This window comes from Collinsella aerofaciens (genome assembly GCF_025289055.1).
Classification (GTDB): Bacteria; Actinomycetota; Coriobacteriia; order Coriobacteriales; family Coriobacteriaceae; genus Collinsella.
In genome coordinates this window covers 1-56464 of sequence record NZ_JAESIQ010000011.1, presented here as the reverse complement: position 1 = coordinate 56464, position 56464 = coordinate 1, and the positions used below count along the sequence as shown (strand labels likewise).

The window sequence follows — 56464 nt, the reverse complement described above, 5'->3', positions numbered from 1 at the left end:
AGTTCCTGGGCTTTGCTGGTTCCGCGGCTGCGGTTCTTGGTCTGGGTCTCGTGGGCTGCGGTGGTTCTGCCGGCTCCGGCTCCTCTGCTTCTGGTGACGCTGCCGAGGTCTACTTCCTCCAATTCAAGCCCGAGGTCGACAAGGAGTGGAAGGAGATCGCCAAGGCCTATAAGAAGGAGAAGGGCGTCGAGGTCAAGATCGTGACCGCTGCCTCCAACACCTACGAGGAGAAGCTCAAGTCCGAGATGTCCAAGAGCTCCGCTCCGACCCTGTTCCAGGTCAACGGCCCCACCGGCCTTAAGAACTGGAAGGATTACTGCGCCGACCTGTCCGATACCAAGCTCCGCGGTGAGCTCATTGACGACTCCCTGGCTCTGCAGTCCGATGGCAAGGATCTGGGTATCGACTGGGTCCAGGAGAGCTACGGCATCATCTACAACAAGCAGCTGCTCGAGAAGGCTGGCTACAAGGCCGAGGACATCAACTCCTTCGACAAGCTGAAGGCTTGTGCCGACGACATCCAGGCCCGCAAGGACGAGCTTGGCATTGAGGGTGCCTTCACTTCTGCTGGCATGGATGACTCCTCCAGCTGGCGCTACACCACCCACCTCGCCAACCTCCCGCTCTACTACGAGTTCGAGAAGGAGCACAACCAGGAGGACGACGAGATCAAGGGCGAGTATCTCGACAACTTCAAGCAGATTTTCGACCTGTACATCACCGACTCCACCTGCGATCCTTCGCAGCTTGCCTCCAAGACCGGCGACGACGCCACCAACGAGTTCGCAACCGGCAAGGCCGTCTTCTATCAGAACGGCTCCTGGGCCTACTCTGACCTCGTCAAGGCCGGCATGACCGACGATCAGATTGGCATGATGCCCATCTACATCGGTGTCGACGGCGAGGAGAACCAGGGCCTGTGCTCCGGCGGCGAGAACTACTGGTGCGTCAGCTCCCAGGCTTCCGAGGATGCCCAGAAGGCCACCGAGGACTTCATGTATTGGTGCGTCACTTCTGACACCGCCACCAGCATCATCGCTGACAAGATGGGTCTGACTGCCCCGTTCAAGAGCGCCAAGGAAACCACCAATGTCTTCTCGCAGCAGGCCGTCGCCATGGCCAAGGACGGCAAGAAGACCGTCGCTTGGGACTTCGTCTACATCCCCTCTGAGGAGTGGAAGAAGAACCTCAAGCAGGCTCTGATCGCCTATGCTGCCGACAACAGCAAGTGGGACGGCGTCAAGAACGCCTTCGTCGATGGCTGGAAGACCGAGAAGGCTGCTTCCGAGTAAGTAGTTGCTGCCCAAGCTATCTGATTAGCGACAGGGGGCGGGCAGACGTTGGTTTGCCCGCCCCCTGCATATTGAAAGGACCCTTCTATGGGCAAAGCACTCAAGCGCTGGTGGCCGCTCTTTATGCTGCCCACGTGCCTGGCGTTTATGATCGGGTTCGTGATCCCCTTTATCCAGGGCTTCTATCTCTCGTTCTGCCAGTTTATTACCATCAACAATACGCACTTTGTCGGTATCGAGAACTACGTGCGCGCACTGTCCGATCCGCAGTTTGCCACGTCGTTCTTCTTTACCGTGGCGTTTGCCTTCCTGTCGACGGTGCTCATCAACGTGATCGCCCTCGCCATTGCGCAGGCGCTCACCCGCAAAGCGCTCAAGGGCACCAATATCTTCCGTACGATCTTCTTTATGCCTAATCTGATCGGCGGCATCGTGCTGGGCTACATCTGGCAGATTCTGATCAACTGCCTACTCTCCAACGTGGGCGCCCAGCTCATTGCCCTTAACTCTGCTGCTGGCTTCTGGGGCCTTATCATCCTGACCCTGTGGCAGCAGGTCGGCTACATGATGATCATCTACATCGCTGGTCTGCAGTCCATTCCGTCCGACTACATCGAGGCCGCCAAGGTCGACGGCGCCACGGCATGGCAGACGTTTTGGAAGGTTAAGATCCCCAATCTGATGCCGACGATCACCATCTGCCTGTTCCTGTCCATCACCAACGGCTTTAAGCTGTTCGACCAGAACCTCGCCCTTACCGGCGGCGCTCCCGCACACTCCACCGAGATGCTCGCCCTGAACATCTACAACACGTTCTACTCGCGTGCTGGCATCGCATGGCAGGGCATCGGTCAGGCCAAGGCAGTTATCTTCTGCATCCTGGTCGTCGCTATCTCCATGATTCAGCTTAAGGCCACGAGGTCCAAGGAGGTGCAGCAGTAATGAAACGCGATAAGGCTATCAACCGCGCGCTCTCGATTTTCTTTACGATCCTGTCGCTCGCATGGATCTACCCCGTGTTCATGATTGCGCTTAATTCTTTTAAGAAAGCGACCGCAATCAGCACCACCACGGCATTCGATCTGCTCACGCCCGAGACGTTCAACGGCCTCGCAAACTACATGCACGCCCTTAACGAGCAGGGCTTTGCCTCGGCATTTATGTACTCGCTCATCATCACGGTCACGTCGGTCGTGCTGATCTTGGTGTGCTGCTCCATGTGCGCTTGGTACGTGGTTCGTGTCAACAACAAGATCTCGAACTTCTTCTATTACCTGTTCGTGTTCTCGATGGTCGTGCCCTTCCAGATGCTCATGTTCACGCTGTCCAATCTGGCGGACCGCATCGGCTTCAACACGCCGTTCAACATCTGCTTTATCTACCTCGGCTTTGGCGCGGGCCTGGCGGTCTTTATGTTCGCCGGTTTTGTAAAGAACATCCCGCTCGAGATCGAGGAGGCGGCCATGATTGATGGCTGCAACCCGGTCCAGGTGTTCTTTAAGATCGTCCTTCCCATCATGAAGCCCACCTATCTTTCGGTCGGCATCCTCGAGACCATGTGGGTCTGGAACGACTATCTGCTGCCCTACCTTACGCTCGACTCCACCAAGTACAAGACCATTCCTATCTTGATCCAGTACTTCCGCGGCGGCTACGGCCACGTCGAGCTCGGCCCCATGATGGCCTGCATCATGATGGTCGTTATCCCCATCGTTATCATGTACATCCTCTGTCAGAAGTACATCATCGACGGCGTGGTGGCAGGTGCCGTCAAGGGCTGATGCCGTAACTGTTTTGCAAGTTTCTGCGGCGCCCCTCAGCGCGGCGCCGCGTATCGAAAGGTAGAGACATGGCCGAGATCGTTCTCAAACATGTTCAGAAGGTGTATCCCAACAACGAGTCAAAAAAGAAGGGCTTCTTTGGCAAAAAGAAGAAGACCGAGGAGAAGAAGCACAACCTCAAGGTTACCGAGGACGGTGTGCTCGCTGTAGAGGACTTCAACCTCACCGTTCACGACCAGGAGTTCGTCGTCCTCGTTGGCCCCTCTGGCTGCGGCAAGTCCACGACGATGCGCATGGTCGCCGGCCTGGAGGACATTACCTCGGGCGATGTGTTCATCGACGGCAAGCGTGTCAACGACGTGGCGCCCAAGGACCGCGACATCGCCATGGTGTTCCAGAGCTACGCTCTGTACCCCAATATGACGGTGTACGAGAACATGGCATTTACGCTCGAGCTCAAGAAGGTTCCCAAGGACGAGATCGACCGCAAGGTTCGCTCTGCTGCCGAGATTCTGGGCATTACCGAGTACCTCGACCGTAAGCCCAAGGCGCTCTCCGGCGGCCAGCGCCAGCGTGTCGCTATCGGCCGCGCCATCGTGCGTGACCCCAAGGTCTTCCTGATGGACGAGCCGCTGTCCAACCTGGACGCCAAGCTGCGTAACCAGATGCGAGCCGAGCTCATTAAGCTGCGTCACGAGATCAAGGGCACCTTCATCTACGTTACTCACGACCAGACCGAGGCTATGACCCTCGGTGACCGTATCGTGGTCATGAAGGACGGCGTTGTCCAGCAGATCGCCACGCCGCAGGAGGTCTTCAACCATCCCGCGAACATCTTCGTCGCCGGTTTCATCGGCGTGCCGCAGATGAACTTCTTCGATGCCCAGCTGGTGCGCTCGGGCAACGGCTTTACCGTCAAGACCGAGGATATGAACGTGGCGCTCGCCCCCGAGACTTGCGCTCAGCTTGCCCTCAACTGGAACGGCGGCGACGTGAAGGAGATTACGGCCGGCGTGCGTCCCGAGCAGATCCTGCTTGCCGACAAGGGCGAGGAGGGCGCGCTCCAGGGTACCGTCGAGGTGACCGAGCTCATGGGCTCGACCGAGCATGTCCACGTGACCGCTCCCGACGGCCAGTTTGTCCTGATTATCCCCGTCGTCGACCTCGAGGCCAAGGGCGCGCTCAAGGCTGGCGACACCATCTGGTTCAAGTTCGAGAAGAACGCGACCCACCTCTTCGATAAGGTCTCTGGCAAGAACCTTATCTAGGCCCGGTGCATCCAGGCCCTCCCTTTGGGCGACTGCGGTATTGCCATCCTTTTGCCGCGGTCACATATAAGGCTCCCCTCCCGTCCACTGGGCGAGAGGGGAGCCTTTCTTTGTGTTGGGATTGTCTGACCGGTCGTTTGTCTCGATCTGTAACGGGTAGGGCCGATTTCGGACGTTAGATGTTACAGATCGAGACGGTTCCGCTGAGCTAACCATTTCATCTAAATCTGTAACACCAAAGGTGAATTTCAGCTGCTAGATGTTACAGACTGAGATAAACCCAAGGGAAGGGGCCGGTATGTCTCAATCTGTAACAGCTGGGACCGTTTTGGTTGAGTAGTTGTTACAGATTGAGATTGTTTGGTCGAGTCGGGTCACAGGGTAACGTGCGGGCACAAAAAACGGAGCCGTGTTGCCACGACTCCGTTTCTCAAGAGGATGGGTAAGGGAAGCGAATTAGTTCAGGTGCCAGATCTCGTCGTTGTACTGGGAGATGGTGCGGTCGGACGAGAAGGTGCCGGCGTTGGCGATATTGATCAGCGTCTTGCGCATCCAGGCGTCCTGGTCCTCGTAGTCGGCCAGCACGCGCTCCTTGGTCTGGATGTACTCCTCAATGTCGAGCAGGGCCATAAACCAGTCCTTGCCCTTAATGTCATCGTGCAGGCGCTGCAGGCGCTCGGCGTTGCCGGTCGCCATAAAGGCCGGGTTGGTGATGAAGTCCACCAGCAGTTTAATACCGGGCTTGCGGTAGAGCACACCGGCGTCATAGGTGCCGTCGGCATAGAGCTGCTCGACCTGCTTGGACGAGGCACCAAAGGTGTAGATGTTCTCGTCGCCCACGAGCTCGACAATCTCCACGTTGGCGCCGTCAAGCGTGCACAGGGTTAGGGCGCCGTTGAGCATGAACTTCATGTTGGAGGTGCCGCTCGCCTCCTTGGAGGCCAGGCTGATCTGCTCGGAGATGTCAGCGGCGGGGATCACGCGCTCGGCGGCGGTGACGTTGTAGTTCTCGATCATGACAACCTGCAGGTAGGGAGCCACGTCGGGGTCGTTTGCAATCCACTGCGACAGCGTCAGAATCAGATGGATGATGTCCTGCGCGATAGTGTAGGCAGGCGCCGCCTTGCCGCCAAAGATGATGGTGACGGGGTGCTTAGGTCTGTTGCCGTTCTTGATATCGAGGTACTTCCAGATGATGTAGAGCGCGAGCATCTGCTGACGCTTGTACTCGTGGATGCGCTTGACCTGGACGTCGATGATGGCGTTGGAGGGAATGGTCACGCCCTGCTCGAGCGCCATGAACTGGCGCATGATGGCCTTGGCCTCGACCTTGGTGGCGGCCAGGCGCTCAAGAACGTCCTTGTCGTCGGCGAACTTGGCGAGTTTGCTCAGATCGCCGGTGCTGCGCCAGTCGGTGCCGATCACATCGTCGAGCAGGCTGGCGAGCGCGGGGTTGGCCCCATGGATCCAGCGGCGGAAGGTGATGCCGTTGGTCTTGTTGGAGAACTTCTTGGGATAGATCTCGTAGAACGGATGAAGCTCGGTGTCCTCCAGGATCTTGGTGTGGAGGGCGGCTACGCCGTTGATGGAGAAGCCAAAGTGGATGTCCATGTGGGCCATGTGGACGGTGTCGTGCTCGTCGATGATGGCGACGCGCGGGTCATCGTGCTCGGCCTTCGCGATCTCATCGAGCTTGACGATAATGTCGGCGATGGCAGGGGAGACCTTCTGCAGGCTGGCGAGCGGCCACTTCTCGAGCGCCTCGGCAAGAATCGTGTGGTTAGTGTAGGCGACCATGGAGCGTACGATGGTCACGGCCTCGTCAAACTCGATGCCATGCTCGGTGGTGAGCAAGCGAATGAGCTCGGGGATGACCATGGTGGGGTGCGTGTCGTTAATTTGGACCACGGCATAGTCGGCCAGATCGTGCAGGTTGCTGCCGCGCTCGACGGCCTCGTCGATCAGGAGCTGGGCGGCGTTGCTCACCATGAAGTACTCCTGATAGATGCGAAGTAGGCGGCCCTGCTCGTCGGAATCGTCGGGGTAGAGGAACAAGGTGAGGTTCTTGGCGATCTCGGTCTTGTCGAAGTCGATGGAGCTGCCGGGGACCAGGCCGTCGTCGACGCTCGCCAGGTCGAACAGGCGCAGGCGGTTCTTGGTGGGCTGGCCGTAACCGGGCACATCGATGTTGACGAGCTTGGAAGTAACGGCAAAATCGCCGAACTCGACGGTGTAGGAGCGGTCATCGTCGACTAGGATGTCCTGCTCACCGAGCCACTCGTCGGGGACGGCCTTCTGCTGGTTGTCGACAAAGCGCTGACGGAACAGACCGTAGTGATAGTTGAGGCCCACGCCATCGCCGGTCAAGCCCAGCGTGGCGATGGAATCCAGGAAGCATGCGGCCAAGCGGCCCAGGCCGCCGTTGCCGAGTGACGGCTCGACCTCGAATTCCTCGATCTTGTTGAGGTCGTGGCCTGCGGCGGTGAGCTGGTCCTTAACCTCGTCGTAGATGCCAAGGTCGATCATGTTGTTGATGAGCAGCTTGCCGATCAAAAATTCGGCGGAAATGTAATAGAGCTTTTTCTTGCCGTTGTTGAGCGGGCAGGCGGCGGAGCGCTCCTGCACGAGTTTGACCAGCAGCTTGTAAATGCGACGGTCGTCGAGCTGCTCGAGCGAGGTGCCAAAAGACTGCTCGGCGAGTTCCATGAGGTTAATTTGGGGCATGTTTTCTCCTGTGATGGGTTGTTTCATGTCTGCAATTCATAAGAAGCCCGCGCGAGGGGATTGGGGTGGCCTCGCGCGGGAAAAGCAAGCGCGTCCGCACGGTGGGGAGGGGTTGGGCGCGGTAGCTCCTATTGAGGAAGCTCGATTTCGGCTTCCGACGGGATGCGGAAGTAGGTCTCGGTCCAGTCGGTGAGTTTGTGCTCGAGCTCGCGGGTGATGGCGCCATCGAGCATGCGCCAGGTCCAGTTGCCGCCCAGCGTGGCAGGGGTGTTGATGCGCGCCTCGTTGCCCAAGTTGAGCAGATCCTGCATGGTGTAGATGCACGTGTCGCTCACGCTGGCGGCGATGGTGCGATTGAGTGCATCTGCCATGGGTTCGCCGGCCTGCTGATGGGTGTACAGGGCTGCCTGCTCACGTTGACGCGGGGTGGCCGTTCCCTCAAACCAACCGCGCGCCGTCTCGTTGTCGTGGGTGCCCACATAGGCGACGGTGTTGGCGATGTAGTTATGCGGCAGGTAGTACGAGTTGGTGCCCTCAAAGGCAAACTGCAGGATCTTCATGCCGGGGAAGCCCGAGTTGTCGCGCATGTCGATGACGCCGGGGGTAAGGAAGCCCAGGTCCTCGGCGATGATGGGCAGCGTGCCGAGCTTTTCCTCGAGCGTCTTGAAGAACTTGAGGCCGGGCCCCTGCGTCCACGAACCGTAGGACGAATCGGGCGAGGAGAACGGCACCTCCCAATAGGCCTCGAAGCCGCGGAAGTGATCCAGGCGGATGACGTCGTACATGTCGAGTGCGGCACGGATGCGGCCCTCCCACCAGGAGAAGCCGTCGGACTCCATGGCGTCCCAGTCGTAGATGGGGTTGCCCCAGTACTGGCCGGTGGCCGAGAACTGGTCGGGCGGCGTGCCGGCGACGCTCACGGGATTGCCGGCGGCATCGATCTTAAAGAGCTCAGGCGTCGCCCACATCTCGACGGAGTCACGCGAGACATAGATGGGCAGGTCGCCGATGATGAGAATGTCGCGCTCGTTGGCATAGGCCTTGAGGCGGCTCCACTGGCGATCGAAGAAGTACTGCGTCATCTGGTGGTAGAGCATACGCGCCGGATGGTCGGCGCAGACCTTGGCGGAAGCCTCGCCGCGGGTGCGGAGCTCCGCGGGCCACTCCCAAAACGCCTTGAGACCGCACTCCTCTTTGACGGTCATGAACTCGCAGTAGGGAATGAGCCAGTCCTCGTTGGCCTGGATAAAGTCATCGAAATCGGCCGGCTTGTCGGCAGCAAAGCGCTCAGCGGCGCGGTCGAGAATCTGACGGCGGCCGCCAAAGATGGCACCGTAGTCGACATTGCTGGGGTCGGATCCCAGATACACGCCATCGATATCGCGCTGCTCCAGATACCCTGCCTCGATAAGCTCGGCAAAGTCGATAAAGTTGGGGTTGCCTGCGCGGGCCGAGAACGACTGATAGGGCGAATCGCCATAGCTGGTCGTCGTAAGGGGCAGAATCTGCCAGTAATGTTGTTTGCACGAGGCGAGAAAATCGACGAAGTCGTAGGCATTCCAGCCAAAGCCGCCGATTCCGTATGGTCCGGGCAGAGATGAGACGGGCATGAGGACGCCGCTTGCACGCTCCATGAATGCGCTCACCAACCTTCTTGTTGTGGGGTCGGCCTGCCGATGGGTGTGCAGTCCGCCTCCGATGTTCTGATTCGATACGCCTATTGTAAAACATGTTGTTTAAACATGTACAGGCAAGATAAAAAAGTTGGTCGATTTTCGGCGAATGGTTACATGCCATGAAAAAGCCCCGACCTCACAACGTGAGATCGGGGCAAGAGCGGTATGTAGGTTTTGCTACTCGGCGTCGGCGAAGCCGTTGGGGTTGTGGCTCTGCCAGTTCCAGCTATCGCGGCACATGTCCGCGATGTCGTACTGGGCCTTCCAGCCCATCATGCGCTCGGCCTTGGAGGCATCGCACCAGTTGGCAGCGATGTCGCCGGCGCGGCGCTCGCGGATCACGTAGGGCAGCTCCTTGCCACAAGCCTTGGAGAAGGCGGCGACGACCTCGAGTACCGAGGTGCCGGTGCCGGTGCCCAAGTTAAAGATCTCGACGCCGGTCTTGCCGTTCATCCAGTTGAGGGCGGCCACGTGACCAGATGCCAGATCGCACACGTGGATGTAATCGCGCACGCCGGTGCCGTCGGGGGTGGGGTAGTCGTTGCCAAAGACCTGAACGGCCTCGAGCTTGCCCACGGCGACCTGGGCGACATAGGGCACCAGGTTGTTGGGGATGCCCTTGGGATCCTCGCCGATCAGGCCCGACGGATGGGCGCCGATGGGATTGAAATAACGGAGTAGCACGACGTCCCACTCGGGGTCGGCGGTGTGGACGTCCATAAGGATCTGCTCGATCATCCACTTGGTCCAACCATAGGGGTTGGTCGCGGGCTTCTTAGGATCCTCCTCGGTGACGGGCGGGTTGTCCGGGTCGCCGTAGACGGTCGAGGAGCTCGAGAAGATGATGGACTTGCAGCCATGGTTGCGCATGACGTCGATGAGCACCAGGGTGTTCTCGATGTTGTTGTGGTAGTACTCGACGGGCTTGCTCACCGACTCGCCGACGGCCTTAAAGCCGGCAAAGTGGATGACGCGGTCGATCTGATGGGTATCGAAGATCTTGTTCATCGCGTCGCGGTCGAGCACGTTGGCCTCGTAGAAGGTGAGGTTCTTGGCGGCCTCGTCGCCCACGATGGTCTTGACGCGGTCGACGGCGACGGAGCTGGAGTTGGAGAGATCATCGACGATGACGACCTGGTAGCCACCTTCGAGAAGCTGAACGACGGTGTGCGAGCCGATAAAGCCGGCGCCACCGGTAACGAGGACGCAGGTGTCTTTGGGGTCGAGTGCTTTGGACATGTAGTCTCCTATCGAATCAGGAACACTTCTTCAGGGGAGTATAGCGCAGGCAGGGACGCCCAAATCGTGCGCTGTGGGAAAAGCAGAGGATTGTGCTAACGTACTCATAGAAGAGCTTGCGTACGCATAACCTGATCTTTGGCATTTGCTTACGAGCCGCTGACCTTGTAGTTTCCTGCCGTTCGTGGAAATCGTTGGGACGCGCCATATGTACGCTAATATGTATGAGTTGAGCGACATATAAATAAACATGTAACGGAGTACATATGTCACCAAACAGCGATTCCATCCTTTCCCAGGAGCTCTCGCGCCGCACTGCCCTCAAGGCCCTGTTCGGCGCCGCTTCTGCGGCAGTTCTTTTTGGCCTGCCCGCTCGCGCCCATGCGGCGGAGGCTTCCAAAGAAACAACCGATAAACTGAATGCCGCCCAGGCCCAGCTCGACGAGGTTCAGGCCCAGCTCGACAGCATCGCAAATGAGTATGCGGCGCTGGCCAACAAGAATGCCCAGACCCTCAACGACATCGAGAATGTCCAGGGCAAGATTGACGACACGCAGGCCCAGATCGATGAAAAGAAGGCCGAGCTCAAGAAGAAGCGCAACGACCTTTCCGATCGCGTGGCCGCCAGCTACAAGTCCGGCGGCACGAACATCCTGTCGCTGCTGCTGGCCTCTGGCTCGTTTGAGGAACTCGTCGCCAACGCGCATTACGTTGAGAAGATCAACAAGAGCGACCGCGACGCCATCGAGGACATTCAGACCATCCAGGAAGAGCTCGATGCGCAAAAGACCGAGCTCGAGTCGCAGAAGGCCGACTTAGAGAAGCTCAAGGACCAGCAGACTGCCCAGATGCAGGACATGCAGGCCAAGCAGCAGGAAGTCCAGACGGTTCTGAACGGCCTCTCTGACGATGTCAAGGAGCTCATGGCTCAGCGTGATTCCGAGATTCTCGCTGCCGCCCAGGCCGAGGAGGCCGCTAGGAAGGCCGCCGCTGCCGCGGCCGCCGCGAACAAGAACAATTCCTACTCGGGTGGTTCGAGCTCGGGTGGCGGATCGTATGCGCCCGGAACTCCGCAGCAGAATGCCGGCTCGGGCAAGCAACAGGCCGTCGTCAACGCGTGCTACTCCACGCCTTCGCCGGGCCAGAACTGGTGCGCGGCGTGGGTCACCAATGTCTTCCGTAACGCCGGCGTTGGCTACTTTGGAGGCAATGCGTGCGACATGTTTAACGCCTGGTGCTATAGCTCCGACCGCTCGGCGCTGCAGGTGGGCATGATCGTGGCCGACTCATCGCATAGCGGCACGGGTGCTCCGGGTCTTATCTACGGTCATGTGGGTATCTACGTTGGCGGCGGTATCGTTATGAGCAACGAGGGTGCCATTACGTCTAAGTCGCTTGACTCGTTCATTGGGTTCTACGGCACTGGCTCTGGCGTGCGCTGGGGCTGGCTTGGCGGTATTGCGCTGTCGTAGCTGCGGTTTGAAGTAAGTTGGTCCGGGACCGCGGGCGAGGCATAAGGTTGCCTGCTCTACAGTCCTGCGCAAGACGAAGGCCACATTAAGTGGCCTTCTTTGCGTGCGGAACTCGCGACCAACCTTATGCCTCGCCCGCGGTCCCGGACCTTCCGGGTTCGGGGCGCGACACACCGGACTGGGTTATCTGAATAAATATGGTGAAGGCCCCTTTCGGGGCCTTCTTTGTTAAAGGAATTCGCCGACTCGGTGGACTTCGGGTTCTAGGTCTACGTTGAATTGGTCTTTGACGGTTGCCTGGATGTGGCGGATGAGTTCGTCGACATCGGCGGCGGTGGCGTGGTCGGCGTTGACGATGAAGCCGCAGTGCTTCTCGCTCACCTGCGCGCCGCCAACGGCGTGTCCTCGCAGGCCGGCATCCATGATGAGTTTGCCGGCAAAGTAACCCTCGGGGCGCTTGAAAGTGGAGCCGGCACTCGGCATGTCGAGCGGCTGCTTGTCCTCGCGGCGCTGGCGGTAGTCGTCCATGTCGGCCTTGATCATCGCGGCGTTGCCCGGAGCGAGATTGAAGGTGGCCGAAAGCACGATGAAGCCGTCGTCGGCAATGCGGCTCTTGCGATAGCCCAGGTTGAGCTCATCGACATCGAACTCAATGATATTGCCGCTGCCGCGGGTGCCGTCGTCGAGCTGGCGAGCGGGTTTGTAGACGCGCACGGACTCCAGCACATCGGCCATGCAGGCGCCATAGGCGCCGGCGTTCATGTAGCAGGCGCCGCCGACCGATCCGGGGATACCCGAGATGGGCTCCATGCCGGTGAGACCGGCCTCGGCTGCCGCCGCGGCGACATCGGAAAGCAAGGCGCCGGCTGCTGCCGTGACGTGTGTGCCGTTGACCGTAATGTCGGAGAGGCCCTCGCCAAGCGCCACGACGACGCCGCGGATGCCCTTGTCACCGACGAGCAAGTCGGAGCCGTTGCCCACGATGGTGAGGGGCAGATCGCAGCGATAGCAGGTATCGAGCGTGGCGACGAGGCCCTGCTCGGTATCGGGCGTGACAAAGACGTCGGCCGGGCCGCCGATTTTAAACGTGGTGTGCTCGCGCATGGGCTCGCTCATCAGCACGTTGTCCTCGCCGGCGACACCGGCGAGCGCGCAGAGCAGGTCCTCGTTAAAAAAATCGTTTTCGTGCATACGAATGTCCGCCTTTTGGTGGTCGTCGTCATCAATCGATTGCAATATACCCCACCCGGACGGATTTGGTGCGCTGGCGGCGATAAAACAGCCGTCTACCGGATTGGTAAAGTGTTTATCACCGAGGTAGAGGGGTAGTCGCTATACTTTCAAGAGATTGCGCGTAAACCCGGAAGGAGCGAGATGGCCAACAAAGTCACCCTCAAGCAGATCGCCCAGGAGGTGGGGCTTTCCCCCTCGTCGGTCTCGCTTGTGCTCAATAATCGGCCCTGTCGCATCTCGGAAGAAAACCGCAAGCTCATCAAAGAGGTCGCGGCGCGCAGCCACTATGTTCCCAACCAGATCGCGCGCAGCCTGGTCATGCGCGAGTCGCGCACCCTGGGCCTTATCGTCCCTAACATCGAGAGCCGCTTTTTTGCCTCGCTCGCCGGTAGCCTGGAAAAGCGCTGCCGCGAGGACGGCTATGCGCTCTTCATTACCAGCTCGGGCGGAAGCGCCGATGACGATCTGGAGCTGCTGCGCCAGCTGGTGACGCGCGGCGTTGATGGCGTCTTCCTGGTCGTAGGCGACGAGTTCTCCGACGACCGCGCCCTGCGCGAAGAAGTCAGCCATCTGCCTATCCCTGCCGTGATGGTCGACCGTGCCATTGAGGGGCTCGAGTGCGACAAGGTGATGTTCGACCACGAGATGGGTGGCTACATGGCCACTCGCTATCTGATCGAGCAGGGCCACCGTCGCATTGCCTGCTTGGTTAACGCGCGCCGTTCCAATACGGGGCGTAAGCGACTTGCCGGCTATGAGCGCGCGCTGCGCGAGGTTGGCCTGCCTATCGACGCACGTTTGGAGTTTGAGAGCGAGTACTACATTCCGAGTGCCTATGAGGCCTCGGAGGCGGTGCTCGCAACTGATGCCACCGCTGTGTTCGCAAGTTCGGATAACATCGCCCTCGGTCTGCTCAAGCGCTTGCACGAGATGGGGAAGAGCATCCCGGGCGATATCTCGGTGGTGAGCTATGACAACTCGGCGGCCGACGTTCTCTTTGAGCCGGCGCTGACCGCGATTGAGCAGGATCCTGGTGTCCTTGCGGAGCATGCTTTTGGCTGCATGTCCAAGCGTCTTGCCGGTAGGGGCGGCAGACGTGCCGAAGAGGTCGTCCTGGAGCCGGCGCTTATCGTTAAGGGCAGCGTGCTCGAGCTTACCGAATGTAGCTAAGCGTACTTGTTTGGTTGCATAGATTGCATGCGGAGTGTCCACTATTTGCCGGCGGGGCCGGGCTGCCTGCCTTGTTTTGAGAAGTTCGCGGAGCCCACTTCTCAAAACAAGGCAGGCAGCCCGGCCCTCGTCCGTTAACTCTTCCGCTGGGCGAGCCATAGACGCCGCGCACCGATAGGGTAAGGCAGCGGCTTGAAATTGGTGCTATATTCAGCTTGAGTTGTTTAACGCTAGTACGGGAGGCTGATATGGGGCTGTTCAAGAAGAAAAACCCGCAGGATGCCTTTGATCCCGATGTGTTTACCATCACGGATACGATTTTGGACCCGCCGCGGTTTACATTTTTGCCGGCTATCTACCAGGATGCCACGCGCCGCAAGTGGGCCGTGCATCAGCGTGGTGCAGAGCCTAAGATTTTTGACTATGCGGACGTGCTGCAGTGCGAGATTGTCGAGACCGGAAATCCCGAGGATGTGCCGGAGGTTAGCAAGCGCGAACTAGCTCAGCAGATTTTGATTAATCCAGCTCAGGCTACCAAAAACAACGCTGCCAAGCGTAATATGTGCCTTGGTATGGGTGTCATCGTTGCCGTGCAAACCGGCGAGGATGAGATTTCGAAGCTTGAGATTCCGGTGACCGCGGGCGAAGTCAAGCGAGACTCCGGCCTATATCGATCGTATCGGAACGTTGCGGAGCAGATCAAAGAAGCCTTCGACGCCATGGGGCGTCCGGAGCAATGATGCCCGCAGCATCAAGCGGTTGAGGAGCCTTGCCCATGTCGAGTGAACCATATGCGATTCCGCCCAAAGATCGCGCCTTTGAGGGCATTCTTTGGTATATCAAACATTATGACCTGCAGGGTGGTGACCGGCTGCCCGCCGAGCGTGTGCTCTGTGAAGAGCTGGGCGTGTCGCGCACGGCGTTGCGCGCTGCGATCACGCGTCTTATTTCGTGCGGAACTTTGGAAAGCCGCCGCGGTTCGGGCACCTATGTGTGTCCTCCCAAACCGCTGAATATCTTTCAGGAAACATGGAACTATACGCAGGCGGTGGAGAGGGTTGGCTCAAAGTCGACCGCACACCTGGTTTGGTCCAAGGTCGTGTACGCCGATATCGATCTGGCCCAAAAAGCCCAGATCGACCTGGGCATGCCGCTCTTCTGCATTCGGCGCGTGCGCGTGGTTAATGGTTCCCCGGCGTCGATTGAGACGGCTCACGTCAATCTGTCTTTGTGCCCCTCGCTTCCCGATCACGATTTTGAGCAGGAAAGCCTCTACGACGTTTTGCTCAAAGAGGGGAATGTCCATGTGGCGCACGGCAAGGAGCATATTTCCATCAGCCGTCTGAACGCCGACGAGGCCAAGTTGCTGGGTGCTCAGGAGGGCACGCCGGTGTTTTACAAGGCTTCGCACGAGCGTGACGAGAACGATGGCTTTGTCGAGTATTGCAAGTCCGTGATTCTGCCGACCAAGTATCGTTTTGCCGATAACGGCGAGGCAGACGGCGTTGCGACGAAGGTAGGTGTCGAATGGCTGATGCAGTAGAAGACTTGCCGGTTTACAAACAAATTCGCCGCTGCATTGCGGAGCGAATCGAGCGCGGCGACTACCCGACGGGCTCGATGATTCCGTCCGAAAACGAGCTGGCCGAGGAGTTTGGCACGACACGCCTGACAATCCGAAGCGCCATGGACGAGCTGGTCAAAAGTGGCCAGATTCGTCGCGTGCAGGGCAAAGGCGCCTTTGTGGGACACAAGTGGTTTGACGAGCACGAACGCAAGGGCGGCTTCCGCCAGTCGGTTCTGGCATCGGGCGCGACGCCGTCGGTGCGCATCCTGGCGCGCTCCAAACGCTACGCCGGCCCGTATTATGCCGACTTGTTTGGCATCGCCGAGGACGATCTGCTTTACTCGGTGCGCCGCCTCAACTGCATCGATGGTGAGCCCGTATCGATCGAGATGACACTGATTCCGTGCCTGCTGTTTCCGGGCATCGAAGACGTGGACATTTCGGTCTTCAGCCTGTTCGAGACCTACGATATGTTGGGACGCAAGCCAGATCAGTCGGTAGAGAAACTCGATATCGAGGCGCTGGGCGCACGCGATGCGAGTTTGCTCAATCTTGAGCCGGGCGATCTGGCGCTCGTGCTGGAAGGCCTGACCTATGACTCGAGTGGGCAGGCAATCGAGCATGCCAAGTCTTCTACCCGCGGCGACGCCGGCGGATATACCTACAACTATTAGCGTCTAGAGCGTCCCTGCGCATGGCGGGGGCGCTCGTTTTTACGGATATATGTCGCTTGACCGATGAGCGGCAAAAACTGACCGTCTACCGAGAGGGGAGGATGAAATCATAAAATCGGTATTAAAAACGGCTAACCTGTAATCGTTCACTGGTATTAAGAACCTTTGAATTGTTGAGCTTGGGGCCAAGATGTCCACAAGGTTAAGCGGTGCGACGGGGCGGCAAGCCCGTTCATTCCGTGCGACAATTCAAACTGCTCGTGAAAGGAGCGGGAATGAAGGAGACCGAGAAGATCGAGATCATGCACTTCGACCAGGAGGGCTACCTCGAGGACGGCAGGAACGTCTACGAGGCCGGCAAGAAGATGACCGCCCTGGCCGACCGCGTGCACGAGGAGGGCTACGACGCCGTCTTCCTGATGGGCGTCGGCGGCACCTGGGACGAGTTCATGCAGCTCGAGTACCTCATGAACAAGTTCGGCGACCGCGACCTCGAGGTCTACCTGATCCACGCCGCCGAGTGGAACGTCATGGGCCACAAGCGCATGACCGACAGGTCCGTCGTGCTGACCGCCTCCGAGTCCGGCACCACCCCCGAGGTGCTCGAGGCCGTCGGCAAGATGAGGGAGATGGGCGTGCGCGTCTTCGCCATGACCAACCCCGAGGGCAAGATCGGGCAGGCCGTGGGCGCCGAGAACTGCGTCATGATGGCCTCCGACCACGGCGCCGGCGGCTGCGAGAAGGGCTACTACCTCGCCGACTGCTTCGGCCTGCGCCTGCTCAACCGCCGCGGCTGCTTCCCCAAGTTCGACCTGTTCATCGAGCAGACGAAGGACGTCTGGAAGGACATGCTCGACATCCGCAAGCGCTTCGAGCCGCGCGCCGAGGAGCTCGCCAGGAAGTACGCGCTGGCCGACTACACCATGTTCATCGGCTCGGGCGCGCTATGGGGCGAGACCATCCTGTACTCCATGTGCCTGCTCGAGGAGATGCAGTGGAAGCGCATCCGCCACATCACCTCGCACGACTTCTTCCACGGCACGCTCGAGCTGCTCGAGCCCGGCGTCCCGGTGTTCCTGTTCATGGGAGAGGACGAGTGCCGCGCCCTCGACGAGCGCGTCCGCGCCTTCCTTACCAGCGGCGTGACCGGCGACGAGGACTACGTCATCATCGACACCGCCGAGTACGCGATCCCGGGCCTGGACGACGACTTCCGCGTCATCGTGTCGCCGTGGATCCTGTCCGTGCTGACCACCGACCGCCTCTCGCGCAACTACGAGCTGGTCACCAAGCACAACCTCAAGTACCGCCGCTACTACCACCAGTTCGACTACTAATTTCATTTGGGGGAAACCGCAATGAGGCAATACATCTTCGCCAGCCACGCGCATTTTGCGACCGGCATCAAGGAGAGCACCGAGCTGCTCTCGGGCGCGCGCGATAACGTCCACGACCTGTCGATGTTTGTCGACGGCCGCACCGACGTCGCCGAGGAGGCCGCCAAGCTCCTGGCGACCTTCGACCCCGCCGACGACGTAATCGTGTGCACCGACCTGTTTGGCGGCAGCGTCAACAACGAGTTCACCAAGATCGTCCAGACGCGCCCCAACACCTACCTGGTTGCCAACATGAATCTGCCGCTGCTGATCCAGCTGCTCTTTTCGGACCAGGAGGCTCCCGCCGATCAGGTTATCCGCGAGATCCTCGCGGCTGACGACACGCGCGTCAAGTTTGTCAACGACCTGCTGACCGATGCGGATGACGAGGAAGAGTTCTAGTCACCGCCTGCTATTAATGGGGCCGGGTTTCCGGCATGAGACCTTTGGGGGTCAATCATGATTCAACTGCTTCGCGTCGACCATCGTCTGCTTCATGGCCAGGTGGCCGTCTCTTGGGTCCAGGGCTTGGGCTCTGACTGCATCTTCTGCGTTGGCGACAAGGTTGCCAACGATCCCGTCTGGAAGACTACGCTCAAGATGGGAAAGCCGGCCAACGTCAAGCTCGTCATCAAGGACATGGAGCACGCCATCGAGGCCATCAACTCCGGTGTTACCGATAAGTACAAGATGATCATCTGCGTCGCCAGCATCGCCGAGGCCAAGCAGCTTGTCGACGGCTGCCCGCAGATCACCTCCATCAACCTGGGCAACACCAAGTCCAAGGACGAGCGGCGTCCCGATGCCCGTAAGATCTCCCGCCAGATCTTTGTGACTGCTGCCGAGGAAGAGGACATTCGTGAGCTCGTCGGCCGCGGTGTCGAGGTCGAGATTCGCGCTCTGGCCGACGACCCCAAGGTCGATGCCCTAAGCGCCCTCTAATTGAGAACCACGGGCGGCGCGCACGGCGCCGCCCCTATTCGTGGGCGTACCGGATAAACGCTTTACCCGTTACCCCCATCTACCGTTCACCGGGAGTACACGCCCGTTGAGCGATTGGTATTAAATAGTTTTCTCATGACTATATAATTGGTATCAAATCATTTGCACCGGTTTAGGTGTTAACAGCACACCGGTACAAGCTGGATCTGTCTAGGCGATTGTCGGCATGGAAAAGGGCGCGCTGACAAGTCGGGAATCGCCGCGCGGATCCAAGAGGGATCAAAGGGAGGAACAATGCTTGTTCAAGCGATCCTCATCGGACTTATCGCTGCCTTCGGTAAGCTCGATTATCAGCTCGGTACGCTCTATGCGTTCCGCCCGATCGTTCTGTGCCCGCTCGTCGGCATAGTCCTCGGGGACCTGCAGTCCGGCCTCGCCATCGGTGCGAGCCTCGAGCTGCTCTTCATGGGTTCAATCTCCATCGGCGCTTACGTGCCGCCCGATGAGTGTATTGGCGGTGTGCTCGCCTGCGCCTTCGCTATTCAGCTGGGTCAGAGCACCGAGGCCGCTATCGCGCTCGCGATGCCCATCGCCACTCTGTGCCTGGCCATTAAGAACGTCGTCAACGCCGGTATGCCCCTTCTGGTCGACCGTGCCGACGTCTTTGCCAGCAAGGGTAACCTCAAGGGTATCTACGCTATGCACTGGATTATCGGTCTCGTGATTGTCGTCCTGGCCTTTATCCTGTGCTCGGTCTCCTTCTATCTGGGTGCCGACGCCGTTCAGGGCCTGCTCGACTTCATCCCGACGTTCGTCCTCGATGGCTTTGGCGTCGCAGCCAACATCCTGCCTGCCATGGGCTTCGCCATGCTCGGCCGTCTGGTGCTTACCAAGCAGCTCGTGCCGTTCTACTTCCTGGGCTTCCTGCTGTGCTCCTATGCCAACGTGCCCGTCCTCGGCGTCGCCCTGATCGCAATCATCATCGGCATCGACAAGTACGACCTGCTGGGCCTTGGTGGCGCCCAGTCCCAGCTTTCTGTGGAAGGGGATGAGGACGATGACTTCTAATTCCGAGAACCAGATTACTCGCTCCGACCTCATTAAGAGCGCCGTGAACACCGGCGCCCTGGGCATGGAATTCTCCTGGACCTACTACAAGCAGATGAACATTGCCTTCTGCCTGATGGTCGCCAACATGCTCAAGAAGATCTATGCCGGCCGTCCCGATGATTACGCCGAGGCCTTGCACCGTCACAGCGCATTCTTCAACATCACCCCGCAGCTCGCTCCCTTCGTGGGTGGCATCGCGATGGCCATGGAAGAAAAGGTCGCTCGTGGCGAGGTTGAGCCCGAGAGCGTCAACGACATCAAGGCCGCCCTCATGGGTCCGCTTTCCGGCCTGGGTGACTCCTTCTTCCTGTCCACCCTGCGCGTCGTCGCCGCCGCCGTGGGCATCAGCCTGTGCCAGGCCGGCAACGTCTTTGGCCCCATCGCCTTCCTGCTCGTCTACAACATCCCGGCGTTCCTGATTCGTATCTTTGGCGCTATCAAGGGTTATGAGCTAGGCATTGGCTTCCTCGACGAGGCTCAGAAGACCGGCCTGATGCAAAAGATCATGGCCTGCGTCGGCATTGTCGGCGTCATGGTCGTCGGCGCCATGAGCAAGGACATGTTCTGGGCTTCGTTGCCCATCGCCATTGGTCAGGGCGACTCCGCCCAGACTCTCCAGGACATCCTGGACGGCATCATGCCCGGTATGCTCGGTATGGCCGCCTTCTGGCTCTACTACTGGCTGCTCTCCAAGAAGATCAACCCGATGGTCCTGATCCTCTGCACCATGGTCGTGGGCATCATCAGCGCTTACTTTGGCGTGCTTGCCTAATATGTTCGAATCGCGCTTCCATCGCGTCTAACGGTTGCGTCGATCTTTGGGGGCTTGTCGCATCTGCGGCGGCCCCCTGTTTTTTAAAACTCCGTACGAAAGGGGAGGGCTATGGTCGTACCCGAGCTTTCGCTCATGAACATCAACCATCGTTACTACAGCATCGAGACGTTTTTTAAGGCTGCAGGTGAGGCCGGCTATCGCAATATCGAGCTGTGGACCGGCTCGATGCACCTGTATGTGGATTGCCATGAGCACGATTCGGTGGATAAGATTCGCGATCTTGCCGCCCAATACGGTATCAAGATCGTGTGCGTGTGCCCCGAGCAGAACAACCCCAAGCCGTGGAACGTCGCGGTGCGCGGTGAGGCGGGCCAAAAACGCATCCTCTCGTACTTTAAGAATGTGATCGACGTTGCCGTTGAGTTGGGCGTGCCGCAGATTCTGGTGACGAGTGGTTGGGCCTATCTGGACGAGCCGGCTGAGGACGCCTGGGCCCGCAGCGTTGCCATGCTGCGCTCGGTGTGCGCCTACGCCGATACGCGCGGTATTCGCGTCGCGCTCGAGGCCCTGCAGCCGTCGGAGTCCGTGTTGGTCAACACCGCACAGGATGTCGCGCGCATCCTCGAGGCGGTCGATCGTCCCAACCTGAAGGCCTGTATCGACTTTGGCGCCATGGAAGTTGCCGGCGACACGATCGACGGCTACTTTGAGGTTTTGGGCGACAAGATCGTTCACACCCACTTTGTAGATGTGGGCGGCGGCACGACGCATCTTGCCTGGGGCGACGGCGAGCGTGATATGCGTGCCGACCTCGAGGCACTCATGCGCCACGGCTATACGGGCTATGTCTCGGCCGAGACGTGTGATGGCCGCTACTATCAGGATCCGTCCAAGGCGACGACTCAGGTTATCGAGATGTATCGCCGTGTGACAGCGGAGATGGAAGCCGAATAACTAAACTGCGCGGTTGCGCCGGAAACGCTTGGGCGGGTCTGGCGCAACGCTTTTATAGCTGGCGAGTTGTGGGGAACCCGTTGGCAGTAGCGCTCGAAATAGACAACTATTGGCGTTGTAATACCACTCGGGCGAGGAAACCGACCGTTCGCCGCAAATCTCCGTGAGTTTGGATTGGTATTAAATAACAAGCAATCGTATGGCTATAATTGGTATCAGCAAGAAGCGCGATGTATAGAATTGCGCACATGTGATGGGAGGACACACATGAAGGAGACCGAGAAGATCGAGATCATGCACTTCGACCAGGAGGGCTACCTCGAGGACGGCAGGAACGTCTACGAGGCCGGCAAGAAGATGACCGCCCTGGCCGACCGCGTGCACGAGGAGGGCTACGACGCCGTCTTCCTGATGGGCGTCGGCGGCACCTGGGACGAGTTCATGCAGCTCGAGTACCTCATGAACAAGTTCGGCGACCGCGACCTCGAGGTCTACCTGATCCACGCCGCCGAGTGGAACGTCATGGGCCACAAGCGCATGACCGACAGGTCCGTCGTGCTGACCGCCTCCGAGTCCGGCACCACCCCCGAGGTGCTCGAGGCCGTCGGCAAGATGAGGGAGATGGGCGTGCGCGTCTTCGCCATGACCAACCCCGAGGGCAAGATCGGGCAGGCCGTGGGCGCCGAGAACTGCGTCATGATGGCCTCCGACCACGGCGCCGGCGGCTGCGAGAAGGGCTACTACCTCGCCGACTGCTTCGGCCTGCGCCTGCTCAACCGCCGCGGCTGCTTCCCCAAGTTCGACCTGTTCATCGAGCAGACGAAGGACGTCTGGAAGGACATGCTCGACATCCGCAAGCGCTTCGAGCCGCGCGCCGAGGAGCTCGCCAGGAAGTACGCGCTGGCCGACTACACCATGTTCATCGGCTCGGGCGCGCTGTGGGGCGAGACCATCCTGTACTCCATGTGCCTGCTCGAGGAGATGCAGTGGAAGCGCATCCGCCACATCACCTCGCACGACTTCTTCCACGGCACGCTCGAGCTGCTCGAGCCCGGCGTCCCGGTGTTCCTGTTCATGGGAGAGGACGAGTGCCGCGCCCTCGACGAGCGCGTCCGCGCCTTCCTTACCAGCGGCGTGACCGGCGACGAGGACTACGTCATCATCGACACCGCCGAGTACGCGATCCCGGGCCTGGACGACGACTTCCGCGTCATCGTGTCGCCGTGGATCCTGTCCGTGCTGACCACCGACCGCCTCTCGCGCAACTACGAGCTGGTCACCAAGCACAACCTCAAGTACCGCCGCTACTACCACCAGTTCGACTACTAAGAGCTGGCCGCAGGGCCGATATCTTGGCTGGTTGATATCTCGACCCTACACAAGGGCGTCCGCATTCGCGCGGGCGCCCTTTTTGCGTTGCCGTCGGCGCAGGGTGTCCTCGGCGGAAATCTCATCCCGGAATTTCGGCTCAGAGTGGGATGCGGTTTCCGGATGCGTCCCATTCTGAAGCCCCGAAACGGGACGCGCTTTCCGCTTGGGGTCCGATCCGGAAAGCTCATCCCGTTCCGAGCATCAAATCCGGGACATGCTTTCCGCGCTCCGCCCCTTGCAGAAAGCGCGTCTCCTTCCAAACACAAATCTTGCGGTACAGCTTCTGCAAAGACGCGAAGTGGCCGCTGACAGCAAAGAGGGGCTGCCGAGACAATGCCCGACGGCCCCTCCCCTCATAACTTGCTATCGATGCCAATCGCCACAAGGGCGCGGCTGCCTACTTGCTGATCGCGCCCGTCATATAGATAAACTGCACGCGATTTATATGTCCGCCCTGCTCGCCGTTGACAAAGTCCGTCGGCGTAAAGCCGGGGTTGAGCATTTCCTCGATCTTGTCCTTAACGGTGTCGATGACCTGAGTATCGAGATTGCTCGTTCGGTCGGTAAGCTCCTGCATGCCGTTGCCGAGCTCGGATGCGCCGCTGGCAAGCGTACCTGCACCCGAGGAGAGAAGATTCATGCCGCTAGCAAGGCTAGCAGCACCTGTCTTGAGCTGCGCCGCACCGTTGTTGAGCTGTGATGCGCCGTTGGCAAGCGCGGGCGTGGCACCGTTGAGCTGCTGTGTGCCCGCAGCAAGCTGGTCGGTGCCCGCGGCAAGAGCCGCGGCGCCATCGCTCAGCTGACCCGCGCCCGTTGCTGCAGAGCCAACACCGGCGACAAGACCGGGGTTCACGGCCGTGGGGTTTGCCGGGTTGATCGCGCTGTTCATATAGGCGATGGCTCCGGCCAGGCTCAGCTGTTGGCCATCCTGGACAGTGGTGTAGCCCTGAATGGCGCTATCGAGCGCGGTGACGGCACCCTGGGCGCCGCCCTGGGCGCCGGCCGCCTGGGCCAAAGTCGTAACCTGATCGGTAAGCGTGCCAAACATGGACTCGGCACCCTTAAGGCCCTGCGACACCTGCGTGTTAAGACCCTGCGCGCCCGCAACGGCATTGGATGCAGAATCGAGAAGCGCGGTAAGACCCGTCGCATCGGCGCTCGATGCCGCCGTGGCGGCGGCACCCGCGCTGGTAGCAGCACTGCCGGCACTTGCGGTGGCGGCATCCAGCTGTGCCGTAGCCTCGCTTAGCTTGGCTGCCGCAGCCTTGGCGGAGTCGAGATCGGCCGCGTTATCCAGCGCGTCCTGAGCATCGGCGACCGCCGCCTTGGCAGCGGCAATAGATGCAACGGTGCTCTCGGCGCCAGCCTTTGCGCTCTCGGCGTTAGCCTTTGCCGCATCGTTGCCCATGGCGCTTGCGGCCTGCTTTGCCCCGCCGAGCGCCTGCTGTGCACCGGCAAGGTACTGCCCCTCGCCGCTGAGCGCCGCCGTAAGACCCTGCGGCCCGTACAGCGCGCTGTAGGCGTTGCCCGACGTAGCGGTCACGGCGTCCTGGGCCGCCTTGGCCGCAGCCTGCGCCTTGGCAAGGTTTGCCTCCTGAGCCTGCTTGCCCAGCGTCAGCGCGTCGACGTACGTATCGGACCCAGCGGCAATTCCACTTATGCCGCCCGAGATCTGCTGTGCGCTCCCCTGCAGCTTGGAAAGGCCCGCCGAAAGATCGGACGCACCGCCCTTAAGCTGCACGGCACCGGCATTAACCCCCTCGGCACCGGCATTAAGGTTGCTCACGCCTTCGACCAGCGTGGGGACCTGCGCGTTGAGCTGACTCGTACCCGCCGCGAGCGCAGCGGCGCCACTGGACAGCGTGCCGGCACCGGTATTGGCCGTGGCAAGCGAGGCCGCGAGCGTCTTGACACCGTCGGCAACCTGGCCAGCACCGCTATTGGCCGTAGCAATACCGTTGGAGAGCTCCACGAGCTGGCTCGTATCCATGCTGCTCGAGTCCACATCGATGGCAAGATTCAGCGGCACGCCGACAATCTGCCAGCCATCAAACTCAAAATCCTCAACATCGGTCGTAATGGTGTAGTCTCCGGTGCTGCCGGGAATCACCATGTAGGTAAGCTGCGTGTTGGAGCCGTTGGCAGCAACCGTGGCGCCCTCAGCCTCAATATCGTGTGCCTCGGCATCCTTAAGCTGACCGGTAATCTGAACCAGGTAGTTATCGGCATAATCGCCACCGGTATAGTCGTCATTCTTTTCGACCTTGAGCTTCATGGTGAGCTTGCCGCTCTTGCCCGCCAAATCCTTGGCGTCGATATCGCGGCCATCGAGCTGGTATGCCACGGTGACGTTCCACGGCATCTGAGTGTTCTTGTCCAGATCGCCCTGGTAGACAAAGTCCTGCACTCCCTGGCCCGTAACGGCAACCGACCCGCTGTCGTCCGTTAGTTTTTGAGTCGTCGATAGGTTGGTCACTTTGTTATAGGTGCCGGCATCGTCGATCTTGACGCCCTTATTGGCCTCGAAGCTATTGACCACGTAAACACCCGTGCGATTGCCGTCGGCATCGGTTTTGACGTATACGACCTGGTTTTTCTTATATCCCGGCGTGCTGTTATCGGAGTCCGTCGCCATCTGTTCACTCGTAGCCGAGGCAGCGCTCGTCGACCCTACGCCGTCGGCGAACACAACGGCACCGGGAACGGTAAGGGCCACGGTCAGACCGGCGGCAAGAGCGAGCGCAGCGATGCGCTTATGGGGACGACGTACAAGATCGCGTTGGGCTTTGAGCTCTTTCGAAGCGGTATCAGTGGTATGGGTATGCATTGCGGTATTCCTTCCAACTGCTTTGTAAAACGTTACTGAGCGGAGCCGTCCGCAGCCGATGCCTCGGTGGTATCCGAAACCGGATCCTGGGCATCCTTGGGCAAAAAATGAGCTTTGAGCGTGGTCTTGCCGATGAGGCCATCGAGCACATACAGGAAACCCGGCAGCGCAAAGAGTACGGCGACTAGGGAGATGCTCACGCCGACGCCCAGGAACCAGCCGATCTGCTTGAGCACGCCGTGGCTCGAGATCGCATGGATCAGGAAGCCACTGATCAGCAGAACCGATCCAGAGGTCAAAACAGGAATCGTGCAAGCTTCCATGGTCTCGAGTAGCGCTTCGCGCTTATGCATGGTCACGCGGTCCTCACGATAGCGGTCAGCAATCAGGATGCCGTAGTCGACGGCAACGCCCAGCTGGATGGAGCTCACAATTAAGTAGGCGAGGAAGAACTCGTGCATACCGGTGTAGAGCGGTGCAGCAAAGTTGATCCAGATCGAGGTCTCAATCACGAGCACCAAGATGATCGGCAGGCTCAGCGACTTGGTGGCCAGCAGCAAGACCGCGAACACGGCCACGACGGCGATGAGGTCGACCTTGCCCTTATCGACGGTGATGGTGTCCTTAAGGTCGGTGGTGCTCACGCCCTCGCCGGCGAGCATTGCCTTACCCGGATAATGTTTGTCCGCGATACAACGAATCTTCTTGACCAGCTTAAATGTACTCGGACCCTCGTAGGGCGCGGTAACCGTGAGCACCAAACGGCTGTAGTGCTCTCCCTCCACCAGATCGAGCGTGTCCTTTTCGGCCATGCCCGTGGGGATATAGGGACTCGCAACGTCAACATAGCTCTGGATGGACTTGACCTCGGGGAGCGCCTTGAGCTCATTGGAGAGTGCCTGCTCCTCGCTCACCTCTCCACGGGGAACGAGCACAACGTAGGTATCGGAGTTGCCAAAGACCTCCTTGACCTTGTCCATATCCTGACCAAGCCGCGTATCCGAACCAAAAATGTGCGAAGTGCCGTAGTAGTACGTGATATCGCTGGAGGTCGATGCCACACGCGCAGGGTAAACCACGGCGAGGATCACGACGGCAGCGGGGATACAGACCTTGAGCACCAGACGGGCGAACTTACCCAGCGGCGGGACAAAGGGCCTGTGCTGCGATTTTTGCACAAAGCCATCGAACTGAACGAACATCGAAGGAACAAAGGTAAAGACCGATACCAGGCTGATGGCGATACCCTTTGCAAGGGCAAGACCAAGGTCGGGGCCGATCTTAAACTGCATGGCGGCAAGCGCGATAAAGCCGATGCAGACCGTGCAACCGCTCGAAAACACGGCGACCGAGGACAGGCAGCACGACTGCACCATGTCTTCGGCAACGCTGCCGTGGCGGCCACGCTCCTCGTTAAAGCGGTGCAGCAAAAAGACCGAGAAGTCCAGCGCGATGGCAACCTGCAAAATGGAGCCCGCAGAGTTGGTGACAAAGCTAATCTCGCCAAAGATGAGGTTGGTGCCCCAGTTGATAAACACCGAGACGCCCAGGCCCAGCAGCACCAGGATGGGTTCGGCCCAGCTGGTAGTCGTGATGACCAGAATCACGAAGATAATCGCTATGACAGCGACCGTGATAATGCTGATCTGCTGCTCGGTCGATGTGGTGGCGAGCGCGTTAGACATGGCCGAGCCCGTAATGGCGCCCTCGTCGCCCACGATATCTCGAATAGCGTCGGTTGCCTCGATCTCCTTTTCGGAATTAACCGTCACCGTAAACAGGGCGTTGTTCTTTTTGTAATAGGTCTCAACGGTGTCTTTGTCTTGCGTGGCAAGCGGCTGATCGATATCTGCCGCGTCGTCAAGCCATAGGACCTCCTCGACGCCGTCGACCTTTTTGATTTTGTCCTTGTATTTGAGCGCCTGAGCGATCGAGACATTGGGCACCATAACGCGACAGTTGGGAATGTCACCCTCAAACTCATCACCCATGGTATTCAGAGCGACGGTCGACGCCGCTTCGTCGGGCAGATAGCTCGTAATGTCGTAGTTAACGCCTACAAACTGGCGCAGGAACAGGCATACCAGTGCTGCCACCGCATAGAACGCGATGATGGGTTTGCGGTGCTTCACGACCCATCGAAATAGCTTCTCTTTCAACCTCAATCCTCCATAACGCTCAGCCTATGTTTTGCTCTTTGTTATATTCCACATTTGGTAGTTATACAACATGTGTAGGATAAAGGCGCCATAAAGATATGCGATTGACGCGGTCCCGGAGCCAAAACAGCCGCTGCAGAAGCAGTTCGGAAAAGGTCCTCAGCGGAAACTGCATCCCAGTTTTTAGACGAAAAACGGGATATGGTTTCTGGTTGGCCTAGATAATCGTCAGATTTAGCTGAGCGTCTGCCCCTATGTTTCCAAATGAATACGGTGTGAGCTGCGGACAAGGATTTTCCCCGCAAGCACTCTAGTATGCTAAAGTACCCAAAAGACCGGCGGAGCTATGCCGGTCGTTTGTTCTGTATGCAACACAGCATGAGGAGGCTCACCAGATGACGGCCACACCGTGGGGATTCCGGGACATATTGCCCGAGGAGGCTCAGGCGCGCGAGGAGATTGCGCTGACGGTGAAGGGCTGCTTTAGGGAGCATCATTATCTGCCGGTTGAGACGCCGCTGCTCGAGGACAAGGGCTCGCTCGAGGAGGGCGGCCGTATCGCGGACACGCCGTTTAAGCTTTTTGACGATGACGGCCGCTTGTTGGTGGTTCGTCCCGACAATACGTTGCCGATCGTGCGTTTGGTCTCGACCCGCATGCGCGCGGCCGACCTGCCCCTGCGCCTTCGCTACGAGGCGCCGGTGGTTCGCGAGTGTCAGCGCAATGCCGGTGGCTCGCGTCAGTTTACGCAGTTGGGCTTTGAGCTCATCGGCGCGGGAGATACCGCGGGCGATGTCGAGATTGTCTCGCTCGTTGCCGAGGCCGTACGCGAGCTGGCACTTCCCGATGCGCGCATTATCGCAGGCAGTGTGCGTCCTTTTAAGGAATTGCTCGCGGTGTGCGAGGATGGTGAGCTGGCTGCCGAGGCCCTGCGCTGCGTGCATGCCAACGACTTTGTGGGCCTCGATGCCCGCGTGGCGGCAAGCGTCGAGTCCGATGCCGTCAAGGCCGCCATTAGCGAGCTGCCGCGCCTGCACGGCGGTGCCGAGGTACTTGACCGCGTGGACGCGCTGCTGGAGGCCGCCGGTATCGTCGCGCCGCTGACGCGCGAACTGCGTGCCCTAGTCGATGGTCTGGCTCCCGAAGACGCCCAGGTGCTGTCCTTCGACTTCTCCATCATGAACTCTTTCGATTACTACACGGGCCTGGTCTTTAAGGCCTATGCCGGCGGCTTGCCCGATCCGGTCGGTTCGGGCGGACGCTACGACTCCATCTTTACCGGCGCATTTGGCGACGGTATCGAGGTGCCGGCGGCGGGCTTCGCCTTTTCGCTCGAGCGCCTGGAGGCCGCGCACACCTCGGCCGAGGACGCCGCTTCCGATGGCGACCACGCCGTGGGCCGTGGCGCCGAGGGGCCGCTGCGTATCGCCGTGCCCAAGGGCTCGCTTAAGGCCGACACGCTCGACGTGCTCGAGGCCGCGGGCCTGGACGTCTCTGAGCTGCGCGACCCCGGCCGTCACCTGATTGTGCGCGGTCGCGACACGCGTGCCGGCGAGGGCACGGTCGGCGATATCGAGTTTGTCATCGTGCGTCCCAGCGACGCGCCCGCTTTTGTGGGCTGTGGTGGTGCCGATTGCGGCATCTGTGGCTGGGACTCGCTCATCGAGGCAGACCTCAACCTGCTGCAGCTGGTCGACCTGGGCTATGGCCTGTGCACCTTTATCGAGGCGGAGCCCGCATGGCGCGCCGGTCAGGCCGAGCGCAACTATGCCCGCCGCGGGTCGCTTCGCGTGGCCACCAAGTATCCGCGCATCGCGAGTGCCTGGTATGCCGAGCGCGGCGTGAACGCCGATATCGTCTCACTGCACGGCAACATCGAGCTGGGCCCCATCGTCGGCATGACCGATCGCATCGTGGATATTACCGCCACGGGCGCCACGCTGCGCGATAACGACCTGGTCATCACCGGCCGCATCATGGACTGCACGGCCCGCTTCTTTGTCAATCCGGGCGCCGCACGTCTGGATCCGCGCGTACGCAATCTGGCAGATCGCTTGGCGGCAGCCGTGAAGGGCAAGCATTTTGAGCCCGTTGCGGGCTCGGCACAATAGCGCGAGCACGCACGGGCGCCCCAACGTCCGGGCTGCGTGCCGATTGGCGCCGCCGCCCGGCCTCTCGTTTTTCAAACGCAACCTCGACCGATAGGGGATACCGAAATGAAGACCATCAAGCTTGCTCCCGGTGAGCGCCTCGTTACCAACCAGCTCAACCGCAAGGGCGTGCTGCCGCAAAACATCGTCGACGCCGCCCGCGATATCGTGGCCAACGTGCGCGCCAACGGCGATGCCGCGGTGCGCGATTACTGCCAGCGTTTTGACGGTGTTGAGCTGCAGAGTTTTCGCCTACCGCAGGAGCAGATCGATGCTGCGCTCGAAGGCCTTGATCCTGCCTTTGTTGCCGCGCTCGAGAAGGCCGCACGCCAGATTCGCGAGTTCCACCAGCGTGAGGTCGAGCAGAGCTGGTTTACCACGCGCCCGGACGGCACGATGCTCGGCGTTAAGGTGACCCCGCTTGCTGCGGCCGGCATCTACGTGCCGGGCGGCCGCGCGCAGTATCCTTCCACCGTGCTCATGAACGCCATTCCCGCCAAGGTTGCCGGCGTTAAGCGCGTGGTCATGGTGACGCCGCCGCAAAAGGACGGCCTGATTAGCCCCTATACGCTCGCCGCGGCAAAGCTCGGCGGCGTGGACGAGATCTATATGGTGGGCGGCGCTCAGGCCGTGGCCGCGCTGGCGTACGGTACCGAGACCATTCCGCGCGTCGACAAAATCACCGGTCCGGGCAACGCCTTTGTTGCCGCGGCCAAGCAGATTGTCTCGGGTGACGTGGGTATCGACATGGTTGCCGGTCCCTCCGAGGTCTGTGTGCTGGCCGATGCCACGGCCAAGCCTATGGTGGTCGCGGCCGACCTGATGGCCCAGGCCGAGCACGATCCGCTGGCAGCCTGCTATCTGGTGACCTGCGACGAGCAGTTTGCGCGCGAGGTCGAGGCGGGTATCGACATTCTGGTAGCGCAGTCCCCGCGTGCCGAGATCACGCGTGCCTCGCTCGATAACGAGGGCACCATCGTGGTCGCCGCCGACATGGCCGCTGCCGTCGAGGCGGTGAACACCGTGGCGCCCGAGCACCTGGAGCTGCACTGCAAGGATGCGATGGGCCTGCTTGGCGGTATCCGCAACGCCGGTGCCATCTTTGTGGGCGCTTGGAGCTCCGAGCCGCTCGGCGATTATGTTGCCGGCCCCAATCACACGCTGCCGACCGGCGGCACGGCCATGTTCTCCAACCCGCTTTCGGTCGAAGAGTTTGTTAAGCGCTCGAGTGTCATTTGCTATACGCCCGAGGGCCTGCTCTCCGACGCTCCCGCTACGCAGCGCCTGGCCGAGGCCGAGGGCCTGTGGGCGCACGCGCTTTCTGCCGCACTGCGCCGCCGCGTGTTGGAGCGGGGCGAGGATGCCGTGAACGCCGCGTCGCTGGCTGCGGCCGACCTAACCAAGGTCGCCTGGCCGGGCGACGCCGTGGCGACGGTTGTCGAGGGTGTGGACCTGGCGGCGGCGGGCGGTGCCGCTGGCGCGGTCGTCGAGGAGGCCTAAAATGGCCGAGCTGACGCCCCATATGAAGGAGCTCGTCCAGCCCTACTTGGCCGGTATTGAGCCCTACGATCCCAACTTTACGCCCACGCGCATCAATCTTTCGGCCAACGAGAACACCTATCCCGTGCCGGCTGGCGTGCGCGAGGCGGTCGACGCCGCCCTGGCTGCCACACCGCTCAACCGCTATCCCGATCCCATGTCCAACGACCTGCGCGACGAGCTTGCTGCCTGGCATGGCGTGACGCGCGAGAACATCTGCGTGGGCAACGGCGGCGACGAGCTGCTCTATAACTATCTGCTGGCGTTTGGCGGCGCGGGGCGGACCCTGCTCAACTGCCCGCCGTGCTTTAGCGAGTACGCGTTCTTTGCGTCGCTCTGCCAGACCGAGGTGCGCGACGTGTGGCGCGACCCGGCGACCTTTGAGCTCGACCAAGCTGCTGTGCTCGCGGCCGCGCCCGAGTGCAACCTGGCAATCGTGACCTCGCCCAACAATCCAACGGGTGATGTGGCTCCGCTCGACTTTGTCGCGGCCCTGTGCGATGCGTGCCCCGGCATGGTCATGGTCGACGAGGCCTACGTTGAGCTTGCCGACGATTCGTTTGGCGCGGCCACCACGGCGCAGGGGCTTATCGCCGAGCATCCCAACCTGGTGATTCTGCATACGCTGTCCAAGGCGTTTGGTGCCGCCGGCACGCGTCTGGGCTATGTGATCGCGGCGCCCGAGGTCATCGACGTGTTCGCGGCGATTCGCCAGATCTATTCGGTTAATGTGTTGAGCCAGGCAGCGGCGCTTGCCTGCGTGCGTGCCCGCGATGCGTACGCGCCCGTGGTGGCACAGGTTGCATCCGAGCGCGAGCACGAGCTGTGCGCCCTGCGCGCGATGGCTGCCGAGGGCCTGCCCGTGGAAGCATGGCCGAGCGCGGCGAACTTTGTGCTCGTGCGCACGCCGCATGCCACGCGCGTGCGCGAGCGTCTGCGCGACGAGTATTCGATTTTGGTGCGCGACTTTAGCTGCGCACCGGGCCTTGCGGACTGTCTGCGCATTACCGTGGGTACCCCGCAGGAAAACGATGAGGTGCTGGCTGCGTTTGCCGCGCTGGTGAAGGAGGAGATGTAGATGGGCCGTTATGCCGAGGTGACCCGCAAGACGGGGGAGACCGACATCGTCGTAAAGCTTGACCTTGACGGAAGCGGCGTGTGCGATATCTCGACCGGCGTGCCGTTTTTCGACCACATGCTCAACGCCTTTGGCCGCCATGGCCTGTTCGATTTGACGGTACATGCGGTAGGCGACGTTGAGGTCGACGCGCACCACACCGTCGAGGACACGGGTATTGTGCTGGGCGAGGCGTTTTGCCAAGCGCTGGGCGACAAGGCGGGCATTACGCGCTTTGCCGACGCGGCGATTGCCATGGACGAGACGCTCGTGATGGCCGCCGTGGATATCTCGGGCCGCGGGCAGGCCTATTGCGAGCTGCCCGTGCCGACCGAGCGCGTGGGCAGCTTTGATACCGAGCTGGCCGTCGAGTTCTTCTACGCCTTTGCGCGCGATGCCAAGCTCACGCTGCACGTGCGCGAGCTGGCGGGCGGCAACTCGCATCACATTATCGAGGCCGCCTTTAAGGCCGTGGGCCGCACGATGCGCCACGCCTGCGAGCTCGATCCCCGCGTGCAGGGCATCCCCAGCACCAAGGGCTCGCTGTAACCGTCACAAGGGTAAAACCACCACAAAGGGGACAGGCACCTTCGTGGTGGTTTTGGACGATGAGATAAGGGAGGGGTCGCGTGGGCGAACCGAAGATCGTGGTGGTCGACTACCACAAGGGCAACTTGTCGAGCGTCGTGCGCGGGCTTGCGCGCGCTGGTGCCGCTGCCTGCACGTCGGACGATCCGGAGCAGATCCGCAACGCCGACGGCCTGGTCATCCCAGGCGTGGGTGCGTTCTACGACGCGATTGCTTTTATGCGCGAGAGCGGCGAGGCGGACGCGGTGCTCGACGCCGTTGCCGCTGGAACTCCGCTGCTCGGCATCTGCCTGGGCCTTCAGCTGTTTTTTGAGCGCGGCGACGAGGGCGTGCCGGCGGACGAGGGTGCGGACGCGGACGACGATGCCTCCGAGCAGGCCGGCGGCCCCCGGGTCGATGGCCTGGGCATCATGCGCGGCTCGTGCACGCGCCTGGAGTCGAGCCGACTGAAGGTGCCGCACGTGGGTTGGGACCAGGTGCACATGACGCCCGCCGGTGCGGCCGATCCGCTGCTCGCCGGTTTTGCCGAGGGCGCCAATATGTACTTCACCCACAGCTACGCGGTGGCAGACGACGCTGATGCCGCCGATGTGCTGGCGCGCACGCACTATACGCGGAGCTTCCCGTGCATCGTGCGCCACGGCAACGTGTGGGGCTGCCAATTCCATCCCGAGAAATCCTCTGCGCTGGGTCAGCGCATTCTTAAGAACTTCGTGAGCATCGTCGAGGGGGCCGGCCGATGATTCTGTTTCCCGCAATCGATTTGATCGGCGGCAAGGTCGTGCGCTTGGAGCGCGGCGACCGGAGCCGCTGCAAGGTATACTCCGACGACCCCGTGGCTGTTGCCCGCTCCTTTGCCGAGCAGGGCGCGAGCTGGGTGCACGTCGTCGACCTGTCCGCTGCCTTTGGCGAGGACGAGGACGCGTGCGCTGCCAACTCGGCGGCGATCGAGGCCATCTGCGGCGTCGACGGTCTGTCCGTGGACGTGGGCGGCGGCGTTCGCTCGCTTGCACGCATCGACGAGCTGGCCGGCTACGGCGCATGCCGTATCGCGCTGGGCACGGTGCTCGTGACCGAGCCGGGTTTTGCCGAGGTGGCGGCCCGCGGCTTTGGCGAGCTGCTCGTGGCCGACATCGCCGCTCGCGACGGCCAGGTCAGGGTGAACGGCTGGCGTGACGGCGCGGGCGTGGCGCTCGACGACGCCGTGGCGCAGCTCACCGAGCTGGGCTTTAAACACCTGGTCTATACCGACATCGCGCGCGATGGCATGCAGACGGGCATCGATGTGGCGGCGTATCGTCATGTGGCCGAGGTCGCGGGCTTTCCCGTCGTGGCGTCGGGCGGTATCTCGACGCTCGACGATATCCGCGCGCTGGCCGCGGTGGGTGAGGGCACGATTGAAGGTGCCATTACCGGTCGCGCGCTCTACGAGGGCAACTTTACGCTGGCCCAGGCGCTGGCCGCCGCCCGAGGGGAGGAGTAGCCCATGCTTACCAAACGCGTGATTCCCTGTCTGGATGTTAAGGACGGCCGCGTGGTCAAGGGCGTCAACTTTGTGAGCCTGCGCGATGCGGGCGACCCGGTGGAGCTGGCCCGCGCCTACGACCGCGAGGGTGCGGACGAGGTCGTCTTTTTGGACATTACCGCCACGAGCGACAACCGTACGACGACTATCGAGATGGCGGCGCACGCGGCCGAGGAGCTGGCCATTCCCTATACCGTGGGCGGCGGCTTTCGCGACCTGGCGGGCATGCGCACCATGGTTGCGGCCGGTGCCGACAAGGTGTCGCTTAACTCTGCCGCCGTGCGCGACCCGTCGCTGATTAGCCAAGCTGCCGCGGCGTTTGGCAGTCAGGCCGTGGTCGTGGCGATTGATGCCAAACGCGTCGGCTTACCCGGCGCATCCGGAGCCGACAAGTGGGAGGTCTTCACGGCGGGCGGTCGCAACGCCACAGGTATCGATGCGGTGGCGTGGGCCGAGGAGGCGGCTCGTCGCGGCGCCGGCGAGATCTTGTTGACCAGCATGGACCGCGACGGCACCAAGGCTGGCTTTGACCTGGCGCTCACCCGCGCTGTGGCGCGCGCGGTGCCGATTCCGGTGATTGCGAGCGGCGGCGTGGGCACGCTCGAGCATTTTGCCGAGGGCGTGATCGAGGGCGAGGCCGACGCCGTGCTGGCGGCGAGCGTCTTTCACTTTGGGACGTTCAGCATTCGCGAAGTCAAAGAGTATATGGCCTCTCAAGGTATTCCTGTGAGGCTGGACTTCTAATGCTGCGGCTTGCCCAGGCACCCGACCTTCCGGCTCCAACCCTCCTCGCGTACTTAAGTACGCGTCGTCGGGCTTGTCGCTCGGAATCTCGGGCACCTGGACAACCCTCGCCGACCGGCGATGTTTAAATTGGGGAATTGAAATGAGAGAAATTACTACTCCAGCGGATCTTAAATACGACGCCAAAGAATTGATTCCTTGTGTGGTTCAGCAGTATGACACCGGCGAGGTGCTTATGGTTGCTTGGATGAACGAGGAGTCGGTGGGGCTGACGCTCAAGACCGGTACCACGTGGTTTTGGAGCCGCAGCCGTCAGGAGCTCTGGAACAAGGGCGCGACGAGCGGCAATATGCAAGAGGTCAAGGAGCTCTGGGCCGACTGCGATAACGATACACTGCTGGTCAAGGTCGACTCGCCGGGTCCGGCCTGCCATACCGGCAACCGTACCTGCTTCTTTAAAAAACTCGCGTAGGGCGGGCGCTCGATTAGACGCTCGGCCACCAGAAAGGATTGAACCATGGGTGTGCGCACCGCAAACGTTCAGGATGGAAATATCGGTGAGACGCTGACAGGTCTGGCCGAGGTGATTCACGGTCGTCGCGATGCGTCGCCACAGGAGAGCTACACCGCTCGTCTGTTGACCGACGTCGAGGACGAGCTGCTCAAGAAGCTTGCCGAGGAGGCGAGCGAGGTCATCATGGCCTGCAAGGATAACGACCACGATCACATTCGCTATGAGGCCGGCGACCTGGTCTACCACTTGCTCGTGACGCTTGAGCGCTACGGCATCACCCTCGACGAGTTGGCCGGCGAACTCAACGCCCGCCGCCACTAGTCGTTTGGGACAGTCTTTGTTGGTGTAACGGGGTCATGGAAGTTGCGGTGAAATAGGGACTGTTTAAGCGCTTCATCAGGCAAAACAATCCCTATTCCACCGCAACTTATGAAGGGATGGCTAGTCGAGGGGTGTGGGTTCCCATTCGCCGGTGGGGTGGGGGATGTCGAAGGTTCGGTAGCCGCAGTCGTAGGCGTGGGCTTGTGCCTCGCGGATATTCCAGCAGATGTCGCAGGCGCGGTGCGCGTCCGAGCCAAAGGTGATGGGTACCTCGGCGTGGACAAAGCAACGCAACAGCCCCGTCGAGGGGTAATAGTCGTCGAGGCCCTTGCGCGGCGCGGCGGTCGAAACTTCAACGCGGCGGCCTGTATCGTGTGCGCACTCTGCCATCTGCTCCCAAAACGGTGCCGTATCAAAATCGGGCGCAAAGCCTTCCTTCGAAAAGCGCATGACCAGGTCGGGGTGAGCCATTACATCAAAGTTGAGCGGGCTCTCGCAGGCGCGGCACCAGTCATCGACATAGCGCTCCCACACGCCGCGTACGTCTAAGTTTTCCCAAACATGCAGGTTGGTGTCATCGTCGATCCAACCGCAAAGGGAATCGGGTGTATCAGGACGAGCGACGTCCTCCGTCCCCGCCGTGCCCGCAGCACCTGCCGCAATATCGCCTGGGTTGCCAATCCAATGCACGCTGCCCAGGAGTACGACGGCGCCCTGGGACCAGCGCTCAACCAAAGGCTCGCAGCCCTCGTACCAATCGCATTCAAAGCCATAGATAAAGCTGAGCTCCGGCGCAATCTGCGCGGCAAGCTTGCGAGCATCCTCAAAAGCCAGACGATGTGCCGGCAGGTCGCCCTCAGTAACCTGCACTTCGCAGTTGGCATCCATGCTGGCGGGCAAGGTGAGGTGGTCGGTCGAGACCATGACCCGACAGCCAGCCGCCGCGGCGGCGCGAACGTTTTCCTCAAAGGAGGCATGGCCGTCCGAAAACGAGGTGTGGGTGTGGCAATCGACCAGCGGGCAAGCAGACATGGCAGCTCCTTTGCGTCAAGCGAATCCGCTCCATTGTAATGGCGCGACCCCTGGCGCGCCGGGAACGCCACAAGTCGAAACCGACTGGAAAGGGCAGGCGGCGCGCAAGGGCTGCCGCACGACATCGACCCTGCCTCAAAACGTGTACGTCAGCCTCCAAAAGCTGCAAAAAATGACGTGTTTGGAGGCTGCCGTACACGTTTGGATAGGGGCGAGGACGATCCCGGCGCACGCCGACGTCCGCGACGGGCAAAAGTCCCGCCCATCCCATGACGCCGCCCCCACGCCGCCCGCGATGTGCTAGCGTTTGAGTGAACAAAACGAGCCCGCGCGGAAAGGAACCGGACCGTATGCAACGTGGAAGTACATCTCCGCTGTCCCGCGAGACCGATGCGCCCGAGACCATCGTCAAGTTGGAGTGCGACATCGACGATGCGTCGCCCGAGGTACTCGCCTATGCCGCCGACCGCCTGCGCGAGGCCGGCGCCCGCGAGGTGCACTGGCTACCCCTCTACTGCAAAAAGGGTCGCCCCGGATGGCAGTTGCAGGTGATCTGCTCGCACGAGGATATCGAGCGCCTACAGACGATTATCTTTTTGGAGACCACGACCAACGCCGTTCGTCGCCAGGTGATGGAACGCGTTTGCCTGCCGCGCCGATTCGAGCAGGTGACAACGCCTTGGGGCGAGGTGGCCGTAAAGGTGGCAACCCTGCCCGATGGCAGCGAGCGTGCAGCGCCCGAGTACGAGGACTGCGCTCGCCTTGCTCGTGAGCACAATGTGCCGCTCCAGCGCGTGATGCAGGCGGCGCAAGCCGCGGCTCTGCAATTTGAGTGACACGGTCGGCGACGCGCCACACCCACCCCATCAACCTCACCGAAAGGACCACCATGAAATACCTCATCGCCTCCGACATCCACGGCTCGGCATATTGGACCGAACGCCTTTGCGCCGCCATCGAGTCCGAGCAGCCCGATCGCATTGTGCTGCTGGGCGACCTGCTCTACCACGGCCCGCGTAACGACCTGCCGCGCGACTACGCTCCCAAGCGCGTGATTCCGCTGCTCAACGCCCTGGCCGACCGCATCATCGCGGTGCGCGGCAACTGCGACGCCGAGGTCGACCAGATGGTGCTCGACTTTCCCATCATGGCCGACTATGCCACGTTATTCGACGAGAACGGCCGCGAGCTGTTCCTGACGCACGGCCACGTTTTTGGCGCCGGTATGCACAACAGCGTCGACCACGCGCCCGCGCTGCCCGAGGGCTCCGCGCTCGTCTACGGTCACACGCACATCAAGGTCAACGAAGCGAGCGAGGAGCATCCTGGTCTGTGGCTCTTCAACCCCGGCAGCGTGAGCATCCCCAAGGACGGTACGCACAGCTACGGCATCTACGAGGGCGGCGCGTTCCGCCACGTGGTCCTGGAGGAGGAATAACCATGGCGCAGCACATGGCTCAGCAAAATGCCGAGGGTTCGCGTGACCTGTCCACGCTGGTAGATGCATCGGCCGAGCTGCAGCATCTGGTGCAGACCATCTGGCGTCTGCGTCAGCCCGACGGCTGCCCGTGGGACCGCGAGCAGACGCACCGCAGCATTGGCAAGAACATGATCGAGGAGGCCTACGAGGCGCTCGACTGCATCGAGGCCGACGACGCGGCGCACCTGCGCGAGGAGCTGGGCGACGTGCTCATGCAGGTAGTGTTGCATGCGCAGATCGCGGCGGACGCCGGCGAGTTTACGCTGGCCGACGTGGCGCACGATATCGACGCCAAGCTCATTCGCCGTCATCCGCACGTGTTTGGCGATGCGGATGCCGACAGCTCTGACGAGGTGCTCAAGATTTGGGACGAGGTCAAGCTTGCCGAGAAGGCCGCCAAGGACAAGGCCGTGGCGGCAGGCGAGGCCGCGCCCGAGGGGCTGCTCGACGGCGTGCCCACGCACCTGCCGGCGCTGATGCAAGCGCAAAAGGTCTCGCGCAAGGCGGCTGCCGTGGGCTTTGAGTGGGAGACGGTCCAGGATGTGTGGGACGAGGTCGCCGAGGAGCGTGCCGAGTTTGAGGCCGAGGCCCCTGGCTCGCCCGAGCGCGAAATGGAGTTTGGCGATCTGCTCTTTGCCCTGGTCAACGTCGCGCGCAAGGAGGGTATCGACGCCGAGAGCGCCCTGCGCGCGAGCACGGCCAAGTTTCGCCGTCGCTGGGCTGCGATGGAGCAGATGGCGGCCGATGCCCACGTGGATCTTGCCGAGCTTTCGACCCACGGCCTCAACGACCTGTGGGATGCCGCAAAGGCGGAGGAGTAAGACTGCGGGAACGACGGGCTGACACGCCTCATCGTTCCCGCTAAATTTTTCGAAAATCAAGTGTATCCCTCGGCTAACTTAGGGCATAATGCAAAAAGTGCGACATGGCTAACTTACGGAGACGCACCGATGGTGCACGGTCAGCCGGTCGCTTGCATCCACTACGTTTCCAAGTGAGAGGGAGACAACATGAGCGATATTTTGGACGTTTACGGTCGCGAGGTGCTCGACAGCCGCGGCAATCCCACCGTCGAGGTCGAGGTTGTGCTCGAGGACGGTAGCTTCGGTCGCGCGATGGTGCCTTCGGGCGCTTCGACCGGTGCCTTTGAGGCTTGCGAGCTGCGCGATGGCGACAAGGGCCGCTATCTGGGCAAGGGCGTCTCTCAGGCCGTCGAGCACGTCAACAACGAGTGCGCCAATGCCGTCGTCGGCCTCGACGCCTTCGACCAGCGTGCCGTCGATGCCGCGCTGATTGCCGCGGACGGTACCCCCAACAAGACCAAGCTCGGTGCCAACGCCATCCTGGGCGTGTCGCTGGCCGTTGCCCGCGCCGCTGCCGAGTCGGCGGGCCTGTCGCTGTACCAGTACCTGGGCGGCGTCAACGCTCACCTGCTGCCCACGCCCATGATGAACATTCTCAACGGCGGCGTGCATGCCGACAACAACGTCGACTTCCAGGAGTTCATGATCATGCCCGTGGGTGCTCCGAGCTTTGCCGAGGGCCTGCGTTGGTGCGCCGAGGTCTACCACACCCTCAAGGGCGTGCTGCACGAGGCCGGCCTGGGCGGCGGCGTGGGCGACGAGGGCGGCTTTGCCCCCAACCTTAAGACCAATGCCGAGCCGTTCGAGTACATCACCAAGGCCGTGGAGAAGGCCGGCTTTAAGCCCGGCATCGACTTCATGTACGCCATGGACCCGGCCTCGACCGAGTTCTACAACGCCGAGACCGGCATGTACGAGCTCAAGGGCGAGGGCGTGGAGTACACGAGTGCCCAGATGGTTGATTACTGGGAGAAGCTCGTCGACACCTATCCCATCATCTCCATCGAGGACGGCATGGCCGAGGAGGACTGGGACGGCTGGGTTGAGCTCACCCGTCGCATTGGCAACAAGGTGCAGCTGGTGGGCGACGACCTGTTCGTCACCAACACCGAGCGCCTCAAGAAGGGCATCGAGCTGGGTGCCGCCAACGCGATCCTGGTCAAGGTCAACCAGATTGGCACGCTCACCGAGTCGCTCGAGGCCATCGAGACCGCCAAGGAGGCCGGCTACGCTTGCATCGTGAGCCACCGTTCCGGCGAGACCGAGGACTCCACGATCGCCGACCTGGTCGTGGGCGTCAACGCCGGCCAGATCAAGTCGGGCGCCCCGTGCCGCAGCGACCGTATCGCCAAGTACAACCAGCTCATCCGCATCGAGGACGAGCTCGAGGGCAGCGCGCGTTACGCCGGCAAGGCCGCGTTCTACAACATTCGCTAGGCACGCGGAGGTCGCGGGGGCGGGGAAGACTCGGATTTGCCTTGCTCCAGCCGGGCGCTGTTGAGCACCATTGGGCGCTGGGCCATATGACTCAGCGCCTTTTTTATGTCGAGCAAAGGCTGGCGAAGGCGGTGCGGGCGCTCGTGCTATAACTAGAATACTTAGCGCAAACAAACCTCAACCGCACAAGGCGCACATGGATCAGATTTACGACAACAGGTACTATTCCGCCGGTTCGCGTGAGCCGTCGCCTCGCCGTGCGCGCACGGTGCAGCTCGGTGGGTCCGCCTACGCCGGCGCCGACCGCTCCATGCAGCGCCCGACAAGTACCTCGCGCCCCAATGCTCAAGTGAATACTTCGACAGATGGACCAGTGCGCCCAGCACGTTCGTCGCATGCTCAGCGCTCGTCGGCTCAAACGCATGATGGGTCGAGCAGGCCCTCGAACCGTCTTTCGGGCTCGGACTTTATGCACTACGCCAACGACAACGCGGTGGTCAAGGCGATCTACGACTTTACCCACGGTCCTCAGCGAGGGCTATTCATCGGCATCGTCGTTGCCCTGGTGCTCGTGAGCCTGTATTTCCCCGTGCGCGACCTGTACGTGGCAAAGCGTTCGAGCGATATCTTGGCCAAGCAGGTCGAGATTCGCCAGCAATACAATGATGAGCTGCAAAAAAGCGTCGACAAGCTGCTCTCGGAGGAGGGTATCAAGGACGCGGCATCCGAGGACCTGGGCCTGGTGATGCCCGGCGAGAAGAGGATTGAAGTGCAGGGCCTGGACGGCGATTCGGATGCCTCGTCGAGCCAGAAGTCGTCGAACGCCAAGAAGGCCAGCGAAGTTGCCAAGGAAATCGAAGAAGTCGGTAAGGACGCGCCGTGGTACATCCAAGCGCTCGACATGCTGTTTGGGTTTAACGGCGTCGAGGGCCAGACGGTCGTGTCCAACGGCAAATAGCGCCCGGAGGGGAGCCCGCAATGACAAATTGCAAACGCTATAAGGTAGCCGCGATCGACCTGGGAACGGTGTCGTCGCGACTGGTGTTGGCCCAGGTCGAGGGCGGAGCGATTGTGGAATCGTCCAAGCATACCGAGATTACCGACCTGGGCGAGGGCGTGGACGCGACGGGTCGCTTTTGCGAGGCGGCTGTCGAGCGTGTACTCGCTGCGTGCCGTATGTTTGTGGACGAGGCGCGTACCTTTGGCGCCGCGTGCATCTGCACCACGTGCACGAGCGCCGCGCGCGATGCGTCCAACGCCGCCCTGCTGCTGGACGGCCTGCACGAGCTGGGGCTTGAGCCGCAGGTGATTCCGGGCGAGGTCGAGGCGCGCCTGACGTTTTTTGGCGTGGCACACGACTTTGCTGGCGAGCGCATCATCGTCGCCGATTCGGGCGGTGGCTCCACGGAGCTCGCGACGGGCGTCTATGTGCCTGAGCGCGGGGTCTTTGCGCTGGAGGGAACGCGCTCACTGGACATCGGTTGCCGTCGCGTGACGGAGCGGTTTTTCTCGGCGCTGCCGCCAACGGACGGTGAACTTGCCGCCGCTGGCGTATGGGCGGGCGAGCAGTTCTCCGCCTATTTTGAGGGCCTGCCTGTCGACTTTGAGCGCGCCGAGCGCCTCGTCGCGGTGGGCGGTACCGTCACCACGCTCGTGGCGCTGGTCCACGAACTGGAGCCGTACGACTCGAGCTTTGTGCACCTGCGCGAGCTTTCGATGGAGCAGATCTCGGCCGCCATCGATCGTATATCTACGCTGGATGTGGAGGGTATCGCTGCGCTGCCGGGCGTGCAGCCCAAGCGCGCGGGCGTGATTCTGGCCGGCGCCGTGGTGATTCGCGAGCTCATGCGCGCCGGTGGCTACGATGCGCTCACCGTAAGCGAGAACAGCCTACTCGCTGGCATGGCCGCCACCATCAATGAGGTTCTCGACGGCGCGACTCCCACCATCGCCTGGACCCCCACTCTCAGCACCCTCTAAATAAGTTGCGGTGAAATAGTTCCTAAATAAGCTGGTAAACGGTATAAACAGGATCTATTCCACCGCAACTTAGAGCTCCGCCGGCGTGTAAAAGAAACGAGCCCGCATCCCTGGGGGACACGAGCTCGTAAACAATACATGGTAGGGGCGGTGGGACGTCTGCGTATTTGCTGCGCAAATACGCACCGGCTTCGGCCGCCTGTCGGCGCCCTCGCCGGCTCGCTACGGACGCTGCGCGTCCGCTTAACGCTCGCCCCCTCGCGGGTTCGAGTCCCACCGGCATCTAAAAGAAGCGAGCCCGCATCCCTGAGGAACACGGGCTCGAAAGCTCCATATGGTAGGGGCGGTGGGACTCGAACCCACAATCCTTGCGGCGAGAGATTTTAAGTCTCCTGCGTATGCCAATTCCGCCACGCCCCCGTGAGACTAGAAGTCTAGCACAAGCCGTCCGTTACGCGTTGACGGCCATCGAGTGTTGGCCCGACTTCTCCAGGAACTCCTGGAACTTGGCTTCGTCGCCCTTGTTCTGGTACTGCAGGGCTAGCAGGTACTCCAAGCGGCAGCGCTTGACCGGGTCGTCGCCGACATCCTCGAGCATGCGCTCCAGCTCGGGAATGTCGTTGTGGCGCTTGAGAATCATCGTGTCGTACATCAGCTGACACTCGTGCGCAACTGCCTCGGCCTGACCGCCCTCAAAGCCCTTGATCTCGTGCAACAGCTCTTTGGACTTTTTGCGGTCCTCCTGGCCAACATAGTAGTTAAAGGCCTTAATCACCAAGTCGACGCGCTGCATCTTGGGGAGGTTGAGTCCCAGCAGTAGGTCGAACATCTCGCTGGCGCGCTCGTGGTCCTCGCGCAGCAGATAGGAGTTCAGACGCAGGTAGTCGCGGTTGTAGCGCGGGTACAGCATGCTGGTGAGTTTGCCGTCGAGCAAACGATCGAACTCGTCCCACTGCTTGGCAGCCATAAGCTGCTGCAGGCGCTTAAACGTGGTGCGTTTTTTGACGCTAAAGAACACCGACACGGCGATGCAGATGATAACGACGGCGGTCCAGAGGGTGCGGGAATCGGGCATATTAGGGTCCTTAGTCGCTCATAAAGCGAGCGGTATGACAACACGTACTAGATGTATTATACGCAGCGCGCAAGCAAACTGGCATAAAAGCTCATCGAGGCCGAGTGCCATCGCTCGCTGCGGTACACTTACCTAAAGTAAACCATGAAGGGAGACATTACCTATGAAGAAGATCGTTTTGGCTTGCGGTGCTGGCGCTGCTACTTCCACGCTCGTTGCCCAGAAGGTCGCTACTCTGCTCGACGCCAACGGTTATGCCGACAAGTACGAGATCGTGCAGTGCGCCATCTCCGAGGCCAAGGATTACTGCGACGAGGGCGCTGACCTGCTGATCGCCACCACCGTTGCCCCCGAGGGCCTCACCTGCCCGTACGTGAGTGGCGTGCCCTTCATGACCGGCATGAACCGCGTTGCCGCCGAGAAGGCCGTTCTCGACGTCATGGCTCAGTAGGCGCTGACTGCATGAGTGAGCAGAACGCCAACCCGGTAGAGCTCTTTGGTATGCGCGTTGCCCATGTGGGCATTAACGCCACCGACCCGGCAGACGCCCTGGAGATCGCGGAGCTGTTCTCGACGATGATGGGCCTGCCCGTCACTGAGACCCCGGTTTCGTACTTTAACGATTCGCTGGTCGAGATCATGAAGCAGAACGGTCGTGGCACCAAGGGCCACATCGGCTTTGCCGTTAACGACATCGATGCAGCTGAGAAGTGGTTTGCCGAGCGCGGGCTCGAGGTCAACGAAGAGTCGCGCGCGCTGCTGCCCGACGGTGGTACCAAGCTCGTGTACTTTAAGCGCGAGTTCGCCGGTTTCGCCGTGCACCTGTGCCGCGAATAGCGCACAAGCTGCCATAGCTAGCAAAAAGGGATAGGGCCGCGTGGCCCTATCCCTTTATTTATGCCGAGGGGCTTCCTACCGCGGCAGGCGAATCGTAAAGCGGCTGCCGACGCCCTCGACTGAGGTCACGCCAATGACACCGCCATGGCTATCGACAATCCACTTGGCAATGGCAAGCCCCAGGCCCGAGCCCTGCGCGCCGGCATTGCGTGCGTTGTCGGCGCGGTAGAACCGTTCAAACGCGTGAGCTGCGGATTCCTGGTTCATGCCGATGCCCTCGTCCTCAACGCTTATGTCGATTGTGCCCGCGCCCGCATCCGGCGTTATGCCAAATGTGACGGTCGTTCCCGCGTCCGAATACTTGGCGGCGTTTTGCACGATCACGCGTAGCGCCTGCTTCACGAGTGCCACGTCGACGGGCGCGTCGCAGCGCGAATCGCTGACAAGCGCGGTGTCGTACGCCAGCCGATACGTGTGCGCGGTATCGATCATCTGCGATTCCTCGCACACCTCGCCGACCAGTGTGGCCAGGTTGGTATCCGCACGCCGCAGGACCGTGCGCCCGGCATCGCCGCGTGCCAAAAACAGCAGCTGCTCCACGAGCTCTTGCATGTGCTCGCTTTCGGCCTTGAGGGACGCGATGGATTCTGCCAGCACGTCCGGGTCGTCTTTGCCCCAGCGATCGAGCATGTTTACGTAACCCTGAATCACCGCGATGGGCGTGCGCAGCTCGTGGCTCGCATCGTTGACAAAGCGCATCTGTTGCAGTTTGGCCTCTTGCATCTGGCGCAGTAGGCGGTTGAGTGCAACCTCGATGCTTGCCAGGTCGGCGTCGCCGGTAGTGACGCTCGGCGAGTCGACGCTTGCGCGCTCGATGGCTTGCTCCAGTGTTTCCATCTTGCCGCCGGCGAGTTGCATGCGGCCGAGTTCGTCCACGCGCAGGGCCAGATCGTTGAGCGGCGCCATGGTGCGGCGCACGCGGCGGGCGCCGCCGAGCATGTTGAGCACGCTGATGACCTGCCAACCTACAACAACGATATAGAGGGGCCACAGCGCGGCGAGGTCCTGCGCGAGGGGGAAGGTCTTGGTGGTACGCGCAAGCTCGACGGTATAGGTGAGCGTTGTCAGGTCCCAGCCGCGCGCGGGCGTCAGCGACATGCCGCGAACGGTGGCGCTGGGGATCCATCCCGCGGTAAACGCGCCGTCGGGCAGCGTCTGGTTGTATCCATAGACGAGAATCGCCGCCGCAATCACCACCAGCAACAGATCGAGCCAGACGTAGCTCACCAAGCGGCGCCACATGTAGCTCCAGTTGATGGCGCGGGCGATGGAGGTGACGCGCTTGGTCTCGGCGTTACGCGCGGCAGACATAGCCCACCCCGCGCACGGTCTGGATAATGCGGGCACTGCCGCCGTCCTCGATCTTGGCGCGTAGGTGCGCGATGTGTACGTCGACGTTGTTGGTGTCTCCTACGTATTCGTAGCCCAGCGCCTCGTGCGCAATGCGCTCGCGCGTGAGCACAGTTTCGGCATGTGCCATAAGCAGGGCGAGGACGTCGAACTCGCGGGCGGTCAGCACGATGGGCGAGCCGTCGACCGTGACTTCGCGGCGGTCGGGATCGAGCGCGACCGAACCCACGACGAGCGCGGCGGGGGAGGGCGAGGCGGATGCCTGGGCCGAGCCGCCGGCCAGGGGCATCGCAACGGTGCCGGCGCCCGCGCCGCCCACTACGTTCGCCCCGGCACCGACGCCGCCAACGCCCGAAGCCGCCCGCACGGCCTCCGAGCGCTTCAGCGCCACGCGGATCCGTGCGAACAGCTCCTCAATCGCAAACGGCTTGGTCAGGTAATCGTCAGCACCGGCGTCGAGCCCGGCCACCTTGTCCATCACGGCATCGCGCGCGGTGACCATAATCACCGGCACATCCTTGTGCTTGCGGACGCGTCGCAGCACCTCCATGCCGTTGAGCTGCGGCAACAGCACATCGAGCAGAATCAGATCGTAGTCGCGCTCCAGTGCCAGGTCCACGGCGGTGCGGCCGTCGGCGGCATGTTCCACCTGGTAGCCCTCGTGCTCCAGCTCGAGTGTCACAAAGCGGGCGATTTTCTCCTCGTCCTCTACGATCAGGATTCGTGCCATACGTGCTCCCGTCTGCGATTATTTGTCGTCGTTCAGATTTTGCTTGATGCCGTCCGCGGCATCGGCGGCGTGATCCATCAGGTTGTTGATGCTGCCGGGCACGTCGCCGTCGCTGTCGATGCGGTAGCGCATGCCAAAGAACAGGCCAAGCAGCATCAGCCATATCGTGGCGCCCCAGGCAAACAGCGCGACGATGGGAATCAGGATGGGAATGTTGAGGATGATCGCATCGCGGCGCGTGGCGATAAACTTGGTGTCCAGGCTCAGGCGGAAGAGCTTTTTGAGGTACTCCCACACGCTGTCCATCTTCTTAGAGAAGTCGGTCTTTTCGCTCGACTTCTCGTAGGCGGCCTGCGCGGCGACCATCTCGGCCGAGGGCTCATCGACCGGCACGGACTCGGTGGCGGCGTGCGCCGACGTGGTTTGCGTCTTGCCCTGCGACTCGAGCCAAATGATGGCATCCAGAACGTTACCGTCGGCGGCGTCGAGCGCGGCCTTGGCATCGGTGTAGCTCACGTTGCACTTGGTGCGGATGGTTTCAACTTTTTCGAGGTCGTCCATGACCTGTCCTTTCGTTCGATGGGCGCGACGCCGGGCGATCTGCCCGGGCGCGAGCGTTGCGTTCGGCGGCCTGCGTGGCGCCGCCCCGCCCTTGGTCGAACTCTATAGTGCAGGTTATAGATTAAGCGATTCTTGAGCCAAGATTAACGTTGGATGAGTTTTTGGGTGGCGGTGGGAAAAGTATTAGACCTCGATAGCGGGGGATGGGGTGCCGGTGCAAAACGGCGTCAAAGGTTGGTCGAGCAGGCGGTTTCTCCATTGATGTCCGCACGGCATGGGACACTTACCCTGCCGCCCTGCTCTGCCGCGGCGGCATGTACCCAAACAACGACCCTCTAAGGAGTTCGATACCAATGAGCGATAACACCAAGCATCTCGCAAAGAAGTGCGTCAAGGACGCGGGGCCGTGCCTCGCGTTGTGCCTTGCCGGCGCAGCGGTCGCGCTGCTGGCTGTTCTGGGGCCATTCGACGTGCTCCGAAGTGCCAGTTCCCTGCACGTTTGCATGGCCCTTGCCGGCGCCATGATGACCGGCGGCGTGCTCGATCTGGTTTTTTGGGTGCTTGACCCGTTTGGATGGAAGAACGAAGGGTAAGCCCTAAGGGATGGAAGGGCTGGAACGGTTGGCTTAGTGATCGTGCAGAATGTGGGCTAGCGACTTACAGGGAAGTGGTAATCCGATGACGGTCTATGTAACAGGCGATATTCATGGCGGCGCTGACATGCAAAAGCTCCGCGATTGGGAGCTTGGGGATAGCCTGGCGAGCGACGACTATCTCATCATCGCGGGCGACTTTGGCTTTCCCTGGGACTTTTCTACCGAGGAATGTGCCGATATTGCTTGGCTGGAGTCGCGCCCCTACACCGTGCTGTTTGTCGACGGCAACCACGAGCGTTTCGATCACTGGGCGGAACGCCCCATGGAGTTGTGGCACGGTGGGCCGACGCAGCGCCTGTCGGATACCTCTCCCATACGGCGCCTGACGCGCGGCGAGGTTTTTGAGCTCGACGGCTCAACGATTTTTACCATGGGCGGCGCCACGAGCGTGGACAAAGAATACCGCATTCCCTATTCCAGCTGGTGGCCGCAGGAGCTGCCGGACGAGCGCAACTTTGAGGAGGCGCGGGCAAAGCTCGACAGCGTGGGTTGGAAGGTCGACTACGTGATCACCCACACCTGCTCCACGCGCATGCTTTCGCCCACGCTCTATCCGGCACCCGGCTGGAATTGCCCCGACGTTGATCGGCTTACGGCGTTTTTTGATGAGCTGGAAGACCGCTTGGATTACAAGCGCTGGTATTACGGGCATTTTCATCGCGACGCCAACCCGGCCGAGCGCCACACCGTGCTCTACGACTGCATCGTTCGCCTGGGCGACGAACTCCAGCCCTGGGATGTTGCGTAGCGGCAAGGCGTTTGGCTACTCGGCCGTTACGGTGATGTTCTCCCGGTGTGCGCGGATAACGTCCCAGCTAAAGTGCTCGACCAGTTGCTCGGCGGTGCGCGGCGTGGTGTCCGGCGCGATGCCCGTTTGCCCGGCGAGCCAGCCCAGCAGTGCCTCGGGCGCGCCAAAGCGGGTGCGGAGCTCGCCCAGGTCCAGGTCGCGGTCGCGCTTGGAAAGGCGGCGCCCGTCCGGCGACATGAGCAGTGGAATGTGCGCGTAGTGTGGCGTGGGAAGTCCCAGCAGATGCTGCAGGTAGATTTGGCGGGGCGTGGAGCCCAGCAGATCGCATCCGCGCACGACCTCGGTAATACCCATGGCGGCGTCATCGACCACCACGGCCAGCTGATAGGCAAACACGCCGTCGCTGCGGCGCACCAAAAAGTCGCCGCATTCGGTGGCGAGTGCTTCGCATTGGGCACCATACGTGCGGTCCACGAATTCGACCACATCGTCTGCGAGGTCGTCGACGGCGGGCACGCGCAGGCGCGTGGCCGGAGCGCGCAGAACGCTGCGGCGGGCAACCTCCTCGGCAGAAAGGCCTCGGCAGGCGCCGCGATAGATGGGCGTGCCGTCGCTGGCATGCGGCGCGCTCGCGGCGTGGAGCTCGGCGCGCGTGCAAAAGCAGGGGTAGGTGAGGCCGGCGTCTTGCAGCCGGCGCAGGGCGCTCTCGTACAGGTCCAAGCGATCGTGCTGGTAGTAGGGGCCTTCGTCCCACTCAAGCCCTAGCCAAGCCAGGTCGTCAATCAATTGAGTGGCAAGTTCCGGGCGCTTGCAGCGATCGTCCAGGTCCTCAATGCGCAACACGATGCTGCCGCCCTGGCTGCGGGCCGAAAGCCACGCGCACAGGCAGCTGAACACGTTGCCCAGGTGCATGCGGCCCGATGGCGACGGGGCAAAGCGCCCCACGACGGGGGCGTGGGCGGAGGCGGGCGGCGTCGTTGGTGCGTCCGCGGCGGGCGTTGCTATGTTGCGTGCTTTGATATCCATGCGGACGAGTATAGCGCGGGACACGGTAGAGAAGGCGTTGCCGTGGCTCGCAGGTTGGCGGCGCTGTGCATTGCGCGCGGCGGGTCTGCGGCTCAACGTCTCGATCGCCGCGCATCGACTCAGCTTCACAAACGACAGAAACCCCGGCAGCTCTTCGCAACTGCCGGGGTTTCCGCGGAAAAGGGGGACATGATCCTCGAGCGAACGGCAAAGGGGCAAACCGTTTTCGCTCAACTGCTTTATGCCCCTTGCTCGCGGACTCAATCAGTGCGCGCCGCAGCAACACAAAGCCGCTACACCTGTGTCGGAGCTGTGAAGTGGTATCTATCGTTGGTGCAGGCCATGCCAAGGAGTGTCCCAAACTGCCGGCAGATAAGGAACGTCCCTAAGTGCCAGGCTCGGGTGGGACTTTTGTCCCATTTGGCGCTCCGGTCGCCTAGATATTCGTCATGTGCGCCCGTAAACGTGGGACAATAACGCTGTTGGTACCACAGATAAAGGATGTGCCCATGAACACCCTCGCCGCCAAAGTCAGTCGGCAGCGCCGCTTGTTTGCGCGATTCGCTTCCGTCTGCGCGTTCGTCGCGCTTGCGTTGTTGCTGCTGCCTGCCGCCGCACACGCCGACGGCTACTCCATGAGCCAAACCTACATCGGCGCCACGGTCGAGGCCGATGGATCGCTGACCGTCGTCGAGGGACGCCAGTTCGATTTCGACGACGACGTCAACGGCGTGTTTTGGGAGATCAATGCGGGCACCAACCAGCAGGGCGGTGCGGCGGGTGTCGACGTGCTGAGCGTCGAGGAAGACGACACCGCGTTTAACAAAGTCGATAGCGCGAACAAGGGCGACTCTGGCGTCTACACGGTCGAGCAGACCGGTGACGGCGTAAAGATTAAGGTGTTCAGCCCTCACGAGAGCGGCGATAGCGCGATCTATTACGTGAGCTACACCATGACCGGTGCGGTCATGAACTGGGCCGATACCGCCGAGCTCTACTGGAAGTTCGTGGGTGACGGCTGGTCCGCGGATTCCGACGATGTCGAGATGGAAGTGCGCTTTGCAAATGCCACTGCCGGGACGGCGGCCGTCAAGGGCGATAACTTCCGCGCATGGGGCCACGGTCCGCTGACGGGCGACGTGTCGCTCGATGAGGACGAGCCCATGGTCACCTATACCATTCCCTGCGTGCATCAGGGCGAATTCGCCGAGGCGCGCATCGCCTTCCCCAGCGACTGGGTGCCATGGCTTTCCGCCTCGAGCGAGGAGCGTATGTCAACGATTCTGAGCGAAGAGAAAGAATGGGCCGACGAAGCTAACGCCCGCCGCGCTCACGCTCGCGTGATTTCCAATGCGCTTGCCGTGTTAAGTGTTGTCGCGGCGTTGGCCTTTACCGGCACAATCGTTGTGCTCAAGCTGCGCCGCCGCAAGCCCAAGCCGCTTTTCCAGGACGAATATTTCCGCGATGTGCCTTCGGCCGACCATCCCGCCGTACTTTCGGCCCTCATGAGCTGGAACGAGGTACCCGATCAGGCATATATCGCCACGCTCATGAAGCTCACCGACGACCGTGTGATCAAGCTGGAGCAGGCGACCGTGACCAAGGCCAAGAAGGGTCTGTTGGGGCGTGAAAAAGAAGAGCAGACGTATCGCGTGACGGTGAGTGATGCGGGCTGGAAGTCGGCCAAGGGCATTGACCACATGGTGCTCAAGGTCTTCTTTGCCGGTGCTAAGCCTGACGAGAACGGTGACCGTTCGCGCACGTTCGACGAGCTGCAGCACTACGTCAAGCAGCACGCTACACCCGTGGGTGATAAGCTCGAGGACTATCAGAACACCGTTAAGGGCAAGCTGGCCGATAGCGAGTACGTTGCCTCGGACGGCATTGTTGCAATGGTGTTTTGCCTGGTTCTTGGTATCCTGATTGCCTTTGTTCCCGTGGGATCCATTTTCTTTACCGATGGCGCACAGGCGAACATCACCGCCGCGGTTATCTCGGTGCCGATTGTGCTGGTGGGTATCGGCGTGGGCCTTACGTTTCGCCGCTTTACGCCGGAGGGTGCCGAGGTGGCGGCTCGCTGCAAGGCACTTAAGCATTGGCTCGAGGACTTCACTCGTCTAAAGGAAGCCGTCCCGGGCGATCTGGTGCTGTGGAACAAGCTGCTGGTGATGGGCGTGGCGCTGGGTGTTTCCAAGGAAGTGCTGCGTCAGCTTGCCGAGGCCGTGCCGCCCGAGGTGCGCGAGGCCGACGGCTTCTATGACAATTATCCCTGCTACTGGTGGTACTACCATCATTACGGTATCGAGTCTCCGCTCGATTCGTTCGATGACGTGTATCACGAGAGCATCCGTGAGCTGGCGTCGAGCTCCGACAGCTCGGGCGGCGGCGGAGGCGGCGGCTTCTCTGGCGGCGGAGGCGGCGGCGTCGGCGGAGGCGGCGGCGGAACGTTCTAGCGCGCTCTGATTTTTGGGATGGATCTTCTCCGGCGACTGTTGGCGGAAAATCTATCCCATTTTTATGCTTTGAAATGGGTCTATCTTTCCGTTACGGATCCCCACACAGGGGGCAGTGGGCAAAAAATGCCAAATATGAGTACTGTTGCCATTATAGTGACATATATTTGCACTAAATAATGGGCTCCTAATGAGATTATCTCTCGTTAGGGGCCCATTTTATTGAACATTTGTGGAAATACGTCAGCTCGCCTGACTGGCTGCTATGTCTAAAAGCCTCTAAAATGCCCCAAATCGCTGCTACTAAAAAGGTAACAGTACTCATATTTGATGTTTTTTGCCCACAGCTATTTGCAGACCCCTCTATAGGGCGACGCCAACGAGGGTTTCGTCGACTGTGCTACCCAAGAATGTCCCCAACGACTAGGTGCGGTTGCTGCCAAGGAGTGTCCCGGGGTGCCGGCACAAAAGGAACGTCCCTAACTGCCGGGTTTAGGCTGTTAGATCGAGTTCGTAGAGGAAGCTTTCGCGCGGCATGGCGTGGCGGCGTTCCTCGCGGTTGGCTCGGTGCGTGGCCGTGCGCTTAAAGCCGTGCAACTCGTAGAACTTCCACGAGCAGTTGGAGTCGGTGTACAGGTGCGCGCTGGTCGCCCCGCACGAGGACAGATGCGAGATTGCGGCGTCGAGCAGAACCGTGCCAACGCCCAGGCCGTGGACGTCGCGATCAACGGCAAGCAGCGTGACCTCGTTGTCATGCGGCAGTGGGCTGCTCTCGAGCAGGCGGTTGTTGGTTCGAATGGTGGTGCGCACAAACGAGAGGTACTCGGCGCAAGCTTCGGGCTCCAGCTCGCGCATCTGCGACAGCAACGCGCGCTCGGTATCCATCCAATGTTCCTTAACGGTGGCGCTGGAGCTCTGTCCTGCGCGTGCAAGCGCAATGCCGCGCGCCTGACCGTCGATTACGGCAACCTGCGAAAACGTCGAGGACGAAAGGCAGTAGGCAAGATCGCACGCGGCCTCGAGGCGGTTGTACTCATCGTTATCCGAGTTGTTGTGCCAAAGCTGCTGCAAGATCAGCGCGATGGCGTCGAAATCTTCGGTATCAAACGGTCGGTAGAGAACCCGCGAGACCATGGTGCCTCTTTCTATTGCGGATGCATATCGAGCACAGTTCTACCACGCCATTGGCATCTAATTATGGTGCCCCTGTGTTCCATGAACTCACCGTGCCCAGTGGCGCTCCTGCAACCCCCGCTCGAAGCTTTTTCTGCACAGCCGCGCGTTGCGGGGTGCATCGTCGCGCTCGATGCGCTACATTGAATCAGTATTTTCAATGCCGCTGAGCGAGCGCTGCAGATCGACGTATCACCGACTCACAGAGCACGGCGGCGTACCAGACAGGAGGACTGCATGGGATCTGATGTGAAGATCGCACGCGCGTTGATCTCGGTTACCGATAAGACGGGCGTCGTCGATTTCGCACGGACGCTGGTTGACGACTTTGGCGTCGAGATCATCTCTACGGGCGGCACGGCTCGTGCCATCGAGGACGCGGGCGTTCCCGTAACCCCCATCGAGGAGTTCACGGGCTATCCCGAGATGATGGACGGCCGCGTCAAGACGCTGCATCCCAAGGTTCACGGCGCGCTGCTTGCCCGTCGCGATTCCGAGCAGCACATGCAGGAGGCCGCTCAGCACGGCATTAAGCTGATCGACCTAGTCGTCGTCAACCTGTACGAGTTCGAGAAGACCGTCGCCAACCCCGAGGTCACCTTCGCGGATGCCATCGAGCACATCGACATCGGTGGCCCCTCCATGCTGCGCTCTGCCGCTAAGAACGCCGCGAGCGTTACCGTCATTTCCGACCCGGCCGACTACGACGCCGTCCTGGCCGAGATGCGCGAGACCGGTGGCTGCACCACGCTTTCCACCCGTCGTCGCCTGCAGGTGAAGGTCTACCAGACCACCGCCGCCTACGACACGGCCATCTCCCGTTGGCTTGCCGTCCAGGCAAGCGACGTGGCGGACACCTCTGCCAAGCTCGAGATCTCGCTGGAGAAGGTCGACGACCTGCGCTATGGCGAGAATCCTCAGCAGAAGGCTACGGTCTACCGCTTTGCCGAGGGCTGCGAGAACACCGCGAGCTCGCAATTCCCGCTCGTGGGCTCCGAGCAGATCCAGGGCAAGCCGCTCAGCTACAACAACTATCTGGATGCCGACGCCGCCTGGAACCTGGTCCGCGAGTTCGACGAGCCGGCCTGCGTGATCCTCAAGCATCAGAACCCCTGCGGTTCCGCCGTTGCCGAGGACATCACGGCCGCCTACGATCGCGCCTTCGCCTGCGATCCCAAGAGCGCCTTTGGCGGCATCATCGCCTGCAACCGCGAGGTTCCCTTTGATCTGGTTGAGCACTTCGCCGATCAGAACAAGCAGTTCGTCGAGGTCATCATCGCCCCGAGCTACACTGCCGAGGCACTCGAGCGCATGGCTAAGCGCCCCAACCTGCGCGTGCTGGCTACCGGCGGCGTGGACCGCGGCGCCCAGGTGGAGCTGCGCTCCGTCGACGGCGGCATGCTGGTGCAGGAGGTCGACCACGTGACCGAGGATCCCGCGACCTTTACGTTCCCCACTGACCGCAAGCCCACCGACGCCGAGATGGCCGAGCTCGAGTTTGCCTGGAAGGTCTGCAAGGGCGTTAAGTCCAACGCCATCCTGGTTTCCAAGGGCAAGGCCGGCATTGGCATGGGCTCCGGTCAGCCCAACCGCGTGGATTCTGCGCTGCTGGCCTGCGAGCGTGCCGAGGAATTCTGCGAGCGCGAGGGCGTGGAGAAGGGCGGCTTTGCCTGCGCAAGCGACGCGTTCTTCCCGTTCCGCGACAACGTCGACGTGCTTGCCGAGCATGGTGTGACCTGCATCATTCAGCCCGGCGGCTCCAAGCGCGACGACGAGAGCATCCAGGCCTGCAACGAGCATGGTATTGCGATGGTCTTTACGGGTGCCAGGCATTTCCGCCACTAATATCGTTACGCGGTTTTACCAAACCGCGTAACTGCTCGACGCTGCGCCGGCCCCAAGCACCTCATCTCGCCGCTCAAACCGTCGCTCGCGTACAGAAGTACGCGTCGCTCCTCTTTCGCGGCGACCTGAGGCACTTGGTGCTGGCTCGCTGGCTTGTGCTCCACCAGCGGTATTGGCTCGCCCCGAACTAAAGCTATCTATTGCCGTCCGTGCCGGTTGGTGCGGGCGGCTTTTTTGGGTATAACGGTGCGGTGTATGTTTTTGAGAAAGGTTGGATATGGCCGTTGTGGATGATGCCGAGCTGTTTGGCAATGCCGAGGATCAGCGTGCGTACGAGGACTTTTGCGCCAATCAGGAGGCGGTCGAGAAGTTCACGCTCGACAAGCCCGCGCTCATCTGCCGTTGGCGCATGTCCAACAAAAAGGTGCCCATGCTCAACCGCCACATCCGTGCGCTATCCGAGCGCCTGGTGCAGGGCGAGCCGCTTACCAACAACATGCTCAGCTGGGCCAAGCAGCACGTTGAGTGGTCACTTGCCGAGGGCGACTACACCGCCCACGACGGTGTGCTCATGCTGGTGATCGACGTCAACGGCAACGCCGCCATGACGGTAGGGGAGTACGAGCCGCTGGCCGATACGTCGGCCAAGGCGCTGCGTGCCCGTTCTGCCGAGGCTCGCTCCGAAGCCGACGAGACCGGCGTGGCGCCCGAGCTGCTCGCTGCCGTCAACAACGGTGAGCTTGCCTTTGTGGCGCCGGCGGACGAGTGCCTGTGCGGCACGGCGACGCTCATCGAACAGCTGGCCCAGACCAAGGGCATCCCGGTTACGCGCGTAGACATTCCCGCGCAGCTTAAGGGCGCGCTGTTCCTGGTGAGCGACGAGCACGGCGTGGTTCCCGCAACCGAGACGGACGCCGCGGAGGCCGACGCCGCCACGGTCGCCTTCTTCGCCGACGGCTACGAAAAGCTCCGTGCCCGCCGCTAAATGATTTTTCTGGGACGTGTCTCTATAGTTTTGTCAACCGCGTGCTTCGCGCCATTTCGGCATGA

General features: G+C 61.2%; 51 protein-coding genes and 1 tRNA gene (1 of these 52 cut by a window edge). 38 read left to right on the top strand and 14 right to left on the bottom strand.

The features are described from left to right. The 4 genes from JMJ97_RS04720 to JMJ97_RS04705 all read left to right on the top strand — a co-directional run. Positions 1-1292 carry the 3' portion of an ABC transporter substrate-binding protein gene (locus tag JMJ97_RS04720; protein WP_195568732.1) on the top strand. The gene continues 25 nt to the left of window position 1, outside the view, so only the last 1292 of its 1317 coding nucleotides appear in the window; its start codon lies beyond the left edge, outside the window; it ends in the stop codon at positions 1290-1292. An 87-nt stretch (positions 1293-1379) separates the two neighbouring features. Further along, positions 1380-2234, top strand: coding sequence for a carbohydrate ABC transporter permease (locus JMJ97_RS04715; protein WP_055285610.1), 855 nt, complete (start codon positions 1380-1382; stop codon positions 2232-2234). After that, entirely contained in the window at positions 2234-3073 is an 840-nt protein-coding gene (locus tag JMJ97_RS04710) for a carbohydrate ABC transporter permease (RefSeq protein ID WP_148346643.1), read from the top strand. The genes JMJ97_RS04715 and JMJ97_RS04710 overlap by 1 nt, the downstream gene beginning before the upstream one ends. A gap of 68 nt (positions 3074-3141) precedes the next feature. Next, positions 3142-4341: an ABC transporter ATP-binding protein gene (locus tag JMJ97_RS04705; protein WP_260699339.1), complete on the top strand. Its 1200-nt coding sequence runs from the start codon at positions 3142-3144 to the stop codon at positions 4339-4341. A 456-nt stretch (positions 4342-4797) separates the two neighbouring features. Here JMJ97_RS04705 and glgP read toward each other — a convergent pair whose 3' ends face one another. The 3 genes from glgP to galE form a co-directional block, all read right to left on the bottom strand. Further along, complete coding sequence (glgP, locus tag JMJ97_RS04700) at positions 4798-7065, bottom strand: glycogen/starch/alpha-glucan family phosphorylase (protein WP_260699338.1); 2268 nt, start codon at positions 7063-7065, stop codon at positions 4798-4800. 128 nt (positions 7066-7193) lie between these two features. Further along, the gene (malQ, locus tag JMJ97_RS04695) at positions 7194-8711 is read right to left on the bottom strand and encodes a 4-alpha-glucanotransferase (protein ID WP_260699337.1); all 1518 of its coding nucleotides are present in this window, start codon (positions 8709-8711) and stop codon (positions 7194-7196) included. Positions 8712-8918: 207 nt separating this feature from the next. After that, positions 8919-9980 (bottom strand): UDP-glucose 4-epimerase GalE, encoded by a 1062-nt coding sequence (gene galE, locus JMJ97_RS04690; protein WP_260699336.1) that lies wholly within the window; start codon positions 9978-9980, stop codon positions 8919-8921. Positions 9981-10246: 266 nt separating this feature from the next. Between galE and JMJ97_RS04685 the strand changes: the two genes are divergently transcribed. After that, positions 10247-11452 carry a coiled-coil domain-containing protein gene (locus JMJ97_RS04685; protein WP_260699335.1) on the top strand — a complete coding sequence of 402 codons (1206 nt, stop codon included), beginning with the start codon at positions 10247-10249 and terminating at the stop codon, positions 11450-11452. Positions 11453-11680: 228 nt separating this feature from the next. On the opposite strand, the gene murB is transcribed toward JMJ97_RS04685, so the two are convergent. Beyond that, positions 11681-12643: a UDP-N-acetylmuramate dehydrogenase gene (gene murB / locus JMJ97_RS04680; RefSeq protein WP_260699334.1), complete on the bottom strand. Its 963-nt coding sequence runs from the start codon at positions 12641-12643 to the stop codon at positions 11681-11683. A gap of 183 nt (positions 12644-12826) precedes the next feature. Between murB and JMJ97_RS04675 the strand changes: the two genes are divergently transcribed. The 11 genes from JMJ97_RS04675 to JMJ97_RS04625 all read left to right on the top strand — a co-directional run bounded on the left by JMJ97_RS04675 (position 12827) and on the right by JMJ97_RS04625 (position 22582). Further along, positions 12827-13855: a LacI family DNA-binding transcriptional regulator gene (locus tag JMJ97_RS04675; RefSeq protein ID WP_195544796.1), complete on the top strand. Its 1029-nt coding sequence runs from the start codon at positions 12827-12829 to the stop codon at positions 13853-13855. Positions 13856-14103: 248 nt separating this feature from the next. Then, positions 14104-14595, top strand: coding sequence for a hypothetical protein (locus tag JMJ97_RS04670; RefSeq protein WP_260699333.1), 492 nt, complete (start codon positions 14104-14106; stop codon positions 14593-14595). A gap of 35 nt (positions 14596-14630) precedes the next feature. Next, positions 14631-15398, top strand: coding sequence for a GntR family transcriptional regulator (locus JMJ97_RS04665; RefSeq protein ID WP_260699332.1), 768 nt, complete (start codon positions 14631-14633; stop codon positions 15396-15398). Continuing rightward, positions 15383-16096 carry a GntR family transcriptional regulator gene (locus JMJ97_RS04660; RefSeq protein WP_260699331.1) on the top strand — a complete coding sequence of 238 codons (714 nt, stop codon included), beginning with the start codon at positions 15383-15385 and terminating at the stop codon, positions 16094-16096. Before JMJ97_RS04665 ends, JMJ97_RS04660 begins: the two co-directional genes overlap by 16 nt. Before the next feature lie 275 nt (positions 16097-16371). Next, positions 16372-17433 (top strand): SIS domain-containing protein, encoded by a 1062-nt coding sequence (locus JMJ97_RS04655; protein ID WP_161144580.1) that lies wholly within the window; start codon positions 16372-16374, stop codon positions 17431-17433. A 21-nt stretch (positions 17434-17454) separates the two neighbouring features. Further along, positions 17455-17874: a PTS sugar transporter subunit IIA gene (locus tag JMJ97_RS04650; RefSeq protein WP_006235880.1), complete on the top strand. Its 420-nt coding sequence runs from the start codon at positions 17455-17457 to the stop codon at positions 17872-17874. A gap of 57 nt (positions 17875-17931) precedes the next feature. Then, positions 17932-18414, top strand: coding sequence for a PTS sugar transporter subunit IIB (locus tag JMJ97_RS04645; protein ID WP_195624849.1), 483 nt, complete (start codon positions 17932-17934; stop codon positions 18412-18414). Between the two features lie 294 nt (positions 18415-18708). Further along, entirely contained in the window at positions 18709-19482 is a 774-nt protein-coding gene (locus JMJ97_RS04640; RefSeq protein ID WP_006235882.1) for a PTS mannose/fructose/sorbose/N-acetylgalactosamine transporter subunit IIC, read from the top strand. Further along, entirely contained in the window at positions 19463-20296 is an 834-nt protein-coding gene (locus JMJ97_RS04635; protein WP_260699330.1) for a PTS system mannose/fructose/sorbose family transporter subunit IID, read from the top strand. Before JMJ97_RS04640 ends, JMJ97_RS04635 begins: the two co-directional genes overlap by 20 nt. 111 nt (positions 20297-20407) lie before the next feature. Next, positions 20408-21253 (top strand): sugar phosphate isomerase/epimerase family protein, encoded by an 846-nt coding sequence (locus JMJ97_RS04630; protein WP_006235884.1) that lies wholly within the window; start codon positions 20408-20410, stop codon positions 21251-21253. Between the two features lie 267 nt (positions 21254-21520). Continuing rightward, positions 21521-22582, top strand: a complete 1062-nt coding sequence (locus JMJ97_RS04625) for an SIS domain-containing protein (RefSeq protein ID WP_161144580.1) — start codon at positions 21521-21523, stop codon at positions 22580-22582. Between the two features lie 439 nt (positions 22583-23021). Here the strand turns inward: JMJ97_RS04625 and JMJ97_RS04620 are convergent, their stop codons facing one another. Further along, entirely contained in the window at positions 23022-25451 is a 2430-nt protein-coding gene (locus JMJ97_RS04620; RefSeq protein ID WP_148332609.1) for a YhgE/Pip domain-containing protein, read from the bottom strand. Between the two features lie 32 nt (positions 25452-25483). Then, a complete protein-coding gene (locus JMJ97_RS04615) occupies positions 25484-27610 on the bottom strand; it encodes an efflux RND transporter permease subunit (protein WP_260699329.1) in 2127 nt (708 codons plus the stop codon). Between the two features lie 395 nt (positions 27611-28005). On the opposite strand from JMJ97_RS04615, the gene hisG reads away from it, so the two are divergent. From hisG to hisE, 9 genes are all read left to right on the top strand, one after another. Further along, positions 28006-29721 carry an ATP phosphoribosyltransferase gene (hisG, locus tag JMJ97_RS04610; RefSeq protein ID WP_260699328.1) on the top strand — a complete coding sequence of 572 codons (1716 nt, stop codon included), beginning with the start codon at positions 28006-28008 and terminating at the stop codon, positions 29719-29721. Between the two features lie 105 nt (positions 29722-29826). Then, a complete protein-coding gene (hisD, locus tag JMJ97_RS04605) occupies positions 29827-31260 on the top strand; it encodes a histidinol dehydrogenase (RefSeq protein ID WP_260699327.1) in 1434 nt (477 codons plus the stop codon). A 1-nt stretch (position 31261) separates the two neighbouring features. After that, entirely contained in the window at positions 31262-32377 is a 1116-nt protein-coding gene (gene hisC, locus JMJ97_RS04600) for a histidinol-phosphate transaminase (RefSeq protein WP_260699326.1), read from the top strand. Beyond that, entirely contained in the window at positions 32378-32965 is a 588-nt protein-coding gene (gene hisB / locus JMJ97_RS04595; RefSeq protein ID WP_195919704.1) for an imidazoleglycerol-phosphate dehydratase HisB, read from the top strand. Between the two features lie 80 nt (positions 32966-33045). Next, positions 33046-33747, top strand: coding sequence for an imidazole glycerol phosphate synthase subunit HisH (locus JMJ97_RS04590; RefSeq protein WP_260699325.1), 702 nt, complete (start codon positions 33046-33048; stop codon positions 33745-33747). After that, positions 33744-34487 (top strand): 1-(5-phosphoribosyl)-5-[(5-phosphoribosylamino)methylideneamino]imidazole-4-carboxamide isomerase, encoded by a 744-nt coding sequence (locus JMJ97_RS04585; RefSeq protein ID WP_260699324.1) that lies wholly within the window; start codon positions 33744-33746, stop codon positions 34485-34487. The genes JMJ97_RS04590 and JMJ97_RS04585 overlap by 4 nt, the downstream gene beginning before the upstream one ends. Before the next feature lie 3 nt (positions 34488-34490). Next, positions 34491-35273: an imidazole glycerol phosphate synthase subunit HisF gene (hisF, locus tag JMJ97_RS04580; protein WP_195919701.1), complete on the top strand. Its 783-nt coding sequence runs from the start codon at positions 34491-34493 to the stop codon at positions 35271-35273. A 142-nt stretch (positions 35274-35415) separates the two neighbouring features. Further along, a complete protein-coding gene (gene hisI, locus JMJ97_RS04575) occupies positions 35416-35745 on the top strand; it encodes a phosphoribosyl-AMP cyclohydrolase (protein WP_260699323.1) in 330 nt (109 codons plus the stop codon). Positions 35746-35790: 45 nt separating this feature from the next. After that, entirely contained in the window at positions 35791-36108 is a 318-nt protein-coding gene (gene hisE / locus JMJ97_RS04570; RefSeq protein ID WP_006235893.1) for a phosphoribosyl-ATP diphosphatase, read from the top strand. A 120-nt stretch (positions 36109-36228) separates the two neighbouring features. Here the strand turns inward: hisE and JMJ97_RS04565 are convergent, their stop codons facing one another. Then, positions 36229-37140, bottom strand: coding sequence for a PHP domain-containing protein (locus JMJ97_RS04565; protein WP_260699322.1), 912 nt, complete (start codon positions 37138-37140; stop codon positions 36229-36231). Positions 37141-37490: 350 nt separating this feature from the next. Between JMJ97_RS04565 and larC2 the strand changes: the two genes are divergently transcribed. The 6 genes from larC2 to JMJ97_RS04535 all read left to right on the top strand — a co-directional run bounded on the left by larC2 (position 37491) and on the right by JMJ97_RS04535 (position 42900). Further along, complete coding sequence (gene larC2 / locus JMJ97_RS04560) at positions 37491-37976, top strand: nickel pincer cofactor biosynthesis protein LarC2 (RefSeq protein ID WP_161144572.1); 486 nt, start codon at positions 37491-37493, stop codon at positions 37974-37976. Positions 37977-38029: 53 nt separating this feature from the next. Beyond that, complete coding sequence (gene yfcE, locus JMJ97_RS04555) at positions 38030-38578, top strand: phosphodiesterase (RefSeq protein ID WP_161144571.1); 549 nt, start codon at positions 38030-38032, stop codon at positions 38576-38578. A 2-nt stretch (positions 38579-38580) separates the two neighbouring features. Then, positions 38581-39441, top strand: a complete 861-nt coding sequence (gene mazG, locus JMJ97_RS04550; RefSeq protein WP_161144570.1) for a nucleoside triphosphate pyrophosphohydrolase — start codon at positions 38581-38583, stop codon at positions 39439-39441. Between the two features lie 189 nt (positions 39442-39630). After that, positions 39631-40920 carry a phosphopyruvate hydratase gene (eno, locus tag JMJ97_RS04545; protein ID WP_161144569.1) on the top strand — a complete coding sequence of 430 codons (1290 nt, stop codon included), beginning with the start codon at positions 39631-39633 and terminating at the stop codon, positions 40918-40920. A gap of 196 nt (positions 40921-41116) precedes the next feature. Next, positions 41117-41878: a hypothetical protein gene (locus JMJ97_RS04540; protein ID WP_260699321.1), complete on the top strand. Its 762-nt coding sequence runs from the start codon at positions 41117-41119 to the stop codon at positions 41876-41878. Positions 41879-41898: 20 nt separating this feature from the next. Further along, positions 41899-42900 (top strand): Ppx/GppA phosphatase family protein, encoded by a 1002-nt coding sequence (locus tag JMJ97_RS04535; protein WP_260699320.1) that lies wholly within the window; start codon positions 41899-41901, stop codon positions 42898-42900. Between the two features lie 335 nt (positions 42901-43235). Here JMJ97_RS04535 and JMJ97_RS04530 read toward each other — a convergent pair. Then, a tRNA-Leu gene (locus JMJ97_RS04530) sits at positions 43236-43320 on the bottom strand. Between the two features lie 31 nt (positions 43321-43351). Beyond that, positions 43352-43975, bottom strand: coding sequence for a hypothetical protein (locus JMJ97_RS04525; RefSeq protein WP_006235902.1), 624 nt, complete (start codon positions 43973-43975; stop codon positions 43352-43354). Positions 43976-44138: 163 nt separating this feature from the next. On the opposite strand from JMJ97_RS04525, the gene JMJ97_RS04520 reads away from it, so the two are divergent. Next, positions 44139-44426 (top strand): PTS sugar transporter subunit IIB, encoded by a 288-nt coding sequence (locus JMJ97_RS04520; protein ID WP_006235903.1) that lies wholly within the window; start codon positions 44139-44141, stop codon positions 44424-44426. A gap of 11 nt (positions 44427-44437) precedes the next feature. Then, entirely contained in the window at positions 44438-44812 is a 375-nt protein-coding gene (locus tag JMJ97_RS04515) for a VOC family protein (protein ID WP_035137716.1), read from the top strand. A gap of 75 nt (positions 44813-44887) precedes the next feature. Here the strand turns inward: JMJ97_RS04515 and JMJ97_RS04510 are convergent, their stop codons facing one another. Genes JMJ97_RS04510 through JMJ97_RS04500 form a run of 3 tightly spaced genes read right to left on the bottom strand, consistent with a single transcriptional unit; the run spans position 44888 to position 47513 of the window. After that, the gene (locus JMJ97_RS04510; protein ID WP_260699319.1) at positions 44888-46183 is read right to left on the bottom strand and encodes a sensor histidine kinase; all 1296 of its coding nucleotides are present in this window, start codon (positions 46181-46183) and stop codon (positions 44888-44890) included. Next, positions 46167-46952, bottom strand: a complete 786-nt coding sequence (locus JMJ97_RS04505; RefSeq protein WP_260699318.1) for a response regulator transcription factor — start codon at positions 46950-46952, stop codon at positions 46167-46169. The genes JMJ97_RS04510 and JMJ97_RS04505 overlap by 17 nt, the downstream gene beginning before the upstream one ends. Positions 46953-46970: 18 nt before the next feature. Further along, positions 46971-47513, bottom strand: a complete 543-nt coding sequence (locus JMJ97_RS04500) for a UBA domain-containing protein (RefSeq protein WP_260699317.1) — start codon at positions 47511-47513, stop codon at positions 46971-46973. A 353-nt stretch (positions 47514-47866) separates the two neighbouring features. On the opposite strand from JMJ97_RS04500, the gene JMJ97_RS04495 reads away from it, so the two are divergent. Together JMJ97_RS04495 and JMJ97_RS04490 are read left to right on the top strand one after the other, a co-directional pair. Then, on the top strand, positions 47867-48106 hold the full coding sequence (locus JMJ97_RS04495; RefSeq protein WP_196033640.1) for a hypothetical protein: 240 nt from the start codon (positions 47867-47869) through the stop codon (positions 48104-48106). Between the two features lie 85 nt (positions 48107-48191). Continuing rightward, complete coding sequence (locus tag JMJ97_RS04490; protein WP_260699316.1) at positions 48192-48917, top strand: metallophosphoesterase; 726 nt, start codon at positions 48192-48194, stop codon at positions 48915-48917. Between the two features lie 15 nt (positions 48918-48932). Here the strand turns inward: JMJ97_RS04490 and gluQRS are convergent, their stop codons facing one another. Then, entirely contained in the window at positions 48933-50072 is a 1140-nt protein-coding gene (gene gluQRS / locus JMJ97_RS04485) for a tRNA glutamyl-Q(34) synthetase GluQRS (RefSeq protein ID WP_260699315.1), read from the bottom strand. Positions 50073-50452: 380 nt separating this feature from the next. On the opposite strand from gluQRS, the gene JMJ97_RS04480 reads away from it, so the two are divergent. Then, on the top strand, positions 50453-52396 hold the full coding sequence (locus JMJ97_RS04480; RefSeq protein ID WP_260699314.1) for a DUF2207 domain-containing protein: 1944 nt from the start codon (positions 50453-50455) through the stop codon (positions 52394-52396). Positions 52397-52888: 492 nt separating this feature from the next. On the opposite strand, the gene JMJ97_RS04475 is transcribed toward JMJ97_RS04480, so the two are convergent. Further along, entirely contained in the window at positions 52889-53530 is a 642-nt protein-coding gene (locus JMJ97_RS04475) for a GNAT family N-acetyltransferase (RefSeq protein WP_260699313.1), read from the bottom strand. Positions 53531-53806: 276 nt separating this feature from the next. On the opposite strand from JMJ97_RS04475, the gene purH reads away from it, so the two are divergent. Next, the gene (gene purH, locus JMJ97_RS04470; protein ID WP_260699312.1) at positions 53807-55414 is read left to right on the top strand and encodes a bifunctional phosphoribosylaminoimidazolecarboxamide formyltransferase/IMP cyclohydrolase; all 1608 of its coding nucleotides are present in this window, start codon (positions 53807-53809) and stop codon (positions 55412-55414) included. Positions 55415-55691: 277 nt separating this feature from the next. Further along, the gene (locus tag JMJ97_RS04465; RefSeq protein WP_260699311.1) at positions 55692-56399 is read left to right on the top strand and encodes a hypothetical protein; all 708 of its coding nucleotides are present in this window, start codon (positions 55692-55694) and stop codon (positions 56397-56399) included. The last annotated feature ends 65 nt before the right edge of the window (positions 56400-56464 follow it).

What these genes read in the sequence shown, in the direction of transcription:
- JMJ97_RS04465 (WP_260699311.1), top strand. Translation starts at nt 55,692, where the DNA reads ATGGCCGTTGTGGATGATGCCGAGCTGTTTGGCAATGCCGAGGATCAG.
- JMJ97_RS04710 (WP_148346643.1), top strand. Translation starts at nt 2,234, where the DNA reads ATGAAACGCGATAAGGCTATCAACCGCGCGCTCTCGATTTTCTTTACG.
- galE (WP_260699336.1), bottom strand. Translation starts at nt 9,980, where the DNA reads ATGTCCAAAGCACTCGACCCCAAAGACACCTGCGTCCTCGTTACCGGT.
- JMJ97_RS04645 (WP_195624849.1), top strand. Translation starts at nt 17,932, where the DNA reads ATGATTCAACTGCTTCGCGTCGACCATCGTCTGCTTCATGGCCAGGTG.
- JMJ97_RS04475 (WP_260699313.1), bottom strand. Translation starts at nt 53,530, where the DNA reads ATGGTCTCGCGGGTTCTCTACCGACCGTTTGATACCGAAGATTTCGAC.
- JMJ97_RS04540 (WP_260699321.1), top strand. Translation starts at nt 41,117, where the DNA reads ATGGATCAGATTTACGACAACAGGTACTATTCCGCCGGTTCGCGTGAG.
- JMJ97_RS04635 (WP_260699330.1), top strand. Translation starts at nt 19,463, where the DNA reads ATGAGGACGATGACTTCTAATTCCGAGAACCAGATTACTCGCTCCGAC.
- JMJ97_RS04510 (WP_260699319.1), bottom strand. Translation starts at nt 46,183, where the DNA reads ATGTCTGCCGCGCGTAACGCCGAGACCAAGCGCGTCACCTCCATCGCC.
- eno (WP_161144569.1), top strand. Translation starts at nt 39,631, where the DNA reads ATGAGCGATATTTTGGACGTTTACGGTCGCGAGGTGCTCGACAGCCGC.
- JMJ97_RS04640 (WP_006235882.1), top strand. Translation starts at nt 18,709, where the DNA reads ATGCTTGTTCAAGCGATCCTCATCGGACTTATCGCTGCCTTCGGTAAG.
- mazG (WP_161144570.1), top strand. Translation starts at nt 38,581, where the DNA reads ATGGCGCAGCACATGGCTCAGCAAAATGCCGAGGGTTCGCGTGACCTG.
- larC2 (WP_161144572.1), top strand. Translation starts at nt 37,491, where the DNA reads ATGCAACGTGGAAGTACATCTCCGCTGTCCCGCGAGACCGATGCGCCC.
- JMJ97_RS04670 (WP_260699333.1), top strand. Translation starts at nt 14,104, where the DNA reads ATGGGGCTGTTCAAGAAGAAAAACCCGCAGGATGCCTTTGATCCCGAT.
- JMJ97_RS04705 (WP_260699339.1), top strand. Translation starts at nt 3,142, where the DNA reads ATGGCCGAGATCGTTCTCAAACATGTTCAGAAGGTGTATCCCAACAAC.
- murB (WP_260699334.1), bottom strand. Translation starts at nt 12,643, where the DNA reads ATGCACGAAAACGATTTTTTTAACGAGGACCTGCTCTGCGCGCTCGCC.
- JMJ97_RS04665 (WP_260699332.1), top strand. Translation starts at nt 14,631, where the DNA reads ATGTCGAGTGAACCATATGCGATTCCGCCCAAAGATCGCGCCTTTGAG.
- JMJ97_RS04625 (WP_161144580.1), top strand. Translation starts at nt 21,521, where the DNA reads ATGAAGGAGACCGAGAAGATCGAGATCATGCACTTCGACCAGGAGGGC.
- JMJ97_RS04525 (WP_006235902.1), bottom strand. Translation starts at nt 43,975, where the DNA reads ATGCCCGATTCCCGCACCCTCTGGACCGCCGTCGTTATCATCTGCATC.
- JMJ97_RS04620 (WP_148332609.1), bottom strand. Translation starts at nt 25,451, where the DNA reads ATGCATACCCATACCACTGATACCGCTTCGAAAGAGCTCAAAGCCCAA.
- JMJ97_RS04520 (WP_006235903.1), top strand. Translation starts at nt 44,139, where the DNA reads ATGAAGAAGATCGTTTTGGCTTGCGGTGCTGGCGCTGCTACTTCCACG.
- JMJ97_RS04630 (WP_006235884.1), top strand. Translation starts at nt 20,408, where the DNA reads ATGGTCGTACCCGAGCTTTCGCTCATGAACATCAACCATCGTTACTAC.
- JMJ97_RS04675 (WP_195544796.1), top strand. Translation starts at nt 12,827, where the DNA reads ATGGCCAACAAAGTCACCCTCAAGCAGATCGCCCAGGAGGTGGGGCTT.
- JMJ97_RS04505 (WP_260699318.1), bottom strand. Translation starts at nt 46,952, where the DNA reads ATGGCACGAATCCTGATCGTAGAGGACGAGGAGAAAATCGCCCGCTTT.
- hisG (WP_260699328.1), top strand. Translation starts at nt 28,006, where the DNA reads ATGACGGCCACACCGTGGGGATTCCGGGACATATTGCCCGAGGAGGCT.
- hisI (WP_260699323.1), top strand. Translation starts at nt 35,416, where the DNA reads ATGAGAGAAATTACTACTCCAGCGGATCTTAAATACGACGCCAAAGAA.
- JMJ97_RS04660 (WP_260699331.1), top strand. Translation starts at nt 15,383, where the DNA reads ATGGCTGATGCAGTAGAAGACTTGCCGGTTTACAAACAAATTCGCCGC.
- JMJ97_RS04535 (WP_260699320.1), top strand. Translation starts at nt 41,899, where the DNA reads ATGACAAATTGCAAACGCTATAAGGTAGCCGCGATCGACCTGGGAACG.
- JMJ97_RS04490 (WP_260699316.1), top strand. Translation starts at nt 48,192, where the DNA reads ATGACGGTCTATGTAACAGGCGATATTCATGGCGGCGCTGACATGCAA.
- JMJ97_RS04515 (WP_035137716.1), top strand. Translation starts at nt 44,438, where the DNA reads ATGAGTGAGCAGAACGCCAACCCGGTAGAGCTCTTTGGTATGCGCGTT.
- JMJ97_RS04500 (WP_260699317.1), bottom strand. Translation starts at nt 47,513, where the DNA reads ATGGACGACCTCGAAAAAGTTGAAACCATCCGCACCAAGTGCAACGTG.
- yfcE (WP_161144571.1), top strand. Translation starts at nt 38,030, where the DNA reads ATGAAATACCTCATCGCCTCCGACATCCACGGCTCGGCATATTGGACC.
- JMJ97_RS04480 (WP_260699314.1), top strand. Translation starts at nt 50,453, where the DNA reads ATGAACACCCTCGCCGCCAAAGTCAGTCGGCAGCGCCGCTTGTTTGCG.
- JMJ97_RS04715 (WP_055285610.1), top strand. Translation starts at nt 1,380, where the DNA reads ATGGGCAAAGCACTCAAGCGCTGGTGGCCGCTCTTTATGCTGCCCACG.
- JMJ97_RS04565 (WP_260699322.1), bottom strand. Translation starts at nt 37,140, where the DNA reads ATGTCTGCTTGCCCGCTGGTCGATTGCCACACCCACACCTCGTTTTCG.
- hisB (WP_195919704.1), top strand. Translation starts at nt 32,378, where the DNA reads ATGGGCCGTTATGCCGAGGTGACCCGCAAGACGGGGGAGACCGACATC.
- hisF (WP_195919701.1), top strand. Translation starts at nt 34,491, where the DNA reads ATGCTTACCAAACGCGTGATTCCCTGTCTGGATGTTAAGGACGGCCGC.
- JMJ97_RS04495 (WP_196033640.1), top strand. Translation starts at nt 47,867, where the DNA reads ATGAGCGATAACACCAAGCATCTCGCAAAGAAGTGCGTCAAGGACGCG.
- hisC (WP_260699326.1), top strand. Translation starts at nt 31,262, where the DNA reads ATGGCCGAGCTGACGCCCCATATGAAGGAGCTCGTCCAGCCCTACTTG.
- JMJ97_RS04655 (WP_161144580.1), top strand. Translation starts at nt 16,372, where the DNA reads ATGAAGGAGACCGAGAAGATCGAGATCATGCACTTCGACCAGGAGGGC.
- purH (WP_260699312.1), top strand. Translation starts at nt 53,807, where the DNA reads ATGGGATCTGATGTGAAGATCGCACGCGCGTTGATCTCGGTTACCGAT.
- glgP (WP_260699338.1), bottom strand. Translation starts at nt 7,065, where the DNA reads ATGCCCCAAATTAACCTCATGGAACTCGCCGAGCAGTCTTTTGGCACC.
- hisD (WP_260699327.1), top strand. Translation starts at nt 29,827, where the DNA reads ATGAAGACCATCAAGCTTGCTCCCGGTGAGCGCCTCGTTACCAACCAG.
- JMJ97_RS04585 (WP_260699324.1), top strand. Translation starts at nt 33,744, where the DNA reads ATGATTCTGTTTCCCGCAATCGATTTGATCGGCGGCAAGGTCGTGCGC.
- JMJ97_RS04685 (WP_260699335.1), top strand. Translation starts at nt 10,247, where the DNA reads ATGTCACCAAACAGCGATTCCATCCTTTCCCAGGAGCTCTCGCGCCGC.
- JMJ97_RS04650 (WP_006235880.1), top strand. Translation starts at nt 17,455, where the DNA reads ATGAGGCAATACATCTTCGCCAGCCACGCGCATTTTGCGACCGGCATC.
- hisE (WP_006235893.1), top strand. Translation starts at nt 35,791, where the DNA reads ATGGGTGTGCGCACCGCAAACGTTCAGGATGGAAATATCGGTGAGACG.